Below are 56,545 nucleotides of genomic sequence, written 5' to 3'. Positions count from 1 at the left end.
GACGAGGATGGTTACTACTGGATCACCGGACGGGTGGATGATGTACTGAACGTCTCCGGTCACCGCATGGGCACCGCCGAAATTGAATCCGCGCTGGTTTCCCATCCCAAGATCGCCGAAGCGGCGGTGGTGGGCGTGCCACACGAGATCAAGGGTCAGGGCATCTACGCCTATGTCACCCTGATCGCCGGCGAGGAGCCGAGCCGCGAGCTGCACAAGGAGGTGAAGGAGTGGGTTCGCAAGGAGATCGGCGCCATCGCCACCCCGGACGTGATCCACTGGGCCGAGGGGCTGCCCAAGACCCGCTCCGGCAAGATCATGCGGCGAATTTTGCGCAAGATCGCCACCGGCGAGACCGATAGCCTGGGGGATATCTCCACCCTGGCGGATCCGGGCGTGGTGGACAAGCTGATCCGCGAGAAGTCGGAAGCAGCCTGATCCTGACTGCGTTCCTGCCTCCAAAGCCGGCCTCGAGCCGGCTTTGTCGTCTTTGCTACTGAGCGTTTCAACAACGCACCGGTTAGCGCAAAAAATAGACAGATGTAGAGATTAGACCAGTAAAATGCTGCTAATTTTCACGAAATCAATATAATTGCGAAATCTGTGTGCCAGTGCACACCGATTTGCGCAGAAAATGACTAGATTTCTGATAGTCCACAAGATGGCTGACAGATAGCAGCATTATCATCGAGGATGTACTCAATATGTCGCAAAAACACCGAATTCTCCTGCTCAACGGGCCGAACCTGAACCTGCTGGGCAAACGGGAACCGGGCATCTACGGCAGCAAGACGCTCGATGAGATCGTCGCCGATCTGACGCACAACGCCGGCGAACTCGGGGTCACACTGGAACACCTGCAATCCAATGCCGAACATGAGTTGGTCGGCCGCATCCACCAGGCCATGGGTCAGGTGGATTTCATCATCATCAACCCGGCCGCCTTCACTCACACCAGCGTCGCCATCCGCGATGCGCTGCTGGGTGTGGCCATCCCCTTTATCGAGGTTCACCTGTCCAACGTCCATGCCAGGGAACCCTTCCGTCATCACTCCTATCTGTCTGATGTCGCCAAGGGGGTCATTTGTGGGCTGGGGGCCGATGGCTACCAATTCGCTTTAACCGCGGCCGTGCACCAGTTGCGCGCGGCTTGATAATCACTGATCAGATAAAGAAGAAAGAGAATGCTAATGGATATCCGCAAAATCAAGAAGCTGATTGAACTGGTTGAAGAGTCCGGCATCGCCGAACTGGAGATCTCCGAAGGTGAAGAGTCCGTTCGCATCAGCCGCAACTTCTCCGGTCAGGTGACCGCTGCTCCGCAGATGATCATGCAACAAGCTGCCGCCCCGGTTGCCGCTCCTGCCGCCGCACCGGCTGCTGCTGCCCCGGCTGCCGACGCCATCCCGAGCGGTCACCTGATGCGCTCCCCGATGGTTGGCTCCTTCTACCGCTCCTCCAGCCCGGAAGCCAAGCCGTTCGTGGAAGTCGGTCAGCACGTCAATGTCGGCGATACCCTGTGCATCGTCGAAGCCATGAAAATGATGAACCAAATCGAGTCTGACAAGGCCGGTGTGATCAAAGCGATCCTGGTTGAAAATGGTCAGGCCGTCGAATTCGACGAGCCGCTGTTCATCATCGAATAAGGGAAGTCGCCACCCATGTTGGACAAAGTAGTCATCGCCAACCGCGGTGAAATTGCCCTGCGGATCCTGCGCGCCTGTAAAGAGCTCGGGATCAAGACAGTGGCCGTTCACTCCACCGCCGACCGGGAGCTCAAACATGTGCTGCTGGCCGACGAAACCATCTGTATCGGCAAGCCGGCCAGTACCGACTCCTACCTCAATGTGCCGGCCATCATCGCCGCCGCCGAGGTGACCGGTGCCGTCGCCATCCACCCGGGTTACGGTTTCCTCTCCGAGAACGCCGACTTCGCCGAAGTGGTCGAGAAATCCGGCTTCATCTTCATCGGCCCGCGCGCCGAGACCATTCGCCTGATGGGCGACAAGGTCTCCGCCATCGAGGCGATGAAGAAAGCGGGCGTGCCCTGCGTACCGGGCTCCGACGGTCCGGTCGACAGCGACGCCAAGCACAACGCCGCCATCGCCAAGCGCATTGGCTACCCGGTGATCATCAAGGCCGCCGGTGGCGGTGGTGGTCGCGGCATGCGCGTGGTGCGCAGTGAAGCCGAGCTGTCTGCCGCCATCGCGCTGACCAAATCCGAAGCAGGCCAGTTCTTCAAGAACGACATGGTCTACATGGAGAAGTACCTGGAGAACCCGCGCCACATCGAGATTCAGGTGTTGGCAGACGGCCAGGGCAACGCTCTCTACCTGGGCGAGCGCGACTGCTCCATGCAGCGTCGCCACCAGAAGGTGGTCGAAGAGGCGCCGGCACCCGGCATCACCGAAGAGATGCGCAAGTTCATCGGTGAGCGCTGCGTACGCGCCTGTATCGAGATCGGCTACCGCGGTGCGGGCACCTTCGAGTTCCTGTACGAGAACGGCGAGTTCTATTTCATCGAGATGAACACCCGTATCCAGGTTGAGCACCCGGTCACCGAGCTGGTCACCAGCGTGGATCTGATCAAGGAGCAGCTGCGCATCGCCGCCGGTCAGCCCCTGTCGATCACCCAGCAGGATATCCGCATCCGTGGCCATGCCATCGAATGCCGGATCAACGCCGAAGACCCGGCCACCTTCATGCCGTCTCCGGGCCTGATCCAGCGCTTCCACGCGCCGGGCGGTCTGGGCGTACGCTGGGATTCCCACATCTACGCCGGCTACAAGGTACCGCCCTACTACGACTCCATGATCGGCAAGCTGATCTGTTACGGTGAAAACCGCGACGTCGCCATCGCCCGCATGCGTCAGGCGCTGGACGAGCTGGTGGTGGAAGGGATCAAGACCAACGTCTCCCTGCAAAAAGAAATCATGAAGGACGAAAACTTCCAGCACGGTGGGACCAACATCCACTATCTGCACAAGAAGCTGGGTCTGTAAGGATCCTTGACGAAGACCGCCATGTCGGTGGACGTCGGCTCCGCAAGGAGCCTCTGTTGAAAAAGGGCCATGGCGACATGGCCCTTTTTTGTTATCCTTGCGCCCCTCAAAATTGTCGGAGGCCAAGGTGAATCGTTTCGCGCTCGCTCGCCGGGAAGCAGCCCTCTGCCTGCTGCTGACCCTGCTCTACTTCCTTGCCTGGTATGGCACGGCCTATTTCATCCCCGCAGAGATCGAATGCTGGGACATGCCGCTCTGGTTCCTGCTCAGCTGCATCCTGATGCCGCTGCTGTTCATCGTGCTGTGCGGCCTGATGGTGGATCGCCTGTTCGTGGACATCCCCCTCGACTCCCCTCCCCTCGATGCCAAGGAGCCTTCCCATGAATCTTGAGCTGATGCTGCCGCTGTGCATCTATCTGGTGCTGGTGCTGGGAGTCGGCTTCTGGGCCAGCCGCCACCGGGTGGGCGGTGACTTCGTGCAGGAGTACTTCATCGGCAACCGCAGCATGGGCGGGCTGGTGCTGGCCATGACCCTGGTGGCTACCTACACCTCGGCCTCCTCCTTCATCGGCGGGCCGGGAGCGGCCTACAAGATCGGGCTGGGCTGGGTGCTGCTGGCGATGATCCAGCTGCCCACCGTCTGGCTCACCCTGGGGGTACTTGGCAAGAAGTTCGCCATCATCGCCCGCCGGGTCAATGCGGTGACCATCAACGACATGCTGTGGGCCCGCTACCAGAGCAAGGCGGTGGTGGTGCTGGGCTCGGTCACCATCATCCTCGCCTTCATCGCCACCATGGTAGTGCAGTTCATCGGCGGCGCCCGTCTGCTGGAGACCGCCACCGGCCTCAGCTATCAGCAGGGGCTCCTGCTGTTTGCCAGCTGCGTGCTGCTCTACACGGTGATCGGCGGCTTTCGCGCCGTGGTGATGACCGATGCGCTGCAGGGGATCATCATGCTGATCGGCACCGGTGCCCTGCTGGCGGGGATTCTGGTGGCCGGTGACGGCCTGCCCAACCTCATCCACCAGCTCAAGGTGATCGATCCCAAGCTGGTGAGCCCGCAGGGGGCTGGCGACCTGCTGACTCAGCCCTTCATGCTGAGCTTCTGGGTGCTGGTCTGCATCGGGGTGGTGGGGCTGCCCCACTCGGCGCTGCGCTGCTTCGGCTATCGCGACAGCAAGGCGCTGCACCGCGGCATCCTCATCGGTACCATCGTCAGCGCCTTGCTGATGTTCGGCATGCACCTGGCCGGCGCCCTGGGCCGCGCCATCCTGCCCGGCATGGACAGCCCGGACAAGATCATGCCCTCCCTGATGATGGAGGTGCTGCCCCCCTGGCTGGCGGGGGTCTTTCTGGCGGCGCCCATGGCGGCCATCATGTCTACCATCGACTCCCAGCTGATCCAGGCCTCCGCCACCCTGGTGAAGGATCTCTACCTCAACTACCTGAGTCCGGAGAAGGCTGGCCAGGAGAAGCTGGAGGTACGGGTGCCGCGCCTCTCCCTGCTCTGTACCCTGATCCTGGGCACGCTGGTGCTGCTTGCAGCCTTGCAACCGCCCGAGATGATCATCTGGCTCAATCTGCTCGCCTTCGGCGGCCTGCAGGCGGTGTTCCTGTGGCCGCTGGTACTCGGCCTCTACTGGTCGCGGGCCAACGGCCCGGGGGCGCTGGCCAGCATGGTGTGTGGCATCCTCTGCTACGCCATCCTGAGCCAGTGGGAGATCAAGCCGGCCGGTCTGCACGCCATCGTGCCGAGCCTGGGGCTGGGGCTGATTGCCTTCGTGCTGGTCAGCCTGCTGACCCCGGCCCCGAGCCAAAATGTGCGGCGCTTGTTTGAGCCGCAATCATCGATGGATTAATAAAGGGTTCCGAAACTATCCCAAAATGGGTGTTTTACGGGTAAACTGTGCGCCATGTCACAAAATACCGTGCCCTTATGCCCGTACAGAACGCCAGACAGATCCTGACCCAAGCCCTGCAGCGACTCGGTTACGCCCTGTTGCTGCCGGTCTCCATCCTGCCGCTGGCCGCGCTGCTCTATCGGCTCGGCCAGCCGGACGTGCTGGATCTGGCGGTGCTCTCCCTCACCGGCCGCGCCCTGTTCAGCCAGATGCCGCTCATCTATGCGGTGGCCATCGCCTTCGGGCTGAGCCGCCAGGGTGAAGGCACCCAGGCACTGGCCGGCGCGGTCAACTTTCTGCTGCTGAGTTCGGCACTCGGCACCCTGGCCCCCGGCCTGCACAGCGACATGATCTGCGGCCTGCTGGCGGGATTGACCACCGCCATCGTCTACCCCTGGCTCAAGCGCCACCCCATGCCCCACTGGCTACGGCTGGTCAACGGCGACTTCACCAGCCTGCTCGCCTCGGCGTTCACCTGTCTGCTGCTGGCCTTCCCCCTTGCGCTGCTCTGGCCGCTGCTGGAACAGGGCATCACCCTGCTCGCCTCCGAGCTGCTCACCACCCCGTTCGGCGCCTTCTGCTACGGCGTGCTGAACCGGCTGCTGATCCCGCTCGGCCTGCATCAGGTGCTGGGCAGCCTCATCGGGCTGGGGGAGAGCAACCTGCAGGCACTGGCCAGCGCCCAGCCGCTGCACGAAGGCTATGTGGCCGGGCTCTATCCCATCATCATGTTTGGCCTGCCGGGCGCCTGCTTCGCCATCTGGCTGCACCGCCAGCGCATGCAGCGGCTGCCGCAGGGGGGCTTGCTGCTCACCCTGGCGCTCACCTCGGCGCTGGTGGGCATCACCGAACCCATCGAGTTCCTGTTCGCCTTCACCGCCCCCTGGCTGTTTCTGGCCCACGCCCTGCTGACCGGCCTGTCGCTCGCCACCTGCAGCGCGCTCGGCATCAAGGTGGGCAGCTACTTCTCCGCCGGCCTGCTGGATCTGGTGCTGAGCTACCACGCCGGCGAGCACAGCTTCTGGCTCATTCCGGTCGGCATTCTGTTCTTCGTCGCCTACACCTTGCTGTTTTATCAGCTGCTGGAGCGCACGCCCCTCAGCCTGCCGAGCAAGCCCATCGCACCGGAGCACCCGCGCCTTGCCAGCGTCGCCCCCTCCGACCCCCAGATGCTGGCGATCCAGTACCTCAAGGTGCTGGGTGGCATGGACAACCTGCAGGCGATGAGCGTCTGCCTGACCCGCCTCAGCCTGCGGGTGCGCGACATCTCGCTGGTGGATCAATCCCGCCTACTGGGGCTGGGCTGCCTCTCCTGGATCCAGCTCAACGACCATCAGCTGGTGCTGGTGCTGGGCCCCAACGCCAGCCTGATCGAGGGGCAGATCCGCATGCTGGCGGAGCGCCAGTCGGTGCCGCTCGGCCTCAAGCCCAATCAGGAGTCCGCCGGCCAGAGCGGCTGGTAGCCTCAGGCAAACGGCAACCGCTCGGCCACAAAGTCCATCAGGCTGCGCAGGGCGGGCGCCAGGTGCTCCCGGCTCGGATAGATGAGGTAGAAGGGGTTGGCCGGAATAGGGTGACTCGGCAGCACCTTCTGCAAGCGTCCCGCCGCAAGATCCCCCTCGCAGACGTGATGGGGCAGCAGGGCGATCCCCCCCTCGTTGATCGCCAGCTCCCGCAGCGCCAGTAAGCTATTGCTCAGACAAGCCCCCTGCGGCCGCCAGCCTCCCTCCTGCAACGGCCACACCGGCAGCGACGTGTGCACCAGGCAGGCGTATCGCCCCAGCTCGCTCAGCTGTTGCGGCGTGCCGTGGGCCGCCAGATAGGCGGGCGCCGCCACCAGATGCCGAGGTACCTGACCGATGCGCCGGCAGATCAGGCTAGAATCTTTCAGCGGTGCCGCCCGCAGCGCCAGATCGTAACCCTCCCCCACCAGATCGAGCTGCTCATCGCAGAGGGTCAGCTCCAGCACCACCTCGGGGTAGAGAGCCCGAAACTCGGCCAGGATCCGGCCGAGCAGCAGGGTGCCGGTCGCCTCCGGTGCGGTGATCCGCACCCGGCCGGCCGGGGCCGCGCGCAGCCGCGCCATCGCCAAATTGGCGCTGCGGGCCAGCGCCAGCAGCGCCCGGCACTGTTCCACATAGACCTCCCCCTGCGGGGTCAGGCTCAGCCGGCGGGTGGTGCGCTGCAACAGGCGCACCCCGAGCTGGGACTCGAGCCGCGAGATCTTCTGGCTGACCGAGGATTTGGGCATGCCGAGCAACTCGGCCGCGCCGGTAAAACTGCCCTGCTCCACCACGGTGGCGAACAGCCCCATCAGCTCCAGTTCGACATTGTTCATATATTCAAACAGTCTTTACCAATTACCCATCTTAATCTGAATAATCAACCAGACTAGAGTGGCTGGCAATCCCCATCCAATCGATTTGAAAGGAACTGCCATGAAAGCCATCGCCCTGACCCACTATCTGCCGAGCGATCACCCCCACTGCTTCATCGAAGCCAATCTGGCCAACCCGACGCCGGGCCCGCGCGACCTGCTGGTGCGGGTCAAGGCCACCTCCATCAACCCGGTCGACACCAAGGTGCGAGCCCCCAAGGCCAAGGTCGAGAGCAGCCCGCGAGTGCTGGGCTGGGACGCCGTGGGCGAGGTGATCGCCGTCGGCCGCGAGGTGACCCTGTTCAAGGCGGGCGACCGGGTCTGGTATGCCGGCGACATCAGCCGCCCCGGCAGCAACAGCGCCCTGCAACTGGTGGATGAGCGCATCGTCGCCCTCGCCCCCACCAGCCTGAGCGACGTGGAAGCCGCGGCCCTGCCGCTCACCGCCATCACCGCCTGGGAGACCCTGTTCGAGCGCATGGGCCTCACCCGTGAGAGCCGCGGCAAGCTGCTGATCATCGGCGGCGCCGGCGGGGTCGGCTCCATCGCCATCCAGCTGGCCCGCCAGCTCACCGGCATGGAGGTGATCGCCACCGCCTCGCGCCCCGAGACCCGGGCCTGGTGCCTGCAGATGGGGGCCCACCAGGTGGTGAGCCATCACCAGTTGCAGGAGGAGTTGACCGCCCTCGGCATCAATCAGGTGGATGCCATCTTCTGCACCAATGCCACCGAGCTGCACTGGGATGCCATGGCCAGCCTCATCAGCCCGTTCGGCCATATCTGCACCATCGCCGAATCGAGCGAGCCCTGGGACCTCTCCCTGCTCAAGAGCAAGAGCGTCACCTTCAGCCAGGAGTTCATGTTTACCCGCTCCCTGTTCCAGACCCCGGACATGATCGAGCAGCACAACCTGCTGGGACTGGTCGCCGCGCTGGTGGACCAGGGCGTGGTCAAGACCACCCTCAGCAAGGTGGTGGCCGAGCTGACCCCGACTACTCTGGCTCAGGCCCATGCCGAGGTGGAAGCCGGCCGCATGGTGGGCAAGCTGGTGATCGACATGAGCCAGTTCGGCAACTAATCCCTTATGGGTAAAAACTGCACCATCATGGGGTGAACTCACCAGTGACAAGCCCCATCACTGCACAGCTCACATCAGGCAACAGACAGTCACCACGCAGCATCACCATAAAAAGAGCCAAAAAAAGGGGCCATCCCGCCGGGATGGCCCTAAATACCTGAACGTTGGGGTAACAATCACACACATATCCTTATGCAGGACCTCTGTATCTTTGCAGCTAGTGTGCCAATCCCGCCCCCTCCCCGCTTGCTTGCCACATTGCCCCCTGCCACCGGGGTATGCAGCCCCCGGCCAACCTGCAGGCAAAAAAAAGCCACCCGAAGGTGGCTGAAAAAGATGACGGAACTTTCCTAGAGCAAAGCATTCAGCGGGAACAGGTTGCTTCCCGTCACCCAATGAGGAATACATGAACCGTGCCAACTCGGCAAAGTCTGCCTCCTCCACCACACTGCATGGGCAAACCACGACAGCACACGCCCATGATGATAGAATCCCGCGGTTTCACATTTATGAAGAGTCGACGCCATGCCCTGGATACAAATTCGAATCAACGCCACTGCCAAGACCGCAGACAAGGTGAGCAACATGCTGCTGGGGCGTGGTGCCCAGGCGGTGACCTTTATGGATGCCAAGGACGTGCCCGTCTATGAACCCATGCCGGGCGAAACCCCGTTGTGGGGCGAGACCGAAGTAATGGGGCTGTTCGACGCCGAAACTGATCCGGCCCCCACCATCGCCTTCTTCCAGCAGATCTTCGGTGAAGACGTGGGCTACAAGGTGGAGCAGCTGGAGGACAAGGACTGGGTGCGCGAGTGGATGGATCACTTCCACCCCATGCAGTTCGGCGAGCGGCTGTGGATCTGCCCGAGCTGGCGCGACGTGCCGGACCCCGATGCGGTCAACGTCATGCTGGACCCGGGTCTGGCCTTCGGTACCGGGACCCACCCCACCACGGCGCTCTGCCTGCAGTGGCTGGACGGGCTGGATCTGGCCGGTAAAACCGTGGTCGACTTTGGTTGCGGCTCCGGCATCCTCGGCATCGCCGCCCTGAAACTGGGCGCCGCCCGGGTCATCGGCATTGACATCGATCCGCAGGCGATTCAGGCCAGCCGTGACAACGCCGAGCGCAATGGCGTCGCCGATCAGATCGAGCTCTACCTGCCGGCCGATCAGCCGCAAGATGTCGAAGCGGACGTGGTGGTCGCCAACATCCTGGCCGGCCCGCTGCGCGAACTGGCGCCGCTTATCGCCGGCCACGGCAAAGCGGGTAGCCTGATGGCCCTCTCCGGCGTGCTGGAAAGCCAGGCGCCAGAGCTGGAGACCATCTACGGCCAGTGGTTCGAGATGGACCCGACCGCCGTCAAGGAAGAGTGGTGCCGGCTCTCCGGCCGCAAACTCGGCTGATAAGCAACAAGCCACGGCGGCTGCCGCAAACTCGGCTAAGTCATCGACCCAACGGGGCTCCCACACGGGAGCCTCGTCTGTTTTCAGCCCACTAGCTCAGGCCGCCTCTTCACCGGTGCCGTCAACCAACCCCACCCGGCGTGCAGCGCTCGACGTGTTCGACGCAGAGCCGGCCACGGCGCAAAGCGAGCCTTTGCTGCGCCTGCCCAATGTGCTGGCCACGCCCCATCTCGGCTATGTGGAGCGCAACAGCTACCGGCTCTACTTTCAGGCCGCCTTTGACAACCTGATTGCCTTTGCCGAGGGCAGGCCGACCAATCTGATGCTGCCCGTAGCGGGCCACTGATCACGGTTATCCGGCGGCCGGACCGCTAACATGTGAACCCCATGCGCCACCAAGGCAAGCCACAGGAGCCACCATGACCGAGTACGACAAGATGATCGCCAGCCAGCCTTACAACTGCATGGCACCGGAACTGGATCTGTTGCGCCGGGAGACGGCCCGTCTGTACCGCCGCTTCAATCGCAGCGACGAGGAGGATGAACAGCTGGCGTTGCTGCAGCAGATCGTCGGCGAACTGGCCCAGGGGGCCTTCATCTGCCCACCCCTCCATTGCACCTATGGCCGCCACATCCACCTTGGCGAGCGCAGCTACATCAACATGGGGGCTACCCTGCTGGACAACGCCCCCATTCGCATCGGCGCCGAGGTGATGATTGGGCCGAACGTGCAGATCTACACCGCCGCTCACGCGCTGGACGCGGATGAACGGATCCAGGGGGTCGAGACCGCGCTGCCGGTCACCATCGAGGACAGGGTCTGGATTGGCGGCGGCGCCATTCTGCTGCCCGGTGTCACCATAGGGCGGGAGGCCATCGTGGGCGCCGGAGCCGTGGTCACCAAAGACGTGCCGGCCGGCGCACGGGTAGTGGGCAACCCGGCCCGCGTGCTGCCCGCCAAAGGCAAGACGCCGGTGAGCTAGCAGCACATACCGAGAACCACCCGTAAAAGGTGGGTTTGCCGGCTAAGGGGATTGGCACCTGAAAAACACCCATAAAAATGAAATCCAATGCCATCAAGACCATGATGGCCTGTAAAAAGGTGGGGTTGCCGATCCTAAAGAGTTGAGGATACCGGCGCCTGAACAGCACCTATAAAAATAAAGCCCAATATCATCAAGACCATGATGGCCTGTAAAAGGGTGGGTTTGCCGGTTAAGGGTATTGGCATCTGAAAAACGCCCATAAAAATGAAGCCCAATGTCATCAAGACGTTGGGCTGTAAAAAGGTGCTACGGAATTGCGACTCTCATCGCAGAAAATTAGAAGGGGTCACCTTCTAAACTGGCACAGGGATATTAACGAGGCGCAAACGTTTTACATAGCGTAATAAACCAGGATTGAGAACAGCATCTCACTATTTAAAAAATTCCCTGCCAGCCACGGCCGCCCTCTTGGCAATCTTCCAAATATCAGTACAGCCCGCCACCAGAAACAAAAAAGCCCTGACGAGTCAGGGCCTTGCCGGTAATGAAGCCGACTAGAAGCGGCGCACGAACTCGCTCACCGGCAGCTCGCGCAGCTTGCGGGCCTCCAGCATGGGGGTGCCAAGGTAGAGGAAGCCCACCAGCTGATCCTCCGGTGTCAGTCCCAACCCTTCATTGATCTGCTCGTCGAAAATGAACCAGCCGGAGCGCCAGATGCCGTTGAAGCCCTGGGCCTGGGCCGCCATCTGCATCGCCATCAGGGCGCAGCCGGCGGAGAGCTCCTGCTCCAGCCGCGGCACCTTGGGGTGCTCCTGATAGCGGGTTGCCACCGCGATCAGCAGCGGTGCGCGCAGCGGGGCCTCCTGACACTTCTTGATGCTCTCCTCATCCTCGCCGCGGCTGCGAGCGGCCTGTGCCAGCAGGGTGCCGAGCCGTTCGCGCCCCTCCCCTTCGAACAGGATGAACTGCCAGGGGGTCAGGGTGCCATGATCCGGCGCCCGCAGCCCGGCCTTGAGGATATTGTCGAGTACCTCGCCGCTCGGGGCTGGCTCGGCCAGACGACCACAGGAGTGACGATTCAGTAACAGGTGGAGGGCATCCATGGGCAGTTCCTTGTCAGGGGCTATGATGGCGCTACCTTAGCACAGCACCGGATGAAGAAAACCCCTGAGCATCAGGGGTTTGTCGCAATACATGGCGGCCCGTCGACTAGATGACCGCAGCCAGTTCGGCCCCCTGGCGGATGGCGCGCTTGGCATCCAGCTCGGCGGCCACGTCGGCCCCGCCGATGATGTGTACCGGCTTGCCCGCCGCCTGCAGACCGGCCTGCAGCTCCTTGAGCGGCTCCTGACCGGCACAGATGATCACCTGATCCACCGGCAGACACTGCTGCTGTTCGCCCACCTGAATGTGAAGCCCCTCGTCGTCGATGCGCAGATACTGCACGCCGGAGAGCATCTCCACCTTGCGGTTCTTGAGCACGGTGCGGTGGATCCAGCCGGTGGTCTTGCCCAGGCCGTCACCCACCTTGCTCTCCTTGCGCTGCAGCAGCCAGACCTGGCGCTCGGGGGCGTCGATCACCGGGGCCATCAGGCCGCCGCGCTCGCCGAGCTGCTTGTCGATACCCCACTCCTTGAGCCAGTGATCGCGACTGCGATCCCCCTTGCCCTCTACCAGGTATTCGGCCACGTCAAAGCCGATGCCGCCGGCGCCGATCACCGCCACCTTCTCGCCCACCGGCTTGTGATCCCGCAAGACATCGAGGTAACTCATCACCTTGGCATGCTCGATACCTGGAATGTTGGGGGTGCGCGGGCGGATGCCGGTGGCGAGGATCACCTCGTCAAAACCGCCACCCAAGAGGCTCTCGGCACTCTGGCGTTGGCCCAGATAGAGCTCGACACCGCACTTCTCCAGCCGCTTGGCAAAGTAGCGCAGGGTTTCGTGAAACTCCTCCTTGCCCGGGATCTGCTTGGCGAAGTTGAACTGGCCGCCGATCTCGCTGGCCTGATCGAACAGGCTCACCTGATGGCCACGCTCGGCGGCGTAGCAGGCAAACGCCAGTCCGGCGGGACCGGCGCCCACCACCGCCAGCCTCTTGGGCTGGGGCACCCGGCCAAACGTCAACTCGGTCTCGAAGCAGGCGCGCGGATTGACCAGGCAGGAGGCCCGCTTCTGCTTGAAGACGTGGTCCAGACAGGCCTGGTTGCAGGCGATGCAGGTGTTGATCTCGTCCGCTCTATCTTCGGCGGCCTTGATGACAAATTCGGGGTCCGCCAGGAAGGGACGCGCCATGGAGACCATATCCGCCTCGCCGCCCGCCAGAATGCGCTCGGCCACCTCGGGGGTGTTGATGCGGTTGGTGGTGATAAGCGGCACACTCAGATGTTTCTTGAGCTCCGCCGTCACCCAGCTGAAGGCACCGCGCGGGACGCTGGTGGCGATGGTGGGAATGCGCGCCTCGTGCCAACCGATGCCGGTATTGATGAGGGTGACCCCCACCTGCTCCAGCGCCTTGCCAAGGGCGATCACTTCCTCAAGGGAGGAGCCCTGCTCCACCAGATCCAGCATGGAGAGGCGGAAGATGATGATGAAATCCGGCCCGACCCGCTCACGGATGGCGCGGACGATTTCCACCGGGAAGCGCATGCGGTTTTCGCTGCTGCCACCCCAGCCATCGGTGCGCTTGTTGGTGCGCTCGCAGATGAACTGATTGATGAGATAGCCTTCCGAGCCCATCACCTCGACCCCGTCGTAGCCCGCGCTCCTGGCCAGTTGCGCGGTGGCGGCGAAGTCGCGGATGGTGCCGCGGATCTGCCGCTCGCTCATGGCGCGCGGCTTGAACGGAGAGATGGGGGCCTTGAGGGCGCTCGGTGCCAGGCTGAATGGATGATAGGCGTAGCGGCCGGCATGGAGGATCTGCAGCGCTATCTTGCCCCCCTCCTGATGCACCGCACTGGTCACCTTCTTGTGCTTGGCCACCTGCCAGGGAAAGCTCAGCTGGGAACCGTGGGGCACCAGCCGGCCACGCAGGTTGGGGGCGATGCCGCCGGTCACGATGAGGCCGACCCCGCCCCGGGCCCGCTCGCCATAGAAGGCGGCCAGCTTGTCAAAGCCCCCCTTCTCCTCTTCGAGGCCGGTGTGCATGGATCCCATCAACACGCGGTTGCGCAGCTGGGTAAAGCCGAGATCGAGGGGGGTCAGCAGGGTCGGGTAACGGCTCATCATGAACTCCTTGTCGGGGCCGCGCTGGATGGCACCACGCCCATCCTCCGCCGTCCGGACTCAAGCCCGGGACACGACGACAGGATGGGTGGGCGGCTCACAGGGCCTCCAGTTAATTTTTTGTTATCAAACCGAGGCTAGAGTAAAGAATCGAAAATGCTTTTTCAAACAAATGTTTGGACAATTTTTCGGCGAACAGACGTGTTCCGAACAACCGGGCTCCGATCCTGTCCAAGCGGAAATGGCATTTCACCGGCCAACTGGTTAATAATGGCGCTTCCCTCCCCATTAACAGGGCGATAACGCGACTATGTCTATTTTCAAAGGTCTGGGTTGGCTGTTTCGCAGCCTGTGGCGCCTGCTCAATTTCACCCGGCTGATGCTGGTCAATCTGCTGTTTCTCGTCGTGGTCTTGATCATCGTCTTCAGCGTCAGCCAGAAAGAGGCGCCCAGTGCCCCCATCGAAGGGGCCCTCACCCTCAATCTCTCCGGCGTGCTGGTAGAACAGCGCTCGCAGACCGATCCCACCGTACAGCTGCTGCGCCAGGTGGACAACAGCGACGAGCTGCCCAGCGAGATCGTCCTCTCCGATCTGCTGTGGGCCATCAAAAGCGCCAAGGATGACGATCGCATCAAGGCGCTGGTGATCAAGCCCCAGGGTCTGCAGGGCACCAGCTTCTCCAAACTGCAGGAGGTGGCGAGCGCCATCGATGCATTCAAGGAGAGCGGCAAGCCGGTCATCGCCATGGCCGACTTCTATACCCAGGGCCAATATCTGCTGGCCGCCCACGCCGATCACGTGCTGCTCAACCAGAGCGGCGCCGTGGTCATCGAGGGGCTCGGCGTCTACCAGACCTACTACAAGTCGGCGCTGGAGAAGCTCAACATCACCCCGCACGTGTTCAAGGTCGGCACCTACAAATCCTTCGTCGAACCCTATACCCGCGACGAGATGTCCCCCGAGAGCAAGGAGGCGAACCAGCGCTGGCTGGATCAGCTGTGGCAATCCTATGTGGCCGACGTGGCCGAGCAGCGCGAAATCGAACCGGACGCCGTGGCACCGGGCAAGGATCGCTTCCTCGAGCTGCTGCGCAAGGCCGGCGGCAATGCCGCCAACTATGCCCTCGACAACGGTCTGGTGGACCAGCTGGCGACCCGCGACGAGATGACCCAGGCGGTGATCAAGGAAGTGGGCGAGAGCGATGACCACGGCTGGAAGGGAGTAGGCCTCAAGGAGTACCTGGCCGCCATTCCGAGCCAGTATCCCCAGAGCGGCAAGGATGAGGTGGGCCTCATCGTCGCCAGCGGCGCCATCATGGATGGTGTCCAGCCAGCCGGCACCATCGGTGGCGACAGCCTCGCCGACCTGCTGGCCGATGCCCGCCGCGACGACAAAGTGAAAGCCCTGGTGCTGCGGGTCGACAGCCCGGGCGGCAGCGCCTTCGCCGCCGAGCAGATCCGCGCCGAGCTGCTGGCCCTCAAACAGGCCGGCAAGCCGGTAGTGATCTCCATGGGCAGCTACGCCGCCTCCGGCGGTTACTGGATCTCCGCCGATGCGGACAAGATCTTCGCCTCCCCCACCACCCTCACCGGCTCCATCGGGGTGTTCGGCATGTTCGCCACCATCGACAAGGCGCTCTCCCAGTACGGGGTACACACCGACGGCGTCGGCACCACCGACTATGTCGGCGTCGGCCTGACCCGTGCCCTGCCGGAACACGTCGGCCAGGCGATCCAGCTGAGCGTGGAAGACACCTACCAGCGCTTCGTCGGTCTGGTGAGCAAGGGCCGTGGCCTGAGCCCGGAAGAGACCGAGAAAGCGGCCGAAGGCCGGGTCTGGACCGGTCAGGATGCCAAGGCGCTGGGACTGGTGGACGAGTTTGGCGATCAGGAGGCGGCCATCAAGGCGGCAGCCGAGCTGGCCAACCTCAAGGAGTGGCAGGTCACCCCCATCGAGCAGGAAGAGTCGGCCAAAGACAAGTTCCTGCGCCAGCTGTTCGACAGCAGCGCCCAGGTGCTGGCTTCCCACCTGCAGAGCTGGTTGCCGGCAGGTCTCGGCAAGGCGCTGGTGGAGCTGAACCGCAGCCTGGACCCGCTGACCCGCTTCAACGATCCGCAGGGCACCTACGCCCTCTGCCCGGTCTGTACGCCCTGATCGGCAGCCAACGCAAAAAACCGCCCTAGGGCGGTTTTTTTACATCTGCCTCAAGGGGCCCGAGTCACGCCAGCAGGCCGGATTCGTGCCAGTGGTGCAGTTCGGCCAGCACCCGGGTCTCCCGTACCGTCCACTGGGGGCAGGGGCCCGCCAGCTGGGTCTTGTTGGTCTGCAGCGCCTCGGCCAGCTCGAACCAGCCGGGGGTGAAACCGAGCCTTATCTCGTAGGGCTGGGGCTGCGGGTCGCACCACGCCTCTCCCACCTGACAGAGGTAATAGAAAGAGCGGATGCAGTAGGCCTCGTAGTCGGCCTCGCGGGCCGGGCGGTACTCCCGCGTCTCGCCGAGCAGGGCACCGACTGCCACCAGCTCGGCACCGCACTCTTCGCGCAGCTCGCGCGCCAGGGCCGTGCGGTGACACTCCCCTTGCTCGATGCCGCCACCGGGAAACATCAGATCGCCGTTGACCCGGGAGTGCACCAGCAGCAGCTGGTCGCCACGCAGCACGACGGCCCTGACGGTGGCCCGCTCCAGCTGGCGGCCATCTGTGTTGACCCGGCCGTGGGTGAGCCGGATGTCGAAGGGGTGTGGCCAGTCGCTGGCCAGAGATTCAATGTGGTTCATCAGGGTTCAGGGACGATAGGTCCCGCTTTTTAGCTGCTCGACCAGGGTGGCGGCCTGGCTGTCCAGGCTCTCCTGCTCTTGCTTGCTCAGGGAGTGATAGAGGCTGAAACGGGTGGCCGACACCTCAGCGGCATTCTGGAACGACTCGCTCACCTTGCCCCACAGATAGGCCTGCCCGTACTGCTTCTGGCCCATGTAGAGGGTACTGAGGGAGGTGAGGATCCGGCCATTGACCTGCTCCCCTTCCCGGTAGAGGGAGAGGGCGTGCTGCATCAGCGCGATGGCCTTTTGCGGCTCGCTCTTGGCATAGATGCCGCCGAGCGCCAGTTGCAGCTCGGGCTCCTCCAGCACGGGTTGCCCCTCCAGCGCCAGAAACTGCTGGCGAGCCAGCTCGTTGGTATTGTTGGTCCAGTGCCAGAGCAGCAGGTAGGGATCTGTGGCGTTGCGGGTGGCGGCATCGAGCTGGGCCAGCTGTTCGCCGGCCGCCAGCATCCCCTCCACTCGCGGGCTCTTCTGCTCGCGGGCCCGCTTGTACTCTATGTTGGTGGAGCGTTCGGCGCATTTGAGATAACGCTCCAGGCTGCGCATCAACTCGTACTGGCGCCGCTGTGTCCCCTCCGCCTGCAGGTAGTAGCGGGCCCGGATGATGTCGCTGCGCTCGTAACGACACCAGCCGTCGTCCACCAGATCCTCACAGAGGGCCGGGTAATTGGCGCAGATGTGGTGGATCCTGTCATCGTCACAGGCGGTGAGCAGCAGGCCGCAACAGAGGCCGAACAACAGGGAACGAGCTGGAAAAGGGGTCATGGTTCATATCTTTTTGGTAACAATCGCAGCCCGCCATGGCCACCCTTGGCTAGCAAACAGATTACATATCCATTACAATGCGCGCGCCGTATAAGGCCGCGACTGCAGAATAATATAACGAAATATACACCCCTACACTGATCTGCATTCGACGAATTTCTATTTGCCCCAACAACGTGAAATAAAGGATCTGGTTAATGACCCACGAGCACTATCTGCAGGCGTGGCAGGAGAGCCAGGAGCTCGCCGAAGCCATGCAACCCTTGATCGGTCGCCTCTACCGCCAGCAGGGGATCGAGATCACCCTCTACGGCCGCCCGCTGCAAAACGCCTCCACCATCGATATCCTCAAGGCCCACCGGGTCGTTCGCCGCCACCAGGGAGCCCCCCTCCCGATCCAACAGAGCTTTCCCCTGCTGCAAGCCATCCTGGCCCTGAACCCGACCGCCGCCGAGATCGATCTGGGCAAGCTGGCCGTGGGTTACTGGCAGGATCACCAGGATGAAGCCGGCATCGACGACTACCTGCGTGCCAAGCTGGCACCGGCCCTGGGCCGCGGTGTGCCGGCCCCCACTGACGTGGTGCTGTACGGCTTTGGCCGCATCGGTCGCCTGCTGGCCCGACTGCTGATCGAGCGCACCGGCGCCGCCAACTCCCTGCGGCTGCGCGCCATCGTGGTACGCGGCGGTCGTGACGGGGATCTGGAGAAGCGCGCCAGCCTGCTGCGCCGCGACTCGGTGCACGGCCCCTTCAACGGCTCCATCGAGGTGGATGTGGAACGCAGCGCCATCATCGCCAATGGCACCTTCATCCAGGTGATCTATGCAAACAGCCCGGCCGACATCGACTACACCGCCTACGGCATTCACGATGCGCTGATCGTCGACAACACCGGGGTCTGGCGTGACGAGGCGGGGCTGTCTGAGCACCTCAAGGCGCGCGGCGCCGCCCGGGTGCTGCTGACCGCTCCCGGCAAGGGGGAGATGAAGAACGTGGTGTTCGGGGTCAACCACGAGGTGATCGGGCCCGATGACAAGATCATCTCCGCCGCCTCCTGCACCACCAACGCCATCACCCCGGTGCTCAAGGTGATGCAGGACAAGTACGGCATCCGCCACGGCCACGTGGAGACGGTCCACTCCTACACCAACGACCAGAACCTCATCGACAACTATCACAAGGGCGAGCGCCGCGGTCGCAGTGCAGCCCTCAACATGGTGATGACCAGCACCGGCGCCGCCAAGGCGGTGGCCAAGGCGCTGCCCGAGCTCAAGGGCAAGCTGACCGGCAACGCCATCCGGGTGCCCACCCCCAACGTGTCGCTGGCCATCATCAATCTGTCGCTGGAACAGACCACCGATCGGGAGAGCCTCAACGCCTATCTGCAGCAGATGGCGCTGAGCTCCGCCCTGCATCGCCAGATCGACTTCAGTGCCAGCACCGAGCTGGTCTCCTCCGACATGGTAGGCTCCCGTTTTGCGGGTATCGTCGACTCCCAGGCGACCATCGCCGAGGGGGATCACTGCGTGCTCTACGTATGGTATGACAACGAGTTCGGGTACAGTTGTCAGGTAGTGCGGGTGATGGAGCAGATGGCTGGCGCAGTCCGCCAGGATCTGCCGGTCTGATCCCGATTCGTCATGGCTCAATGTGCAAGGAGAAGGCCGGATGTCGTTTCAACAAGGTGAGTTTCTACAAGCAATCAGGCAGATGCCCGCAGAGGTGTACGAACGCCTCAAGACGGCGGTCGAGCTCGGCAAGTGGCCCGATGGCAAGCCGCTCACCGACGAGCAGAAGGCCACTTCCCTGCAGGCCGTGATGGCCTGGCAGGCGATGCACCTCGACAATCCCGAGCACATGAACATCGGCCGTGACGGCGAGATCGTGATGAAGAGCAAGAGCGAGCTCAAGCGTCAGTATCGCGACGAGGAAGAGATAGTGCGGGTCGACCTCAACCACTGAGTCTGACCCACTCGCCACAACGAGAGAGGGGAGCCAATATGGCTCCCCTCTCTTTTTTCCTGACATATCCCCCTCATCCCCGGCCCTTCTCCCGCCAGGGGAGAAGGGAGCAGGCTCGCACCTGTGAACAGTAAGCGGGCCACCTGCCGGCGATCTTCATGGCAAACCTCGCCACCTCGATCTATCCCCTCTCCCGCTGGGAGAGGGTTAGGGTGAGGGTGAGGGGGAAACCAGTCAGGGGGTCAGCTCCCCGCGCAGGGACTGCTGCATCAGCTCGCGGATGCGCGGCGCCGGCAAGTCCTGGCTCAGCAGGAAGTGCAGCTTGGTCAGCGCCGCCTCGGCGGTCATGTCGAAGCCCGAGATGACCCCGGCCCGGGACAGCGCATTGCCGGTGGCATAGCCGCCCATGTTGACCTTGCCGTGCAGGCACTGGCTCAGGTTGACGATGATGACGCCGCGGGCCGACGCCTCGGAGAGCAGCGCCAGCATGGCCGGATTCTGCGGCGCATTGCCCACCCCGAACGAGAGCAGGATCAGCGCCCGCACCGGCTGCTGCAGGATGTTGGCGATCACCTCGGCCGAGATGCCCGGATAGAGGGTCACCACGCCGATGGGCTGGGGGGTGATGTCGTGCAGCACCAGCGGCCGCTCGGACGGCACGCCCAGCTCGCCCGCTTCCAGCGAGATGGCGATGCCGGCATTGAGCAGCGGCGGGTAGTTGGGCGAATCGAAGGCGTGGAAGCCGTCGGCGTGCACCTTCTTGCTGCGGTTGCCGCGATAGAGCTGGTTGTTGAAGAACAGTGTCACCTCGTGGATCGGGTAGTTGGCCGCGATGTAGAGGGCGTTGAGCAGGTTCTGCTGCCCGTCGGAGCGCAGCTCCGCCAGCGGGATCTGGGAGCCGGTGATGATCACCGGCTTGTGCAGATCTTCGAGCATGAAGGAGAGCGCCGAGGCGGTGAACGACATGGTGTCGGTGCCGTGCAGGATGACGAAGCCGTCGTACTTGTCGTAGTTGCCTTTAATATCCTCGGCGATGCGCTGCCAGTCCGCCGGCGTCATGTCGGAAGAGTCGATGAGGGGCGCATATTCGTGAATATGGTAATCCGGCATCTCGGGACGATGGAACTCGGGCATCCGCGCCAGACAGTCTTCCATGAAGCCCGCCATCGGCACATAACCGTGGTCGGAACGCTGCATCCCTATGGTGCCGCCTGTGTAGGCGATGTAGATGGACTTCTTCACACCCTCTCCTCTTTGATGGGCACAACACCCGCGAATCGTGGCTCACCCGGGGCGAAACGGCGGCATCGACTGCCCGCCGTATTCGCCATGGGCCGAAAGCCCGCCCATGATAGCGCGCCGGGCCGCCGGCTCACATCCCACCAGTGCCGTCCGGCGGGCCAAAAAACGCCGAATTATAGGGACTGGCGCCCCAAATGACAGCCGGGAAATGGCCTGCGGCCGGTATTAAACGGCGACTAACCCAATAGTGTTAAATGTCACAAGATACATCAAGAATGACCATTTATCTGACAAATGTGGATATAAGTGGTGCTTTTTGCTACTATCCGCTCGATTTTTCATAAATCTCATCTGGAAGCCTGATCTGTTCAGGCCCGCACTGGTCCCATTTTTACGTGGGGCGGGGGCATGTCGCCCCTTCTTTGTTGGCACCTGAGCCACACTGTTTTTATCCCGGCTGAATCTGTGAGTCTGCATCAACGAAAGACACAGCCAATCAACATGGGAGTACTGAATGCTACAACTTGATTCCTACGCCACCCTGGTCGCAGCCACCCTGGTGTTGCTGCTCGGTCGTTTGCTGGTGACCCGAGTCGGGCTGCTGCGAACCTTCAACATCCCCAAGCCGGTTGCCGGCGGCCTGGTGGTCGCCCTGGTGCTGCTGCTGCTGCGCTCCACCCTGCAGATGGAGCTGCAGTTCGATACCAGCCTGCAAACCCCGCTGATGCTGGCGTTCTTCGCCTCCATCGGTCTCTCCGCCGATCTCGCCAGCCTCAAGCGCGGCGGCAAGGCGGTGCTCACCTTCCTGCTGGTGGTCACCGGTCTGCTGCTGGTGCAAAACAGCCTGGGCGTGGGTCTGGCGACCCTGCTCGGTCTGGATCCCCACATGGGGCTGCTGGCCGGCTCCATCACCCTCTCCGGCGGCCACGGCACCGGGGCGGCCTGGGGCGCCACCTTCACCGAGAAGTACGGGGTGCAATCCGCCGCCGAACTGGCCATCGCCTGTGCCACCTTCGGCCTGGTGCTGGGCGGCCTCATCGGTGGCCCGGTCGCTCGCTATCTGGTGAAAAAGGTGAAAGTACCCGGCGAGGAGCACAACCGGGATGACGCGCCGCAAGGCTTCGAGATGCCGGACATGGAGCGGCCGCTCACCACCTTCAGCCTGATCGAGACCCTGGCGCTGATCGCCATCAGTCTGAAGGGGGGCGAGATGCTCTCCGCCTACCTCAAGGGCGGCGCCTTCGAGCTGCCGGTGTTCGTCTGCGTGCTGTTCGTCGGCGTGCTGCTGCGCAACGTGCTGACCCTGCTGAACTGGCATGAAGTGAGCGATCGCGAAGTCTCCCTGCTCGGCAACGTCAGCCTGTCGCTGTTCCTGGCGATGGCGCTGATGAGCCTGCGACTGTGGGATCTGGCCAACCTGGCGCTGCCCATCTTCGTCCTGCTGGCGGCCCAGACCGTGGCCATGGCGCTCTACGCCATCTTCGTCACCTTCCGGGTAATGGGCAGCAACTATGATGCGGCCGTGCTGGCGGCAGGCCACTGTGGCTTTGGTCTCGGGGCCACCCCCACTGCCATTGCCAACATGCAGGCCATCACCCAGCGCTTCGGCCCCTCCCACCTGGCGTTTCTGGTGGTGCCCATGGTGGGGGCCTTCTTCATCGACATCATCAACGCCATGGTGATCAAGCTGTTCCTGGCACTGCCCTTCCTGTAATTCCTTTCCCGTCAGACGTCTATGAACAGAGCCCACCCCTTGGTGGGCTCTGCCATTGCTGCTCGCCAGTGGCGCTACGCCTCATCCTTCATGGGTGCCCGCGGCGAGGCACATAAACAAAAAGCCCCGCACTCGGCAGAGGGCGGGGCTTTGTCATGGCGGCCGTGCTCGCCGCGTTTCAGAACTTACAGGATAAAGGTCGAGACCTGCTGGTTCAGGTCGGTAGCCCGGCCCTTGAGGCTTTCGGCCTGATCCAGATCGCGCATGGCGGCGGCGGTGATCTCGTCACTCACATCCTTGATGGCGGTGGTGTTCTGGGTGATCTCGCCGGTCACCTGGGTCTGCTCCTCGGCGGCCGTGGCGATCTGACCCGCCATGTCGGAGATGAGCGACACCGCCTGGGTGATCTCTTCGAGCGCGGCGGCAGCGGCATCGGCGTCTTTCACGCTGTTGTCCGCCAGCCCCTGGCTGGTCTGCATCAGGCTCACCGCACGGGCCGTGGTCTGCTGCAGGGTCTCGATGGTGGACTGGATCTCCTGGGTGGAGTCCTGGGTACGGCGCGACAGCACCCGCACCTCGTCCGCCACCACCGCGAAACCGCGACCCTGTTCACCGGCGCGGGCCGCTTCGATGGCCGCGTTCAGCGCCAGCAGGTTGGTCTGCTCGGCGATACCCTGAATGGTGGAGAGGATGCCGGAGATGGCCTGGGCGTGGCGGCTCAGCTCGCCGATCACCTCGGTCGCCTGCCCCACTTCCTCGGCCAGACCGTTGATGGACTGACGGGTCTGGTTCACCAGCATCTTGCCCTGCTCACTGCTCTGGGCGGATTGCTGGGCCGCGGCGGCGGTGTTCTCGGCGTTGCCGGCGATCTCCATGGTGGCGCTCGCCATCTCGGTGACGGCGGTGGCGACCATGGTCACTTCCTGCTGCTGGCGCTGCAGCTCGTCCACGGCGGCCTGGTTGGTCACTAGACTGCGCTCGGCATCGGCGTTCAGCTCGTTGGCCAGCTTGCGGATATTGCCGATCAGCTGGTGCTGGCTGCCGACGAAGCGGTTGAAGCTGTTGGCCAGCTGACCCACTTCGTCGTTGGTGTCGATCTTGATGCGCTGGGTCAGATCGCCGTTACCGTCGGCGATGCGCGCCAGGGCCTGGGAGACCTTGCTGAGCGGGCCGAGCAGCATGCTGACCAGCCAGGAGATGGCGAGGATGCTGCCCACCAGCACCAGCAGGGCCAGGCCGAGCTGGGTCATCAGCAGGGAAGAGAGCGGCGCCTCCAGGGTCTCCTTGTCCAGCACCAGCACCAGTTCCCAGTCGGTATTGGGGATGTCCACCGCCCACAGCAGCTTGTCACGCCCTTCGTTGTCGAAGTAGGCCGGCACCAGGCTGTTGCTGGTCTTGCTCTGCTCGATCAGGGCATTGGTCAGATCGTTGTCGATCTCGGTGGCCGGTTTCATCGCCTTGGCGGCGTCCTTGTAGGCGATGACGGTGCCATCTTTGTGCATCATGATGGCGAAACCATCGGCCGGCAGCTTCATCTTGGTGACGTCCTCCACCAGCGAGGCGATGGAGAGGTCGCCACCGACCACGCCGCCCTGAGCCGGCTGGGCCAAGGTCACCACCATGATGTTGTAGGCCACATCCAGATAGGGTTTGGTCACGATCAGGCCGCCCTTGCTCATCGCTTCCTGATACCAGCCACGGGAGCGGGGATCGTAACCGTCACGGTTGATGGAGGGATCGGAGTCGTTCATCTTGCCGCCGCTCTCGCCAAAATAGGTGAGCTGGAAGCGACCGGAGACTTGCGCCTGTTGCAGGGCGTTGAGGGGTTCGGCGCCAGCCTTGTTGCCGAGCGCCTGAATGACGTCGCGACGGGCCGCGAGCCAGTCACTGACACTGGCCGCCTGCTGGCTGCCGAGGCGTTGTACCTGTTCCTGACTGCCTTGCAGCAACAGGGACTTCTGGCTGGTATAGCTCTGCCAGGAGAGCAGCAGGATCACCAGCGACAGGGCGATCACCACCGACAACAGTATCTTCTGCTTGAGTGATAGGTTTTTCATCATGCGTTCTTCTTATGAGGTCAGGAACAGGATTTCCCAAAAAGTGCACAGCACTGCGTAGTTATTAACGACCCGTCGGCACAAAACTAAACCGGAAAATGGGCCGGCGGGCGATATTTTCCACCGAGTTGGGGAAAACTGCACCAGAAATTGACTACGAGGCACGCACAAGGACAGCCGACCCTGTTTATTCCTTCCACAATTGGCTAGAATATCCCGTTTTTAAATCACATCGACCCCGAGAGTTTTCACGATGTTTGAAGTCAATCCTGTATTAAACAAGCTTAAGGAGCTGTCTGAGAGGACCGAGCTGCTTAGGGGGTACCTTTGACTATGACGCCAAGAAAGAGCGTCTAGAAGAGGTCAACGCCGAGCTGGAACAGCCGGACGTCTGGAATGAACCCGAGCGCGCACAGGCGCTGGGCAAGGAGCGCGTGGCGCTGGAAAACGTGGTCGGCACCATCGACACCCTGACCCAGGGCGCCGACGACGTGGCCATGCTGGTCGAGCTGGCCGTGGAAGGTGAAGACGAAGACACCTTCAACGAAGCCGTGGCCGAAGCCGACGTGCTGGAAACCAAGCTGGTGGATCTCGAGTTCCGCCGCATGTTCTCCGGTCAGCACGACCCCTCCGACTGCTACATCGACATCCAGTCCGGCTCCGGTGGTACCGAAGCGCAGGATTGGGCCAACATGGTCCTGCGCATGTACCTGCGCTGGGGCGATGCCCACGGCTACAAGCCCGAGCTCATCGAATGCTCCGAAGGCGACGTGGCCGGCATCAAGTCCGCCACCATCAAGTTCACCGGTGAGTATGCCTTCGGCTGGCTGCGTACCGAGACCGGCGTCCACCGCCTGGTGCGCAAATCCCCGTTCGATTCCGGTGGCCGTCGCCACACCTCGTTCTGCTCGGTGTTCGTCTACCCCGAGATCGACGATGACATCGACATCGAGATCAACCCGGCCGACCTGCGTATCGACGTCTACCGTGCCTCCGGCGCCGGTGGTCAGCACGTCAACCGGACCGAATCCGCGGTACGTATTACCCACATTCCTACTGGGGTCGTGGTACAGTGCCAGAACGATCGTTCCCAGCACAAAAACAAAGATCAGTGTATGAAGCAGCTGAAGGCCAAGCTCTACGAGCTGGAAATTCAGAAGCAGAATGCCGAGAAGCAAGCCCTCGAAGAGACCAAGTCCGATATCGGCTGGGGCAGCCAGATCCGTTCCTATGTGCTGGATGATGCGCGCATCAAGGATCTACGTACCGGCGTCGAAACCCGCAACACCCAGGCGGTACTCGACGGCGACTTGGACAAGTTTATCGAAGCTAGCCTGAAATCAGGCCTGTAAAAAAACAGAACAGCAGGAATCACCATGTCTGAACAAACCACTACTCCGGAAGTCGACCAAACTCTCGATCTGAACAACGAGATGCAGGAGCGTCGTTCCAAGCTGGCCGCCTTGCGCGCCCAGGGCAACCCCTTCCCCAACGACTTCCGTCGTGACAGCCTCTCCGGCGATCTGCACGCCGAGTTTGGTGACAAGAGCGCCGACGAGCTGGCCGCACTGGGTAAACGGGTGAAGATTGCCGGTCGCATCATGACCCGCCGGATCATGGGCAAGGCATCTTTCGCCACCCTGCAGGACATGGCTGGCAAGATCCAGGTCTACGTCACCCGTGACGACCTGCCGGAAGGCTTCTACAACGAGCAGTTCAAGAAGTGGGATCTGGGCGACATCGTGGGTGTCGAAGGTACCCTGTTCCGCACCAATACAGGCGAACTCTCCGTTCATGTCTCCGACATTCGCCTGCTGACCAAGGCCCTGCGCCCGCTGCCCGAGAAGCACAAAGGTCTGACCGACCAGGAAGCCCGCTGCCGTCAGCGTTACCTGGATCTGATCGCCAACGAAGAGTCCCGCAAGACTTTCGTGACCCGTACCAAGGTCGTGGCCGGTATCCGCAAGTTCCTCAACGACAAGCGCTTCATGGAAGTGGAAACCCCCATGATGCAGGTCATCCCGGGTGGCGCTTCTGCCCGTCCGTTCATCACTCACCACAATGCGCTGGACATCGACATGTACCTGCGTATCGCTCCGGAACTCTATCTGAAGCGTCTGGTGGTCGGTGGTTTCGAGCGTGTCTACGAGATCAACCGCAACTTCCGTAACGAAGGTATCTCCGTTCGCCATAACCCCGAGTTCACCATGCTCGAGTTCTATATGGCCTACGCCGACTACATCGACCTGATGGATCTCACCGAAGAGATGCTGCGCACCCTGGCGCAGGACATCCTGGGCGACACCAAGATCCGTTACGCCAAAGAGGGCGAAGAGGGTCTGACCATCGATTTCGGTCAGCCGTTCCAGCGCCTCTCCATGGTTGACTCCATCCTGAAGTACAACCCGGATGTGACCCGTGACGATCTGGCGACCCTGGAGAAGGCCACCGCCGTCGCCAAGCGCCTGCACATCGAGCTGATGAAGAGCTGGGAGCTGGGCCACGTGATCACCGCGATCTTCGAAGAGACCGTGGAGCACATGCTGCTGCAACCGACCTTCATCACCGAGTACCCGGCCGCCGTTTCTCCGCTGGCCCGTCGCAACGACCAGAACCCGGACGTCACCGACCGCTTCGAATTCTTCATCGGCGGCCGCGAGCTGGCCAACGGCTTCTCCGAGCTGAACGATGCGGAAGATCAGGCCGAGCGCTTCCAGGCTCAGGTTGACCAGAAAGCCGCAGGCGATGACGAAGCCATGTTCTACGACGCCGACTTCGTGACCGCGCTGGAACACGGTCTGCCGCCGACTGCCGGTCAGGGTATCGGTATCGACCGTCTGGTGATGCTGTTCACTAACAGCCACACCATCCGCGACGTCATCCTGTTCCCGGCCCTGCGTCCACAAAAGTAAGAGCCGAAGAAACAGGGCCGCAGCAGCGCAGCTGCTGTCCATGACAATCAAAACGCCCCGCAACTGCGGGGCGTTTTTTTATGGCGGGCACAAACCGGTGACGAACCTTCAAGACGCCGCCAGCTTGCCGCTTATCAGGCCACTGGCAACAGCCACTCCCCCCGCCACAAGGTGACGGCCTGACCGGCCATCAGCACCCTATTCTCCTGCAGTTCTAGCCGCAGCTCACCACCCCGGGCCGAGATCTGGCGAGCCCGCAACTGCCGTTTGCCCAGCCGCTCGGCCCAGAAGGGCACCAGGGCGCAGTGGTTGGAGCCGGTCACCGGATCCTCATCCACCCCGACCCAGGGGGCGAAGTAGCGGGAGACAAAGTCATGGTCGGGATCGCTCGAGGGCGCCGTCACCATCAGGCCGCGACCGGGCAGCGCGCGCAGGGCCTGAAAATCTGGGGTAAGCGCACGAACCTCCTCCTCGCTGGCCAGCGCCAGCAAGAACTTGGCGCCAGCCGCCAGGGTTTGCAGCGGCCGGCAACCGACCGCAGCCGCATAGGCCGGATCCAGAACGAGCGGCACCGGAGCAATGCGCGGGAAATCGAGCCAGATCCACTCCCCTTCGCGCCGGGCCAGCAGCTCGCCGCTGCGAGTCTCGAAGCGTATGACTTCCTCCTCGGCCACAGCTCCCGTCTGCCACAGCATGTGGGCCGCCGCCAGGGTACCGTGACCACAGAGATCCACTTCCAGCTCGGGGGTAAACCAGCGCAGCTGGTAGCGGGCATGGCCAAGGGGCACCAGAAAGGCGGTCTCTGACAGGTTGAACTCGGCCGCCATGGCCAGCAGGGTGGCATCCGGCTGGCTCGGCCCCAGCACCACCACCGCCGGGTTGCCGCCAAAGGGCTGCCGGCTGAAGGCATTGACATGAAACAAGCTGATAGTCGACATTCACGCTTCCTGTGTGAGTAATACGGGTTCATTCATCGCCCTTTATACCATGAGAGCCCTGTCGACCTGAGCCGCCTTGCGACCCTCTCCATCGCCTTTTTAATGCAGTAATAGAATAAAAAAGACATTTTTATTCTTTGTTGTTATCCATCACACCCCTTAACCTGACCAAAAATCAGACCATGGAAGACGTGTGTGATGCAATTGAAGGACTCCCTGACCAACCTGACTCCCCTCTCTGACGAGCAGCAGCGACAGCTGAGCCAGGCGCTATCGACCCTCAACACCCAGCAACTGGCCTGGGTCAGCGGTTATCTCTACGGTCTCTCCCAGGCGGGCAACCAGCCGGCCGTGACCGGCGCAGCCGCCACTGCCCCCAGCGGCAATCTGACCATTCTCTACGGCTCCCAGACCGGCAACGCCAAGGGCGTGGCCAGCGCCATCAAGGCGCAGGCCGAGGCCCGTGGCCTGCCGGTGACCCTCACCTCCATGGCGGACTACAAACCCAAGCAGCTCAAGAAAGAGACCCATCTGCTGGTGGTAGTGAGCACTTACGGGGAGGGTGAACCGCCGGAGAGCGCAGTCGATCTGTTCGAGCAGCTCAAGAAGGGCAAGGTCGGCAAGCTGGAAGGACTCAAGTTCGCCGTGCTGGGGCTGGGTGACAGCTCCTATGAATTCTTCTGCCAGACCGGCAAGGACTTTGACAGCCTGCTGACCAAGGCTGGCGCCGATCGGGTGCATGAACTCGCCAGCCTGGACGTGGATTATCAGGATGCCGCCAAGGCATGGGGCGAACAGGCGCTCAATGCCATTGCCGCCCCCCTCTCCGCCGGTCCCACCGGCAGCAGCGTGGCCAGTGCGATACAGCAGGCGGTCGGCCACAGCCAGTACAGCAAGGAGAACCCCTTCCCGGCCAGGCTCTCGGTCAATCAGAAGATCACCGGTCGCGACTCGACCAAGGATATCCGTCACATCGAGATCAGCCTTGAAGAGTCCGGCATCCGCTACCAGCCGGGCGATGCCCTCGGCATCTGGTTTGACAACGACCCCGCACTGGTGAACGAGGTGCTGGCCCTGGCCGGTCTCTCCGGCGACGAGGCCACCGCCCGCGGCAGCCTGCGCGAAGTGCTCAGCCGCGAGCTGGAGCTGACCCGCTTGCACGGCGGCTTTATCACAGGACTCGCTGATATATCGGGCAACGCGGCGCTCAAAGATCTGGCCGGCGACAAGGCCCAGGTCAACGCGCTGGTGGCCTCTGCCCAGGTGGTGGATGTACTGAAACGCTTCCCGACCGCGCTCACAGCCGAACAGCTGCTGGGCCTGCTGCGCCCGCTCACCCCGCGCCTCTACTCCATCGCCTCCAGCCAGAGCGAGGTGGAAGAAGAGGTGCACCTGACCGTCGGCGTGGTGCGCTACCCGCAGGAAGACGGCACGGTGCGCAGCGGCGCCGCCTCCTCCTACCTGGCGGATCGGCTGGCCGAAGATGCCGAGGTGCGGGTATTCGTCGAGCACAACGACAACTTCCGCCTGCCACCAAACCCCGACACCCCCGTCATCATGGTGGGACCGGGTACCGGCATCGCCCCGTTTCGCGCCTTCCTGCAGGAGCGTGAGGCCCAGGGGGCCGAAGGCAACAACTGGCTGTTTTTCGGCAACCCGCACTTCACCCAGGATTTCCTCTATCAGGTGGAGTGGCAGCGTTATGTGAAGAGCGGGCTGCTCAGCAAGATCTCGCTGGCCTTCAGCCGGGATCAGGCCGAGAAGGTCTATGTACAGCACCGCCTGCGGGAAGCGGGCCAGGAGCTCTACCAGTGGCTGGAAGCAGGCGCTCACTTCTATGTGTGCGGCGATGCCAACCAGATGGCGAAGGATGTGCAGGAAGCCCTGCTGGATGTGATTGCGGAACATGGCCACAAGAGCCGTGAGGAAGCAGAAGAGTATTTGAGCGAATTGCGTCGTGCCAAACGTTATCAAAGGGATGTCTATTGATGAGCAAACAAGTGATTCCGGGACCGGTGGAAGGACCGCTGGCCGACAACGAACGTCTGAAACGCGAGAGCGATCATCTGCGCGGCACCATAGCGCAGGATCTCACAGACCCGCTCACCGGCGGCTTCAACGGCGACAACTTCCAGCTGATCCGCTTTCACGGCATGTACCAGCAGGATGACCGCGACATCCGCCCGGAGCGCACCGCCCAGAAGCTGGAGCCGCTGCACAACGTCATGCTGCGCGCCCGCCTGCCCGGCGGCATCATCACCCCGGCCCAGTGGCAGGTGATCGACAAGTTCGCCGAGGATCACAGCCTGTACGGCAGCATCCGCCTGACTACCCGCCAGACCTTCCAGTTCCACGGGGTGCTCAAGCGCGACATCAAGATGATGCACCAGACCCTCAACAGCACCGGCATCGACAGCATAGCCACCGCTGGCGACGTGAACCGCAACGTGCTCTGCACCAGCAACCCGGTGGAGTCCGAGCTGCATCAGGAGGCCTACGAGTGGGCCAAGAAGATCTCCGAGCACCTGCTGCCCAAGACCCGCGCCTACGTGGAGATCTGGCTGGACGGCGAGAAGCTGGGAGGGGACGAAGAGCCGATCCTGGGTTCCAACTACCTGCCGCGCAAGTTCAAGACCACTGTGGTGATCCCGCCCCACAACGACGTGGACATCCACGCCAACGATCTCAACTTCGTGGCCATCAGTGATCACGGCAAGCTGGTGGGCTTCAACGTACTGGTAGGCGGGGGTCTGGCCATGACCCACGGCGACACCAGCACCTACCCGCGCAAGGCGAGCGATTTCGGCTTCGTGCCGCTCTCCCACGTGCTGGAGGTGGCCGCCGCCGTGGTCAGCACCCAGCGCGACTGGGGCAACCGGGTCAACCGCAAGAACGCCAAGACCAAGTACACCCTTGAGCGCGTCGGCGTCGAGGCCTTCAAGGCCGAGGTGGAGAGCCGCGCCGGCATCCAGTTCGGACCGGTACGCCCCTATGAGTTTACCAGCCGTGGCGATCGCTTCGGTTGGGTAGAGGGGATCGACGGCAAGCACCACCTGACCCTGTTTATCGAGAACGGCCGCCTGCTGGACTTCCCGGGCAAGCCCCTCAAGACCGGCATGCTGGAGATCGCCAAGGTGCATCAGGGGGATTTTCGCCTCACCGCCAACCAGAACCTGATCATCGCGGGCGTGCCTGCCGGCGAGAAGGCCCGCATCGAAGCGCTGGCGCGTCAGTACGGCCTGCTGGATGACGGCGTGAGCGAGCAGCGCAAGCAGTCCATGGCCTGTGTGGCCCTGCCCACCTGCCCACTGGCGATGGCCGAGGCCGAGCGCATGCTGCCGGCGTTTGTCACTGACATCGAGGGGCTGCTGGCCAAACACGCTCTTGCCGATGACGCCATCATCTTCCGGGTCACCGGCTGCCCCAACGGCTGCGGCCGCGCCATGCTGGCGGAGGTGGGTCTGGTGGGCAAGGCGCCGGGGCGCTACAACCTGCATCTGGGTGGCAACCTCGAGGGGACCCGCATCCCGCGCCTGCACCTGGAGAACATCACCGAGCCGCAGATCCTGGCCGAGCTGGATGCCCTGATCGGTCGCTGGGCCACCGAGCGCAACGCGGGCGAGTGCTTCGGCGACTTCGTCATCCGCGCCGGCATCATAGCCCCGGTCATCGACTCCGCGAGGGACTTCTATGCAGCCTGATCAAACCGATACAGAGCGGCTGGCACGCACCGCCGACGGCCGACTCGACCTCGACGCCCTGCTGGCCTTGAGTCGCGAGGAGCAGGTCGAGGCGCTGGCCCCTATCAATCGGGCTCTCGATGCCATAAGCGCCCCCGAGCGGGTGCGCTGGGCCCTGGCCAACCTGCCGGGAGAGCACGTGCTGTCATCGAGCTTCGGCATCCAGGCGGCGCTGATGCTGCACCTGGTGAGCCGCGAGCGGGCCGACGTGCCCGTGGTGCTGACCGATACCGGTTATCTCTTCCCCGAGACCTACCGCTTCATCGACGAGCTGACCGAGCGGCTCGCGCTCAACCTCAAAATCTACCGGGCCGAACTCAGTCCGGCTTGGCAGGAGGCCCGCTTCGGCCTCCTGTGGGAGCAGGGGGTGGAGGGGATCACCCGCTACAACCAGCTCAACAAGGTAGAGCCGATGGACCGCGCCCTGAACGAGCTGGGCGCACGTACCTGGTTCTCGGGCCTGCGCCGGGAGCAATCAGGCAGCCGGGGCAAGTTGCCGGTGCTGGCCATCCAGCGCGGCCGCTTCAAGTTCCTGCCGGTGATCGACTGGAGCAACAAGGACGTCTTCTACTACTTCAAGGAGTTCGACCTGCCCTACCACCCGCTGTGGGAGCAGGGCTACCTGTCGGTGGGCGACGTGCACACCACCACCAAGTGGGAGCCCGGCATGAGCGAGGAGCAGACCCGCTTCTTCGGCCTCAAGCGCGAGTGCGGCCTGCATGAGGAGAACGGCGAGAACGACGGCTCCGGCATCTGAACCCGAGGGCCCGCCCGCACGGCGCCCATAAAAAACGCCCGGCAACTGCCGGGCGTTTTTCTTTGCGCAAAGAGCGAGCTACCGCCCCTCATTACTTGGCGGCGGCGCGCGCCTGGGTCAGCCAGTCGTTCACCAGCGCCTCGTGGCCCTTGAGCCAGGCGTCGGCGTGACGCTCCACGTCCACCGGCTTGTTCTGCCCCTTGTTCATCAGGCCGTTCTGCACGTTGATGTCATTGAGCGGCAGCTTGACGATGGAGAACAGCCTGGCGGCTGCCGGGTTGGCCTCGGCGAACTGCTTGTTGGCGACGATGTGCATGGTGTTGACCGGGAAACCGTAGTTCTTGCCGTTTGGCAGCCGGGTCTTGGCCGCATCAGGGCCGTCGGCGGGCACCTCCAGCCACACCACGTCCTTGCCCGGCACCAGCTCGCTGCTGAGCCAGTAGGGAGTCCAGGTGTAGTAGAGCACCGGCTTGCCGGCCTGGTAACGGGCACGGGTATCGGCGATCAGCGCCGCGTAGTTGCCCTGCTTGTGGGTGACGGTCGGGGTCAGGCCAAACCCGGCCAGATGACGGTTGATCGCCTCTTCGCAGCCCCAGCCCGGGTTGCAGCCCACCAGATCGGCCTTGCCGTCGCCATCGCCGTCAAACAGCGCCGCCAGCTTGGGATCCTTGAGCTGACCCAGGTTGGTGATGCCGTAGCGGGTCGCGGTCTGCTTGTCGATGAGATAGCCCTGGGCGGCCCCGGCCACATAGGTGCCCTCGCGGAAGAACACCTTGTCACCCCCCGCCTGTTCATACTTGTTGTTTTGCAGCGGTATCCAGTTGAAGGCGAGGAAGGTGCCATCCCCCTGCGCCACCGAGGCGTAGGCCACGTTGTAGTCCACCTCCTGGGCCGGCTGGACGTCATAGCCCAGGCGTGCCATCAGCTTGCTGACCAACAGGGTCTGAAAGCTCTCCTCCGGCAACGAGCTTTGCAGGGGCTGGACGCGCACGCCCTCCCCCGGCAGCTCGGTGCTGGCCATGGCGAGCGGGCCGAGCAGTTGGGAGCTCAACAGCAGGGAACCCAGGGTCAGCGTCTTGGTGATGAGTCTCATGCATTTACTCCTTTGTAATCGATAGACTTGTCGCGGCCAAGCAGGCGCAGCAGCAGGGCGGCGGGGCCACGCTGATACCAGCGGCCGGTACGGCTGCGATCCGGCTGCCCCATCGCCTGGGTCAGGCGGTCGAGCACGATGGCCAGCAGCACGATGCCGAGGCCGCCGATGGAGGCGAGCCCCATGTCGAGCCGGCCGATGCCGCGCAGCACCATCTGGCCGAGGCCCCCCACCGCGATCATGGAGGCGATCACCACCATGGAGAGCGCCAGCATCAGGGTCTGGTTGACCCCGGCCATGATGGTGGGCATGGCGAGCGGCAGTTGTACCTTGAACAGCAGCTGGGAGGGGCTGGCACCGAACGAGTGGGCCGCCTCCACCAGATCGGCGGGCACCTGGCGAATGCCCAGCATGGTCAGCCGGATCATCGGCGGCAGCGCGAAGATGACGGTCACCACCACCCCGGGCACGTTGCCGATGCCGAACAGCATGACGATGGGGATGAGGTAGACAAAGGCCGGGGTGGTCTGCATCGCATCCAGCAGCGGCCGGGTCCAGCGCGACAGTCGCTCGCTCCTCGCCAGCAGGATGCCGACCGGCAGCCCGATCAGCACGCAGAAGAACAGCGAGGTCAGCACCAGCGACAGGGTCACCATGGCATCGGACCAGGCGCCGATCAGCCCCACCACCACCAGTGAGAACAGGGTTCCCAGCGCCATGCGACCGTTCACCAGTTGCCAGGCGATCAGGGTCAGCAGGCCGATCATCAGGGTGGAGGGCACCGTCTGCAGCAGATGGGTCATGCCGCCCAGCGCCAGCTCCACCGGCGCACGGATCAGCTGAAACACGGGACGCAGGTTGTCCACCAGCCAGCCGATGCCACCCTCGACCCAGCTATCCAGTGGCACCAGCGCCTGCTGGAAGGGATCCAGCCAGTCGACGGCGGCAGTGGTGTCGACCGCCTCGATCTGGTTCTGCCAGTCGGTAGCCTCAGTGTCGGTACTGCCCCAGGGATCGGCAACCTCGGTGGCAGCTGTACTGGCCCCCCAGGGGTCGGCTGCCGCCTCATCGGCACGCAGGGAGGGACTCGCCAGCAGCACCAGGGCCAGCAGCCCGCTCAGTAAAAAATGGGGATTCATCCGCTTCATGCCGGGGTACTCCTGTCCAAGGTGTTCAGCAGGTTGGCCTTGGAGATGAGGCCCAGGTAAGTGCCATCCTCCTCGACCACGGGCACCTGACAGGGGGCGGCCGCCACCTGGCTGATCAGTTCGTTGAGGGCGGTGTCCGCCAGAATGGGCTGGATGTCCGCCAGCAGCGCCTGCTCCAGGCTGCCTTTGGCCCTGACCGCCTGACCGAGCGACTCCACCGAGACGACCCCGATGAAGCGGCGCCGGCGATCCACCACGTAACCGAACTCCCGCTCCTGCTCCTTGAGCTGGCGCAGGGCGTTGCCGGGCCCGTCGGTGGTGTGCTTCTTGATGAGCGGCATCTGCTTGCGGCTGGCCACGTCGCGGGCGCTGAACACGTTGGCGAGATCCACCCCGCGAAAGAAGGCGCGCACATAGTCGTTGGCGGGCTGGTTGAGGATCTCGTCCGGGGTGCCGACCTGCACCAGCTGGCCGTCCTGCATGATGGCGATGCGATCGCCGATGCGCATCGCCTCGTCCAGATCGTGGGAGATGAAGACGATGGTGCGCTGCTGGCTGGCCTGCAGCTTGAGCAGCTCATCCTGCATCTCGGTGCGGATCAGCGGATCCAGCGCCGAAAAAGCCTCGTCCATCAGCAAGATGTCGGGGTCGTTGGCAAGCGCCCGGGCCAGGCCGACCCGCTGCTTCATGCCGCCAGAGAGGGCATCGGGGAAGGCATCAGTCCACTGACCCAAGCCCACCTGATGGAGCGCCTGACGGGCGCTCTGCTGGCGCTCCGCCAGTGGCACTCCGGCCAGCTCCAGCCCGAAGGCGGTGTTTTCCAGCACGCTCAGGTGCGGCATCAGGGCGAAGGACTGGAATACCATGCTGATCTTCTTGCGTCGCACCTGACGCAGCTCGCTGTCGGAGATGGCGGCGATATCCTCGCCATCGATCAGCACCTGGCCGCGGGTCGGCTCGATCAGCCGGTTGAAGAGACGCACCAGGGTGGATTTGCCCGAGCCGGAGAGGCCCATCACCACGAAGATCTCCCCTTCGTCGATGGCCAGATTGACATCCTGGACCCCCAGGGTCTGCCCGGTTTTTTGCAGGATGCTGGCGCGGTCATGCCCTTTCGCCAGCAATTTGAACGCTTTTTCCGGCTGATCGCCGAAGATTTTGTAGAGTGATTTAACCTCGAGTTTGACTGTCATATTGTCCTTTTTTCTTGGCCGACGACTTGTCAGGCAAACCGTCGAACGTGAGCCAATTACTTTTAACACTAAGTAATTTTCAGCCAAAACAAAAGAACCAAAGGAGTCCACGCACACACAAAAACAAATAATTAGTTTATTTTCAATGTATTATGTTTATACATAAAAATATAAATTGATATAGCCAGGCCACGCCGCACGAAAGAATTTATTAGATAACTAATCGGTTTTGTATTTTGATAAACCAAGAAAGGTGGAAATTTGGCAGATTGGAGGGGACCGCTAGACAGGATCCGGCACAGCCCGAGGGGATGGGTAAATGATTACAGCTCTATTGATAGGCAAGCAAAAGATAAGGGAATGCGGGAAGACGGTTGAGCGAAGCATTGAGAGTGCCCCACCTACCGGACAGCCCTGTGAAAAAGGACTGCAAAATACCGAGGCTAGATAACAGGCCATGCCCTGCTATCTAGCAACCAGTAGGAAACCTTTTTGAATTGCCTTGTACGAGCTTTTGCAATAGTAACCGCAGTCACTGTTATCTTGTTTTCATGTGGTCTTGAGTACATCACCCCGCCGCGGTGGCCACTTAGGGAGACCTTGGGCCAGTACCGCCTCCAAATCGTGCAGACCAGGCCAGACACCGGGCGCGGCGGATGCGGGGGGCTGGCACATCTGTGCCAACAATGTCGGAGCTTCGGGATAGTGAGTGGCAAAGTGGCGCGGCAGGGCTTCATAAGGCCACACCTCGGCGGGGTCCTCCAGCGCAGGTGGCAGCACATCAAAAGGCGCGACCATCAGGGGATGACGAACTACCGGCAAGGGCAACCCCACCCATTGACGCAGGCGCAATACCAACAGTACCTCCAGCGGCCAGTAGTGCCACCAGCCGATGATCGCCTCCTCTCGATGAAAACGGGGATCCTTGAGCCCGCCGTAAGTGTGCAAATGGCATGCCTGGGTCAACAAGTGTCCCACCGTTCCCACATCTTCACTGTCCCACAAGGTCAACAGCGCCAGATAAAGCGGCTCCTGAGCCAAATCGACACCAAGTGGCAAGGGCCTCCACCCCAGAAAGCGGCTGGTTAGCTGCAAGGCAAAGGTTTCTATAAAATAGGGGCGAATATATTCATTCGCGATGCAAATAGTCGGGGCGCTATGAGCCAACGCCACACAATCAGTCAAACGACGGCGATCACCAAGTAAAGCTAGGTGCATTGCCACAAAGCCTATACGATGAAATTTGAAACCAGCATCGGGTTTTAATTGACCAGATTGTTTACTTCGATACAGCTCTATCTGGTAGTAACACACCAGTTGCCAATAGAGCAGAGGATAGCGGCGATATGCCGTTTGTGGCCAACGGCCTGCCAGCAGGCTTGTACCCAGCAAGTGATCCAGCTCCGCCAGGCAAACACTCTCAACCCTTGGCAACATCGCGTATTCATCCCCTTCAGGAACGGGGATATTGGCGAGCGTCTTGTCAATCCATTGTCTATCTGCATCGTAAATATAATTTTCACTTGAAACCCTTGTTAGCAGCTTTTTACGACAATAGGGTTCTCGCTTGGGAAAACGGGGCCAGGAAGCGTAATCAAATTGGGCGAGCAGGGTGGTCAGGCAAGGAGACATACAGATTCTCTTATGGGGTCGATGAGGATGCCGTGGCACTCTTTCTGCGCGGTGTGGGAGCATCACCCCGCTGTGGCGGCCATTTGGGCACACCACGTGATAGCACCTGTTCCAGTTCACTCAGCGTTGGCCAGACACCGGGCGCGGCGGATGCGGGGGGCTGACACATCTGCGCCAACAGTGCCGGGGCTTCGGGATAGTGAGTGGCAAAGTGCCGCGGCAGGGTTTCGTAAGGCCACACCTCGGCGGGATCCTCCAGCGCAGGTGGCAGCACATCAAAAGGCGCGACCATCAGGGGATGATGAACTACCGGCAAGGGCAACCCCGCCCATTGACGCAGGCGCAATACCAGCAGCACCTCCAGCGGCCAGTAGTGCCACCAGCCGATGATCGCCTCCTTTCGATGGAAACGGGGATCCTTGAGCTCGCCGTAAGTGTGCAAATGACATGCCTGGGTCAACAAATGTCCCACCGTGCCCACATCTTCACTGTCCCACAAGGTCAACAGCGCCAGATAGAGCGGCTCCTGAGCCAAGTCGACGCCCAGTGGCAAGGGCCCCCATCCCAGAAAGCGACTGGTGAGCTGCAAGGCAAAGGTTTCTATAAAATAGGGGCGAATAAACTTAGTCGCTGGGCAGATAGCCGGGGCGCTATGAGCCAATGCCACACAATCCGTCAAACGACGGCGATCACCGAGCAAGGCCAGCAACATCGCCACATACCCCATGCGCCCAAAGTCAAATCCTGCATGAGGCTGCAACAGGTTCAACTGTCTGCTGCGATGCAACTCTATCTGGTAGTAACGCACCAGTTGCCAATAGAGCAGTGGATAGCGGCGATATTCTGTATGTGGCCAACGGCCTGCCAGCAGGCTTGTACCCAGCAAGTGATCCAGCTCCGCCAGGCAAACACTCTCAACCCTTGGCAACACCGCGTATGCATCCCCTTCAGGAACGGGGATATTGGCGAGCGTCTTGTCAATCCATTGTCGATCTCTATCGTGAAATTGATTCTCACTTGAAACCCTCGCTAGCAGCTTCTTGCGACAATAGGGTTCTCGCTTGGGAAAGCGGGGCCAGGAAGCGTAATCGAACTTGGCGAGCAGGGCGGCAATAGGCACTGTTGAATCACTATCCATGTCATTCACTCAAAAAACGTCAACCCATTATTGAATAGGGGTCACACGACCATACTGGTCTCAGCGCCGCTGCCAGGTCTCGAAACAGTAGGTGTGGGGATTCTTCTCGTCGGGCTGATGTGACTCGCGCTCGATGCACGACCAGTCGTTCTCGTCGAAGGCCGGGAAGCGGGTATCCCCCTCCACCGCCAGATCGATGCGGGTCAGATAGAGCCTGTCGGCCCGTGGCAGCAGCTGGCCGTAGAGATGACCGCCCCCGATCACCATCAGCTCCGCGACGTCACTATCCGCCAGCAGGGCCAGTGCGGCCTCCACCGAGTCGATGACCTCCACGCCGTCGGCCCGGTAGTCGGGGTTGCGGCTGATCACCAGATTGCGGCGGCCAGGCAGCGGCCGCCCGATGGATTCAAAAGTCTTGCGCCCCATCAGCACCGGCTTGCCCAGGGTCACCCGCTTGAAGTGGGCCAGATCCGCCGGCAAGTGCCAGGGCATCTGGTTGTCCAGCCCTATCACCCGATCGTGGGCCATGGCGGCAATCATGGAAATCATCATGGGGTCAACCTCTCGAACCGTCGTCAGATAATGGGGCGGTTACGGTACACGACCAGAGAGGGGATCGCCAAACCGAAACTCAGGGCCCCCACGATAAACAGCGCCTTGAGGCCGTTTTCCACCGCGCTCTGGATAAGCTCCATGGTCACTCCGGAGATATTGAGCTCTACCACCGCGATCATCGCCTTGAACGCATAGCTGCCCGGGATCATTGGGATGATGGAGGCGACGCTGAACACAGGGCGCGGCGCCAGCAGCCGGCGCGACCAGTAGACGCAGACAAAACCGACCGTGGTCGCCGCCGCCAGGGTGGCCCACTCGATAGGCATGCCCTGATGGATCAGCAGGGTGCGCAGGCTGTGAGCCAGCGCGCCGCCCATGGCGCAGTACTTCAACATCCGTGGCGGCACGTTGAACAGCATGGCAAACCCCACCGCCGGAATGGCCGACCAGAAGGCATCCTTGGCCAGCAGCCAGATGAAATCCATCATACCTTCCACCCCCAGATGCCGGTCACCGACATGGCGAGCATGATCCCGATATGGTTCCGCACGCTGATGGATAGCCGGTTTCCCCCGATCAACAGAGTCGATACAACGTCAAAGCTCTTCATACCTTCCACCCCCAGATGCCGGTCACCGACATGGCGAGAATAATCCCTATCGCCGCGCTGATGGTCAGCAGGGTCGCCGTGCCCCAGCGGGCCAGCCCCATGTTGAAGTAACCCTTCACCATGTCGGAGACAGCGTTGATGAGCGGAAAGCCCGGCACCAGCAGCAGTACGCTGGCTGCCATGGCGAGATAGGGCTGCGCCCCCCAGTTGAAGAAGGTGGCGCTGGAGGCGAGCAGGGTGGCGATGAAACCGGTGGCGGCAAAGTTGATGAGGGGGCTGTGGTGATGGCGGGCGATCAGCTGGCGTACCCGCATGGCGACCGAGGCCGAGAAGCAGGTCACCAGGAAGATGGGCCAGTCACCGCCGAACAGCAGGCTGAAGGCGCCGCAGGAGAGCCCCACCATGGGCACCACCAACCAGGGGTGGTAATGGAACGGCACTATGGCATCGAGCCGCTGACGCACTTCCCGCGCGCCGATCAGCTCCTTCTCCGCCATGATGCAGATGCGCTGGATCTCGCACACCACCTGCATGTTGATGCCATGCTCGCGCACCCGCCGGGTGGTGGTGACGCAGCTGCCCTGATAGAGGCTGGTGAGCACGATGGCGCTGGAGGAGATGGCCATCTCGACGCTCTCCAGCCCGAGCGCCATGCCGAGCCGGACCGTGGTCTGCTCGATGATGCGACTCTCGGCGCCGAACTGGGCCAGCATCTGGCCCACCTTGACGATAATGCGGGTGATTTCCGTCTGCTGCTCCCGCGACAGCACCCGTCTTGGTGTGATACTTCTCATAATCCCTTCGAGTCGTAGCAAATTAAAAAAGTCTCGCCATATTAGCCTAACAATCGGCGCCATACATCTACACATATCACGCCAATAACCAAACTCAAATAAAATAAAAGGCGACACAAAAATACATCAAATGGATTACAAATCACGCCAAACTGTTCAACGTTGGTCAGCCGGCCTCACCCGGCAACCGAGCAGAATAACGGGGATATATTTCAATAATTACTCTGGAATAATATTATTTTTTCTTGCGGTAATAATTGCTGAAATAGAGGACATTGTTCTCCTTATATTCCGGCAATGGTTCAGCATAATCAGGATCATTGAGATGAACCATTTCACAACGCATGGAATAAAAGGAGTCGTGCATCATGGCGGCAATCCGGATGCAGCTGTCCAGGTTGTTTTTGGCCAGCTGGCGCTGACAGTCGATGCGAAATTGCAGACCGCGCAGACGCATTTGCTGCTGCGGGCTGACCCGGTCGATCAGCCCCTCAATCTGCTGCTGCAGCAACTCGTCGAGCCGCTCGGGCTCCGCCACCGCCAACCGTTTCAAGGTATCAAAATCAGGCAACTCCATATGCCCTCCCGCGGCCAGCCGCTGCATGGTGATACTCAAACAACAACAATCGGTTCATATTTTCACCAATCGCATATGGAGTTATATAAGCCGAACCCCGCCGCGGTTCAATCCACCGGGCCCGCTTTCCCCTCCTCTTGCGCCAAAAGATGACGGCGCTGTGGGACCTCAGGCGGGTTATTCGTTATGGATCAACCGATTATTCCTGAATATCGATGGCGGGTTCGTTTATACATTTTTGGCACGGCAATATGCCGATGTTATGTCTTATTGAAAGGAGGCTGCCAATATGGCTTGCCATTTGACGCTCGCCTTCGCGCCACCATCCGGCTGATTTAACATATCTTGCTGATTATGTTATTTTATTTGCCACTTATAGCGGCAACCAAGAGCAGACCATGAGCAAGGCAAGAATCGGTATCGTCACCGTCAGCGATCGCGCCAGTGCAGGCATCTACGAAGACCTGTCCGGCAAGGCCATCATCGACACGCTGAACGCATATTTGACCTCGGTGTGGGAGCCCGTCTATCAGGTGATCCCCGATGAACAGGAGCAGATCGAAGCGACCCTGATCCGGCTGGCGGACCAGGAGCAGTGCAGCCTCATCGTCACCACCGGCGGCACCGGGCCGGCCAAGCGGGACGTCACCCCGGAGGCCACCGAGGCGGTGTGCGATCGCATGATGCCGGGCTTTGGCGAGCTGATGCGGGCCGAATCCCTCAAGTTCGTGCCGACCGCCATCCTGTCGCGCCAGACCGCCGGCTTGCGCGGCAGCTCGCTCATCGTCAACCTGCCGGGCAAGCCGAAATCGATCCGCGAGTGCCTGGATGCGGTCTTCCCCGCCATCCCCTACTGCATCGACCTGATGGAAGGCCCCTATCTCGAGTGCGACGAGACCGTCATCAAGCCGTTCCGTCCGAAGAAATAAGGGCTGACTGGACGGGGGATTTGAACCCCCGTCCAGCGTTTATTTGCGGCCGTATACCTTGACCCCGGCCTTGCTCCCTTCCGAATTGCCGTATACCTCGATCCGCTTGATGCAGAGCCGGCTGCCGAGGGATTTCCACCCCGACTCCTGATCCTCTTTCAGATCCTTGTCGAAATAGAGGGTCTTGCTGCGATCATTGCCATAAAACACCTTGACCCGCTCCAGGGTCAATTCCCGCCCTGCCTTGACCATGATGGATTTGGTCGGCCGGCAGGCGAGCATGGGAATGATGGCGGGATGATCGCCGACCCCGAGCAGAATGGTCTTGCCCAGCCGAAATTCATCATCAGCCATGGCGGGGGCGGCCAGCGCCCACAACAAGCTGGATAGCAGAACGCCCTGCAGGACACGCAGCCGCGCGGCGGCACAAGAAAAACCAGATAACAAAGACATGATGCCTCCCGAAAAAAACGGGGGGCATATTAATTCATCAAGGCTAAACCCAGCCTGTACCGACGCCCTGCCAGGCAGGGCACCGATACTCAGGACCAGCGTTTGAAGATGAGGGAGGTGTTGATGCCGCCGAAGGCGAAGTTGTTGGACATCAGGTACTCCACCGCCAGCGTGCGGCCGCTGCCCACCACGTGATCGAGCGGGGCGCAGGCCGGGTCCGGCTCGGTCAGATTGATGGTGGGGGCAAACCACCCCTCCTGCATCATCTCCAGCGCCAGCCAGGCCTCGATGGCACCGCAGGCCCCCAGGGTGTGGCCGAAGTAGCTCTTGAGGGACGAGATGGGGGTACGGTCGCCGAAGATGGCGGCGGTGGCGTGGCTCTCGGCAATGTCACCGCGCTCGGTGGCGGTGCCGTGGGCGCTGATGTAGCCGATGTCGGCGGCCGTGAGCCCGGCCTGGGCCAGCGCCATCTCCATGCAGAGCTGCATGGTCTCCTGCTGGGGCTGGGTCACATGGGCAGCATCGCAGTTGGTGGCAAAGCCCACCAGCTCGGCGAGGATGGTGGCGCCGCGCGCCTGCGCATGCTCCAGCTCCTCCAGCACCAGGGTGCCGGCCCCCTCGCCTATCACCAGCCCGTCCCGCTGCCGGTCAAACGGACGCGGCGCCAGCTCGGGATTGTCGTTCATCTGGCTGGTGGCAAACAGGGTATCGAACACCACGGCCTCCGACGGGCAGAGCTCCTCCGCCCCGCCAGCCACCATCAGGGTCTGGTAGCCGTGCTTGATCGCCTCATAGGCGTAGCCGATGCCCTGGCTGCCGGAGGTACAGGCGCTGGAGGTGGGAATGACCCGCCCGCGCAGACCGAAGAACAGCCCGGTGTTGACCGCCGCCGTGTGCGGCATCATCTGCACATAGGTGGTGGCCGTGATGCTGGCGGTGCTCTTGTCGTTGAGCATGACCCCGAAGGCGCGGATGGGGTCCGTGCTGCCGGTGGAAGAGCCGTAGGCGATGCCGGTGCGTCCGTCGGTGAGCACCGGGTTGTCCAGCAGCCCCGCCTGCGCCAGCGCCAGCTCACTGGCGACGGTTGCAAGCTGTGAAACCCGCCCCATGGCACGGGTCTTCTTGCGCGGATAATGAGCCGGCAGCGTGAAGTCCGGGATGGGGGCCGCCAGCCGGGTGTTGAGGCCGTCGTAGATGGCCCACTCCGGCATGTTCACCACGGCGTTGCGCCCCGCCTGCAGGCGAGCCCGCACACTCGGCCAATCCCGCCCGAAGGCGGTCACCCCGGCCATGCCGGTCACCACGACCCGCTTCATACCATGCCCCCGTTGATGGAGATGACCTGGCGCGTGACATAGCCGGCGATGTCGGACATCAGGTAGGAGACCAGCCCGGCCACCTCGTCGGCCTGCCCCATCCGCTTGAGCGGGATCAGCTTCAGCGCCTCCGCCTTCACCTCTTCGTCCACCATGCCGGTGTCGATGAGGCCGGGGGCCACGCAGTTGACCGTGATCTTGCGCTTGGCAAGCTCGAGGGCCAGCGCCTTGGTGGCGCCCATGATACCCGCCTTGGCGGCGCTGTAGTTGACCTGGCCCCGGTTGCCCATCAGCCCGGATACCGAGGAGATGGTCACGATGCGCCCACCCCGGCGCAGGCCGATCATCGGCATGATGCAGGGCTTGAGCAGGTTGTAGAAGCCGTCCAGGTTGGTGTGCAGCACCCCGTCCCACTCCTCGTCGGTGAGGGCGGGGAAGGCGCCGTCACGGATGATGCCGGCGTTGCAGACCACGCCGTAATAGGCGCCGTGCTCGGCCATGTCGGCCTCCAGCTGTGCGCGGCAGCCCTGCCGATCGGCGATGTCGAACTGGAGCAGGCGCCCCTGCCCACCGGCCGCCTGCAGGCTGGCCAGAGTGGCTTCGGCCCCGGCCCGATCGCTGTGGTAGTGCACCACGATGGAAAAACCGTCGGCCGCCAGCTTGAGGGCGATGGCGCGGCCTATCCCCTTGCTGGCGCCCGTGACCAATACGCTAGAGATCATGAAGCTTCCTCAGGCTAACAAATCGGACAATTCGCCGGGGCTCGGCTGGTAGGTGGAGAGTCGCGCCTGGGCGCACTCCTCCCCCGCCAGCAGGATCCGGCAATCAAAACTGGCCATGCCGCCGTCTTGCAACAGGCAGCAAGCCTCGATAGTGAGCAGGCTGCCGGCCGCAAAGACGGGGCGCAGGCAGCGGTACTTGCGACTGCCAAGCAGCATGCCGATGCGCACCGGCTCGCCGCGCAGACGCCCCTGCATGCCGGCCCAGGCGGCGATGGTCTGCGCCATCAGCTCGATGCCGACCCAGCCGGGCAGGTTGCCCTCGCTATCCAGCAGCAGGGCATGGCGGGCACCGATGCGGGTCTCGCAGCGCGCCTGCTGGGCATCCGCCGCGCAGAGCCGATCCAACAGCAGCATGGGGGCCTGGTGGGGCAGCAGGGTCTCGATGGCGGGCAGTGAACTTGGCTCATTCATGGTGAACGCTCCCAAGCAGCAGGCTGACATTGTTGCCACCGAAGGCAAAGGAGTTGGAGAGCACCCGGGGCGCCGCAAGCGGCACTTCGCCGCTCACCAGCCGGATGGGCGACAACGCCGGATCCGGCGTCATCACCCGCTGGGGCGGCAGCGGCAGAGCGCGCTCCAGCAGCAGGCAGGCGAGCGCGGCTTCGATGGCCCCCGCCGCCCCCAGGGCATGGCCGGTGAGCGGCTTGGTGGAGCTGCAGGGCACCTCGGCACCAAACAGCCGATGCACCGCCTGGCTCTCCATGGCGTCGTTGAGACGGGTGGCGGTGCCGTGCAGGTTGACGTAGCCCACCTGCGCCGGTGTCAGGCCCGCCTGGGCCAGCGCCATCTGCATGGCCGCCTCGGCGCCGATACCGTCTGGATGGGGCGCCGAGATGTGCCAGGCATCGGACGACTCCCCGGCCCCCAGCAGCGCCAGCGGCGCAGGCGTGCGGCTCAGCAGAAACAGCGCCGCCCCCTCGCCGATGTTGATCCCCTGGCGCGCCTCATCAAATGGCTGGCAGCGTGCACAGCTGAGGGACTCCAGGCTGTCGAAGCCGTTGAGGGTGAGCCCGCACAGGCTGTCGGCGCCACCCACCAGCACGGCATCCACCAGCCCGGCCGCCAGCAATCGCTGGCCGCTGATGAAGGCGCGCGCGCTGGAGGAGCAGGCGGTGGAGATAGTCCAGGCCGGCCCGGTCAGGCCGAGGTGGCGGGCCAGAAATTCGGACGGCGAACCCAGCTCCTGCTGGCGATAGTCAAAGGCGGGCGGCACGGCCTCCCCGCGCCGGGCGGCGGCCACCGCCAGCTCGGCCTCGCCGATCCCGGCGGTGCTGGTGCCAAGCACCAGCCCCACTCGAGCAGAGCCATGGGCCGCCAGCGCCTCGTCGAGGGCGGGCCGCACCTGAGCCAGCGCCGCCAGCAGCAGCTGGTTGTTGCGCGAGGCGTAGGGGACCAGCGCCGCCGGTATGGCCGGCAACTCGCCCTCCACCCGCCCCACCGGGGTCTGACGGCCATCCAGCAGCGGCGCCCGGTGGCGATCCAGCGGGCTCACGCCCGACTGCTGCCAGGCCAGCAGCGCCTCGGCGCTGGCATCGCGCCCGATTCCCAATGCCGAGACGAGGCCATAGGCGGCGATATAACAGCTCATTGGCTCAGGGTCTCCAGTTGCAGGCGATAGTGGAATACATGCTGCTGCAGGCCGACCGGCTCGCGCACGCCGTCGACGTCGCGGTAGCGGATTTCGGTGACCAGGGCACCGTCGGGGGCGCGCAGCCGGCGCAGCGGCCCCTCGTCGCGCAGCGTCCAGCCCGGTGGCAGCTGTGGCTGCCAGCTGGCCAGCGGCCAGTAGCAGAGCATCACGTCCGCCAGCACCTGACTCACCGGCGGCATGCCGGTGGTGAGCAGCGGGCTGAGCTGGCGGGTGGAGATCCCCTGCTGGTCATAGCGCACCAGGAACAGCCGCACCCCGCTCGGGGTCAGCCCCACCAGGGTCAGCTGGCGGCCGTCGGCCTCCAGCACCGTCATCAGCTGGTGAGTGCTCTCCCCCACGCTGGCGGTCAGCAGTTGCTGGCGATAGAAGGGGGCGGCCAGCACGGGGGCTGGCAGCGTCATGACGGTCCCCTTGTCGAGATAGGCGGTGGGGGTCGGCTGGCTGCTGCAACCAGCCAGCAAGAGAATGATAAAGGCGAACAGTGGTCTCATGGTTGCTCCTGCTCCCGGTGGCCCTGCACCGGCGGGGTGCATGCCGGCTTGTCCAATCCCTGTTTATCCAGCACCAGAGGCGACAACAGGAAGGCGGTAAAGATACCGCCGCTCAGCACCAGACCAAAGCCCGCGATGGCAGAGGTGTGGCTCAGCGCCAACAAACCGAACGAAAGCTGGGTGGTCAGGTTGGCCAGCAGGATGGCGAACATGGTCGAACGCTGGCGCAGAGGATCCCCGCCGCTGTAGGCGAAGAAGAGGCTGTAGTCGATGCCGATGCCGAAGATGAGGCTCATGGCCAGCACCCCGAACAGGGTGAGCGGCTGGCCGCAGGCGGCCAGCAGGGCCAGCCCGGACCCCAGCGAGAACCCGCTGATCAGCAGGATCCGCCCCCCCTTGCGCCAGCCGAAGCGGGCCCACAGCAGCCCCCCCACCAGGGCGATCGCCACCAGCAGCAGTTCGGTCAGCTTGACCCGGTAGTGGGCGAACAACTGGCTCCACTGATTGCGCGGATCCTGCCAGAACACCCCCTCCTGCCCCTCGGCCAGGGCCGCCACGGCGGCCGCATCGGTCACGCCATTGACCGGCAGCCAGAGCGCTACCCGGCCATCGGCCATGGTATGCCACAGCAGCCGGCTGCCCTCGCTGACCGGGCTGGCCAGCCACTGCTGCGGGGTCAGAGGGTGCCAGGGGCGAGGCTCGGCCTTGACCGGCACCCCGGCCTGGTTGAGCCGCGTCACCACCTCCGGCAACAGGCCCGTGAGGGCGGCGTGATCCGCCTGCTGGCGTGCCAGCGAGGGCAGCCACTGGGCCAGTGACACGAAGCCCGTCAGCTGACCCTCTGCCTTGGCTTCGGCCAGCTTGCGGCTCATGGTCTCGAGCCGCTGCAACGCCGTTTCACCATCGGCCGCCGTCACCAGGAAGCCGGTCATGCCCCCCTGCTGGCCGGTGAGGCGCTGGATCTGCCGCTCCTGGGCCTGCAGCTCGACTGGCAGCGGTTGCAGGCGGGCGATGTCGTCATCGACGGCCAGCCGGCTCAAGCCTGCGCCGATCAGGGTCAGCCAGAGCAGGGGCACACCCCAGCGCAAGAGACGCCACTCGCGCCACCATCTGAGCCAGAGCGCCATCGGCACCAGCACGCGCGCCTCCCGCTGGGGCAACTCCCCGAGCCAGAGCGGGTAGAGGCAGAGCACGGTAATGAACGATGCCGTCAGCCCCACCAGGGCGCACAGAGCCATCTGCTGCAGGCCGGGGAAAGGAGCGAGCCAGAGCAGGCCATAGCCGACCAGGGTGGCGAACAGTGCCATCGACAGGCTGGGCAGCAGGCGGGCACGGGTCTGGTGCGGACTCTCCTGCCGACCATGCAGGCGCCGCTCGGTCAGGAAGTGGATCCCGTAATCTATGATGCCGACCAGGCTGGAGCTGATCACCAGGGTGAACATGTGCACCTCGCCAAACCACAGCAGCACCGCCAATACCCCCCAGGCGAGGCCGACGGCGATGGGCAGCAGGGAGATCCAGAGCGCCCGCAACGAGCGAAACGCCAGCCACATCAGCAGCAAGACCCCGACCGTGGAGCCGAGCCCTATGGTGGAGATGTCCTGCTGGGCCAGCTCGCTGGCATGCTGGCTGTAGAAGAGAGTGCCACGGCGCAGCAGCTCCACCCCCGGAAACTCGGCCTTGAGGCGCTGCTCCGCCTCGTTGAGCCGGCTCAGCAGCTCGCTGTTGCGGGCAAGATCGAAGGCCGACAAGTCCAGCTCGGCGCGCAGCAGGTACCACTGCCGCCCGGCCTCATCCCGGCTGATCAGCCAGCCGTGGTCGAGGCGCAGGGGGCTGGCCATCTGTCCCTGCACCGCGGCCCGGGTCAGCAGCAGGGGATCGGCCTGCCACTCGGTGCGGGAGACACCGCCAAAGGGGCTGTAGATCTGGCCGAGCACCCACTGGCTCCAGGCCTCTGGCCCCGCGGCCAGCCGCGCCCGGCTGCCCTCGTCGAGGCGCTGCCAGCCATAGTCATAGATGAAGCCTTGCCAGGCGGAGGCCAGCTCCGGCTGGGCGGCGCGCACCGCGCTGAGCTCGGGCAGGGACTGCAGGTCTTTTGCCCACGCCTGCGCCGCGGCCTGGCCATCCTGCCCCGCCGGCAGGCTCAGCATCCAGACAAGCTGCCTGTCGACCTGGCGCAACAAGCCCTCACGCAGGGCGGGATCCAGCGCGGAGCGCTCCTCGTGGGGCAGCAGGTCCATCAGGCTGGTGTTGATGCGGCTGTGGGAGAGTTGCCAGCCGAGCAGCGCCAGCGCCAGCGCGCTGAGCAGCAGCCAGAGCCAGGAGAGCCAGCGCCAGGAGGTTTCAGCTTGCAGCAAGAGGAACTCTCCTCGTCCCGGCGGGGGCGCCGCGCTGGCGCGTCATCGTGCTAGTGGGCAGCAAAGCGGGCCTGCTCCTCAGGGGTCAATGGCAGGGCGCGATCTTGCCAGGCGGTGAAGCGGATGCGGGTGCTGTCACCCTGCTTGTCGGCGATGAGCAGCTGATCCAGCTGCCCCTGCCCGCTCAGGGTGAGGCTGGCAAACACCTTGTCGAGCGGTGCCAGGGTCGGCACCAGCACCAGCTGCCAGCCCGCCTCCGTGCTGTGAAAATCGATGCTGAAGTAGCGACTCAGGGTCGCCTCGTCCGAGCCGAACAGCGCCAGCAGCATCTGGCTGAACTCCAGCAGCTGGGGGTTGTCGATGACGGTGGCGGGCTGGCCCGCCATCTGCTGCACCATGCGGGTGGGCGTCAGGACAAGGGTCAGCGGAAAAGGTTTCTGCTGCTGCCACCAGAGCCCCTGATCACGCACCAGCAGCAGCTCGCCGGAGGCTTTGAGCGGCTGGCTCAGCCCCGCCACCTGCTTCTCCTGCTCGAAACGGGCCTGCTTGGCCTCGTTCAGGGCCAGCAACTGCTGCACCTCGGCCCGACTCAGGGGCGCCGCCTGCAGCGGCCATGTCAACAGCAAGAGCAGACCGGCCAGCAGCAGCCTTGTCAGCCGGCTCATTGGCTCACCCCCAGCTTGTCCAGCAGCACCTGGGGCGAGGCCAGGCACATCTCGCCGCTCGCCTTGCTGACCGCCACCTGGATGCTGTAACCCTTGCTGGTGCGGGTGCCGCTCGCGGCGTCGCTCAGCAGGTAGTCGATTTTCAGGCGGTTCTGGTACTCGGTCAGGGTGGCGCGCACCCGCACCCGCTGGCCGAAGCGCAGCGGCGCCAGGTACTTCATCCGGGTGTCGATGATGGGCCAGAGGTAGCCGGAGGCCTCCATCTGCGGGTAGTTGTAATCGATGAGGTCGAGCAGGGCGCAGCGGGCCAGCTCGATGTAGCGAAAGTAGTGACCGTGCCAGGCCACCGCCATCATGTCCACGTCGTGGAACGGGATGGTCACCTCGATCTCAGTACTGATCTGCCAGGGTTCATTCTGCATGGCTTGTCTCATCAATAGTGACCTTGTCTCAGTTCCGGTTAGGCCCATAAAGGGAATAGTGGCGCTGGCGAATGCGGGCGATCAGCGCCCTCAGCTCGGGCTCGAGCCCCCGATCTTCCAGCAGCGGGGCGAACTCGGCTCGCACCTGCGCAACCATGGCGGCCAGCGCAGTGCCAAGCGGGCGAGTGAAGGGGGTGGGCCGGGCCAGGCGCAGCTCCACACCCTGCACCGCCGCCAGCAGGCAGGCGGCCGCCACCTGCTCGGTCAGGGTCAGTACCCGCTGCGCATCGCGCGCCGCTATGGTACCCATGCTCACCTTGTCCTGGTTGTGGCACTCGGTGGAGCGGGAGAAGACGCTGGCGGGCATGGTCTGCTTGAGCGCCTCCGCAGTCCAGGCCGAGACGCCGATCTGCACCGCCTTGAAGCCGTGGTTGATCATCTGCCGCTCATCCGGCGCGCCGGAGAGGTTGCTCGGCAGGCCGCCGTTGAACTTGCTGTCCACCAACTGGGCCAGCTGGCGATCCAGCAGGTCGGCCAGGTTGGCGACGGCCGCCTTCATGCTGTCCATCGCCATGGCGATGTGGCCACCGTAGAAGTGGCCGCCGTGCATCACGTGCTCCCCCTCCCCGTCGATCAGCGGGTTGTCGTTGGCGCTGTTGAGCTCGTTCTCGATGAGCTGGCGCCACCAGGGCAGGCTGTCGGCCACCACCCCGATGACATGGGGGGCGCAGCGCAACGAGTATCTGTCCTGCAGCCGATCGCTGTGGCGCGGCAGCTCGCCGGCCACCAGATCTTCCCTCAGCCAGGCCGCGATGCCCTGCATGCCGGGGTGCGGCTTGGCGGCAAACAGCCGCTCATCGAAGTGGAAGGCGTTGCCCCCCATGGCGACGCTCACCAGGGCGGTGATCCGGGTCGCCAGCCGCATCAGGTAGTCGGTGCGGGCGTAGGCGAGGCAGGCCAGCGCCGTCATCACCGAGGTACCGTTCATCAGCGCCAGCCCCTCTTTCGGCCGCAGGGTCAGGGGGGCGACCCCCAGCTCCCGATAGACCTCGGCGGCGGGGCGCAGCACACCATCATGATGGAGCTCGCGCTCCCCCACCAGCACGGCGGCGACGTAGGAGAGCGGGGTGAGATCGCCGCTGGCGCCCACCGACCCCTCTTCCGGAATGCGCGGCACCAGATCCTGCTCCAGCAGCCAGCAGAGCCGCTCGAGCAAGGCCGGGCTGACCCCGGAGACCCCCTGCGCCAGCGAGCAGAGCCGGGTCGCCAGCACGGCGCGGGCGGCATCGAGCTCGAGATCCGCTCCCAGCCCGCAGCCGTGAAAACGGGTCAGGTGCAGCGGCAGCTCAGGCACCAGCTCGGTCGGCACCGGCCGGGTCACCGAGTCGCCGTAGCCGGTGGTCACCCCGTAGATGACCCCTTCTTCGGCCAGCAGCCGGTCGAGAAAGTCAGCCCCCCGCTGGATGCGGGCCATGAAGGCGGGATCCGGATTCAGTGCGGGGGTGGCGCGCCCTTCGGCCAGCGCCACCACGTCCTCTATGGTCAGCGGCTCGGCGCCGAAGGTGACCCGTCTCATCTCACTCTTGTTCATCGGTCAGCTGCCAGAAATCAAAAAAGTTGAACCAGTCCAGCGGGGCCTGCAGGCAGTGATGCTGCAGGCGATCGGCATAGGCCTGCACCCGGGACGCAAGAATCTGTTGGCGCCCCTGCCGTGGCAGGGGTTGGCCGTCGGCAAAGGGCTCGAAATGCACCCGAAAGCGGCCCTGCTCCTTGAGGCCGAACATCAGGTAGACAGGGCAGCCCAGTACGCTGCTGAGCACGAAGGGCCCGAGCGGAAAGGGCGCCGGCGCGCCCAGAAAGTCGGCCCAGATCACCCGCTTCTCCCGGGTCACCGAGGTGCGATCGCCGACGATCACCACCCACTCCCCCCGCTCCAGCTTCTCCTTGAGCAGGATGGCGGTATCGGCCCCCAGCTCCTGTACCTGGATCAGGTTCAGGTGCGAATCCGGGTTGATCTGTTTGAGCAGGGCGTTGAAGCGGGCCGCATGGCGGGTGAACACCAGCGCGTTGATGCGCAACCCCTGCTTGCGGCTGCCCAGGGCGCGGCACAGCTCCAGATCGCCGAGGTGGGAGCCCAGCAGCAAAACCCCCTGACCGCTGTTGATGGCCGCCTGGTAGTGCTCCGCCCCCACCAGTTCCACCTCTTGCTCGGTGATGTCGCCGCGCCAGCCCGCCAGCTTGTCGAGCGCCGCCTCGCCAAAGCGCAGGAAGTGGCGAAAGCTCGATCTCGGCTCGGCGGGCAAGGCCACACCGCTCCCATCGGCGAAGGACTCGAGGCGGGTCAGATAGGCTCGGGATGCCTGGCGCTGGGCCCGGCCGGTCAGCCAGAAGTAGCCGATGACCGGATAGAGCAGCAGGGAGAAGCCGCGCCGCCCCAGCAGGCGGTAGCTGGTCAGCATGATCTGCATGCCGAGCAGGGATCCCCGCTCCGGGGTGCGCGACCAGTGGGTGCGCCGCTCGCGCCACAGCTGCGCCGCCCGGGCGCCGAGGCGGCGGGGCCAGCGGCAGAGGCGCAGCAGCTGATCCCACAGCAGGCGACACACCAGCCGGGTGTGCATCCAGGAGATGTCGCGGTTGTCGCGCCAGAGCTGGAAGTGGGAGCTGCCATCGGCGGGATAGATGACCCGGGTCGGTACGAAGCGCACCGCCACCCCGGCCCAGTAGAGGCGCACCATCACCTCGGTGTCGAAATCCATCCGCCGACCGAGCGCCACCCGTTCGAGCAGCGCGCAGGTGGCCGCCAGCGGATAGACCCGAAAGCCGCACATGCTGTCCTTGATGGCGAACGACAGCGTCTCGATCCAGACCCAGACATGGGTGATGTAGCGGCCGTAGAGGCGCCCCTTGGGCACGGAGTCGTCGTAGAGCGGCCGGCCGGAGACGAGCGCTGCCGGGTGCTTGTCCGCCTCGGCCAGCAGGGCCGGAATGTCCGCCAGATCGTGCTGGCCGTCGGCATCCACCTGCAGGGCATGGCTGAAGCCGAGTGCATGGGCGCGGCGCAGCCCCGTCATCACGGCGCCGCCCTTGCCCTGGTTGTGGGGGTGGCGCAGTAGAGTGACCCAGGGGTAACGCGCGGCCAGTGCATCCAGTGCCGCGGCGGCGACGGGTTCGCTGCCATCGTCGATCAGCAGGCAGGGCAGCCCGTATTCGGCCAGCCGATCCAGCACGGCGGCCAGCGGGCCGGCGTGGTTGTAACAGGGGATGAGAATGCAGGGCGTCATGGGGTGAGCCGCACCCGGCCGCTGCTCGCCGGCTCATCGCCGAGCAGGTATTGAAAGAGGAGCTGGCCCTTGTCCGCCTGCCACTGCAAACGCAGGCTGCACTCGGCCCCGGGGCGCAGGGGGCGCTGGAACTTGAGCTGATCCACCCCGTGAAACGGCTGCGCCAGCTTGAGCAGGCTGGCGGCATAGTGCATCACCCAGTGGATCTGGGTCACCCCGGGCAGCAGGGGCGCGCCGGGAAAATGGCCCGCAAACCAGGGCAAGGCGGGATCGAGCCGCAGTTGCAGGCGCACACCGTCGGCCAGCGTCTCGCAGGCCAGCACGGTGGGCAAGGTTTTCGCTGGCAGAGAGTCAACCGAGAGGCTCATCGAACAGCTCCTTGAGTTGTGGCCAGGGGCGCTTGCCCTGGGCGTTGACGGGCATCTGTTCGACCCGGCGCACGCTGCGCGGCAGGGCGACCGGCTCAAGCCAGGGACGCAGCTGCTGGCGCAGGGCCAGCAGGAAACGCCCGGGCCCCAGCTCGGCCCAGCGGGCGGCACCCAATTCACTCAGCACCAGCACGGCGCCGAGGATCTGGCGCTGGCCCTGCTGCAACGGCAGCACGGCGGCCGCTTCCACCTCCGCCAGCCCCTGCAGGCGTGCCTCCACCTCGTCGAGGGAGATGCGCTTCTCCTCCAGCTTGACCACCCGATCCTGGCGGCCCAGCAGCTCGAAACCGCCCTCTTGCAAGGCGATGCGATCGGCGCAGGCGAGCCACTCCGCCGTCGGTAGGAAGGGGGAGCGCAGCAGCAGGCCCTGCTCCGGGCCGACCCGCACCTCGACCCCGGGCAGCGTCGTCCAGGGGGTCTGTACCTGGTGGCGCTGGCGCCAGCCGATGCCGCCGGTCTCGCTGCTGCCGAAGATCTCCACCGGCAGCTGACCGAACAGCTGTCTGGCCTGTTGGGCATCGCCCGATTGCAGGGGACCGCCGGAGGAGACGATCAACCGGCAGTCGGCGGCAGCAATGGCCGGGTCGAGCCGGCTCAGAAACGCTGGCGAGGCGATCAGGCACCAGGGGGCCGTTTGCAGCGCCAGCTGCTCCGGGTAGTCGATGCTGCGGCGATCAAAGGGGAGACCGAGGCTGAGCGGCAACAGAATGCGAAACAGCAGGCCGTAGATGTGCTGGTGACTGACGCTGGCCAGCACCCGGGTGCCCGCCAGCCGCTCGCCCCACAACGCCATCTGCACCCGCAACTCCGCCTCCAGCTGGGGCCAGGCCTTGGGGATCGCCTTGGGCTCGCCGGTGGAGCCGGAGCTGAACAGGGTAAGATCGAGACGCTCGGGCGGCAGGGTTGCGCCGTCTGCCTCCCGCTCCTCATCCACCGCCAGCAGCGGCAGCCTGAGCTGCGCCGCCGTGAGCGCCGCACCCGGCAGCTCGCCGTCGGTGAGCAGGCCGTCGAACTGGCTCTGCAGCGCCTGCAGACCGGCCAGCCGCTGATGGCCCGGCAGGATGGCCCGGTGCCCGCCGAGGGCGCAGGCGAGCAGCGCCTGGGCAAACAGCAGGCTGTCATCGAAACAAAGTGCCCAGCGCATGCCGGGCCGCTCCGGGCCGGCCAGACGGGCCATGGCCCGCGCCAGCTGCAGGCTGCCAAGGCGCAGCTCGGCCAGGGTGACCTCGCCATCCGGGCCGAACGCCACCACGCGCTCGCCGTCCCGCTGCCAGATAGTTTGCAGCAGGGTCATGGGGCCAGCCTCTTGAGCAGGCGGCGGCGCACCAGATACTCAGCGCCCATCAGGCCGCCCATCAGGGCGTAGCTGATGAGGCCGTTGTAGAGGCTCCAGAGCGCCAGATCCCCGTGCCAGATGGTGAAGGCCGCCAGCGCGCCGTTGATGACGAAGAAGCCGCACCAGACCTGGGTCACCCGCCGGGTATAGCCGATGGCTGCCGGTGGCAAAGCGGGATCCTGCAGGCGGGCCAGCCGCTCCACCAGGCTCATTGGACGGGTCAGGCTCCAGCCGAACAGGCACAGCAGCGCCAGGCTCACCGCCAGCGGGTAGTAGAGCAGCCAGTGCCGGGCGCTGAACAGGGCCGACAGCAGGGTCAACCCCAGCCCGATGCAGGCCAGCAGGCGGCCCAGCCAGAGCCACTCCGGCAAGGGCCCGAGCCGGACCCGCCCCTTGAGCAGGCCGGGCAAGAGTCGCAGCGAGAAGATGACCAGCAGGCCGAGCAGCAGCGGGGTCTGACCGGCGTGGGTCAACCCCCAGTAGACCGCCAGCGGGTAGAGCAGCAGGGCACCACCGGCCAGCCAGGAGAGCCAGCGCATCATGGCAGGGCGTGCACCGGCATCAGGCGTCGGCCAGCAGACGCTCGACCGCATCCACCACGTCATTGACGCTGCGCACCGACTTGAACTCTTCCGGCTTGATCTTCTTGCCGGTCAGCTTCTGCAGGTGCACCACCAGATCGATGGCGTCGATGCTGTCGAGCTCGAGATCCTGATAAAGACGGGCCTCGGGGGTGATGGCCTCTTCGTCGACCTCGAACAGCTCGACAAGGGCAGCCTTGATCTGGGCAAAGATGTCGTCACGGGTCATGGCTC

General features: G+C 63.7%; 53 protein-coding genes and 1 pseudogene (2 of these 54 only partly in view). 21 read left to right on the top strand and 33 right to left on the bottom strand.

The features are described from left to right. The 7 genes from acs to PG881_RS00490 form a co-directional block, all read left to right on the top strand. Positions 1–438 carry the end of an acetate--CoA ligase gene (acs, locus tag PG881_RS00520; protein WP_270797738.1) on the top strand. Its footprint begins 1,509 nt before the window's first position, so 438 of the gene's 1,947 nt are visible here — the last part of the coding sequence; its start codon lies off the left edge, out of view; the stop codon is at positions 436–438. Between the two features lie 266 nt (positions 439–704). Further along, positions 705–1,154: a type II 3-dehydroquinate dehydratase gene (aroQ, locus tag PG881_RS00515; protein ID WP_016351748.1), complete on the top strand. Its 450-nt coding sequence runs from the start codon at positions 705–707 to the stop codon at positions 1,152–1,154. A 36-nt stretch (positions 1,155–1,190) separates the two neighbouring features. Further along, positions 1,191–1,646, top strand: a complete 456-nt coding sequence (accB, locus tag PG881_RS00510) for an acetyl-CoA carboxylase biotin carboxyl carrier protein (protein WP_011707112.1) — start codon at positions 1,191–1,193, stop codon at positions 1,644–1,646. Between the two features lie 15 nt (positions 1,647–1,661). Then, entirely contained in the window at positions 1,662–3,002 is a 1,341-nt protein-coding gene (accC, locus tag PG881_RS00505; RefSeq protein ID WP_011707113.1) for an acetyl-CoA carboxylase biotin carboxylase subunit, read from the top strand. Positions 3,003–3,114: 112 nt separating this feature from the next. After that, positions 3,115–3,393, top strand: coding sequence for a YhdT family protein (locus PG881_RS00500; RefSeq protein WP_016351749.1), 279 nt, complete (start codon positions 3,115–3,117; stop codon positions 3,391–3,393). Then, complete coding sequence (gene panF, locus PG881_RS00495) at positions 3,383–4,861, top strand: sodium/pantothenate symporter (RefSeq protein ID WP_270797737.1); 1,479 nt, start codon at positions 3,383–3,385, stop codon at positions 4,859–4,861. Before PG881_RS00500 ends, panF begins: the two co-directional genes overlap by 11 nt. A gap of 77 nt (positions 4,862–4,938) precedes the next feature. Further along, positions 4,939–6,366, top strand: a complete 1,428-nt coding sequence (locus PG881_RS00490) for a PTS transporter subunit EIIC (protein WP_106553211.1) — start codon at positions 4,939–4,941, stop codon at positions 6,364–6,366. A 2-nt stretch (positions 6,367–6,368) separates the two neighbouring features. Here PG881_RS00490 and PG881_RS00485 read toward each other — a convergent pair whose 3' ends face one another. Continuing rightward, positions 6,369–7,241, bottom strand: a complete 873-nt coding sequence (locus tag PG881_RS00485; protein WP_016351752.1) for a LysR family transcriptional regulator — start codon at positions 7,239–7,241, stop codon at positions 6,369–6,371. A gap of 100 nt (positions 7,242–7,341) precedes the next feature. Between PG881_RS00485 and PG881_RS00480 the strand changes: the two genes are divergently transcribed. The 4 genes and pseudogenes from PG881_RS00480 (at position 7,342) to PG881_RS00465 (ending at position 10,745) form a co-directional block, all read left to right on the top strand. After that, complete coding sequence (locus PG881_RS00480; protein WP_270797735.1) at positions 7,342–8,358, top strand: zinc-binding alcohol dehydrogenase family protein; 1,017 nt, start codon at positions 7,342–7,344, stop codon at positions 8,356–8,358. Positions 8,359–8,883: 525 nt separating this feature from the next. After that, positions 8,884–9,762 carry a 50S ribosomal protein L11 methyltransferase gene (prmA, locus tag PG881_RS00475; RefSeq protein WP_270797734.1) on the top strand — a complete coding sequence of 293 codons (879 nt, stop codon included), beginning with the start codon at positions 8,884–8,886 and terminating at the stop codon, positions 9,760–9,762. 121 nt (positions 9,763–9,883) lie between these two features. Then, positions 9,884–10,108, top strand: a pseudogene (locus PG881_RS00470) (NAD(P)-dependent oxidoreductase); the annotation flags it as partial. A gap of 73 nt (positions 10,109–10,181) precedes the next feature. After that, positions 10,182–10,745, top strand: coding sequence for a sugar O-acetyltransferase (locus PG881_RS00465; protein ID WP_270797732.1), 564 nt, complete (start codon positions 10,182–10,184; stop codon positions 10,743–10,745). A 557-nt stretch (positions 10,746–11,302) separates the two neighbouring features. Here PG881_RS00465 and PG881_RS00460 read toward each other — a convergent pair. Beyond that, positions 11,303–11,851: an NAD(P)H nitroreductase gene (locus PG881_RS00460; RefSeq protein WP_011707121.1), complete on the bottom strand. Its 549-nt coding sequence runs from the start codon at positions 11,849–11,851 to the stop codon at positions 11,303–11,305. A gap of 106 nt (positions 11,852–11,957) precedes the next feature. Beyond that, positions 11,958–13,973 carry an NADPH-dependent 2,4-dienoyl-CoA reductase gene (locus tag PG881_RS00455; protein ID WP_242797752.1) on the bottom strand — a complete coding sequence of 672 codons (2,016 nt, stop codon included), beginning with the start codon at positions 13,971–13,973 and terminating at the stop codon, positions 11,958–11,960. A gap of 310 nt (positions 13,974–14,283) precedes the next feature. Here PG881_RS00455 and sppA point away from each other — a divergent pair, with 310 nt between their 5' ends. Continuing rightward, positions 14,284–16,128, top strand: a complete 1,845-nt coding sequence (gene sppA / locus PG881_RS00450; protein WP_158196800.1) for a signal peptide peptidase SppA — start codon at positions 14,284–14,286, stop codon at positions 16,126–16,128. A 64-nt stretch (positions 16,129–16,192) separates the two neighbouring features. Here the strand turns inward: sppA and PG881_RS00445 are convergent, their stop codons facing one another. Next, positions 16,193–16,750, bottom strand: a complete 558-nt coding sequence (locus PG881_RS00445; RefSeq protein WP_270797731.1) for an NUDIX domain-containing protein — start codon at positions 16,748–16,750, stop codon at positions 16,193–16,195. Positions 16,751–16,756: 6 nt separating this feature from the next. Further along, the gene (locus PG881_RS00440) at positions 16,757–17,557 is read right to left on the bottom strand and encodes a DUF2989 domain-containing protein (RefSeq protein ID WP_270797730.1); all 801 of its coding nucleotides are present in this window, start codon (positions 17,555–17,557) and stop codon (positions 16,757–16,759) included. Between the two features lie 197 nt (positions 17,558–17,754). Here PG881_RS00440 and PG881_RS00435 point away from each other — a divergent pair, with 197 nt between their 5' ends. Beyond that, on the top strand, positions 17,755–19,185 hold the full coding sequence (locus tag PG881_RS00435; RefSeq protein WP_045528354.1) for a glyceraldehyde-3-phosphate dehydrogenase: 1,431 nt from the start codon (positions 17,755–17,757) through the stop codon (positions 19,183–19,185). 40 nt (positions 19,186–19,225) lie between these two features. Beyond that, positions 19,226–19,519, top strand: coding sequence for a YeaC family protein (locus PG881_RS00430; protein WP_011707127.1), 294 nt, complete (start codon positions 19,226–19,228; stop codon positions 19,517–19,519). A gap of 234 nt (positions 19,520–19,753) precedes the next feature. Here the strand turns inward: PG881_RS00430 and ansA are convergent, their stop codons facing one another. Next, entirely contained in the window at positions 19,754–20,761 is a 1,008-nt protein-coding gene (gene ansA, locus PG881_RS00425; protein WP_011707130.1) for an asparaginase, read from the bottom strand. A gap of 514 nt (positions 20,762–21,275) precedes the next feature. Here ansA and gltS point away from each other — a divergent pair. Next, positions 21,276–22,475: a sodium/glutamate symporter gene (gene gltS, locus PG881_RS00420; RefSeq protein WP_016351764.1), complete on the top strand. Its 1,200-nt coding sequence runs from the start codon at positions 21,276–21,278 to the stop codon at positions 22,473–22,475. A gap of 185 nt (positions 22,476–22,660) precedes the next feature. Here the strand turns inward: gltS and PG881_RS00415 are convergent, their stop codons facing one another. After that, positions 22,661–24,532 carry a methyl-accepting chemotaxis protein gene (locus PG881_RS00415; RefSeq protein WP_017409325.1) on the bottom strand — a complete coding sequence of 624 codons (1,872 nt, stop codon included), beginning with the start codon at positions 24,530–24,532 and terminating at the stop codon, positions 22,661–22,663. Positions 24,533–24,785: 253 nt separating this feature from the next. Here PG881_RS00415 and prfB point away from each other — a divergent pair. Then, a protein-coding gene (gene prfB / locus PG881_RS00410; RefSeq protein ID WP_011707133.1) for a peptide chain release factor 2 occupies positions 24,786–25,884 on the top strand; the annotation gives its coding sequence in 2 pieces (ribosomal slippage) (positions 24,786–24,860 and positions 24,862–25,884; 1,098 coding nt in all). A gap of 24 nt (positions 25,885–25,908) precedes the next feature. Next, positions 25,909–27,444, top strand: coding sequence for a lysine--tRNA ligase (lysS, locus tag PG881_RS00405; protein ID WP_011707134.1), 1,536 nt, complete (start codon positions 25,909–25,911; stop codon positions 27,442–27,444). Between the two features lie 134 nt (positions 27,445–27,578). On the opposite strand, the gene PG881_RS00400 is transcribed toward lysS, so the two are convergent. Then, positions 27,579–28,382, bottom strand: a complete 804-nt coding sequence (locus PG881_RS00400) for a PhzF family phenazine biosynthesis protein (protein WP_043162023.1) — start codon at positions 28,380–28,382, stop codon at positions 27,579–27,581. 198 nt (positions 28,383–28,580) lie between these two features. On the opposite strand from PG881_RS00400, the gene PG881_RS00395 reads away from it, so the two are divergent. From PG881_RS00395 to PG881_RS00385, 3 genes are read left to right on the top strand one after another with little or no spacing between them, the layout of a single operon-like run. Next, positions 28,581–30,371 carry an assimilatory sulfite reductase (NADPH) flavoprotein subunit gene (locus PG881_RS00395; RefSeq protein WP_270797859.1) on the top strand — a complete coding sequence of 597 codons (1,791 nt, stop codon included), beginning with the start codon at positions 28,581–28,583 and terminating at the stop codon, positions 30,369–30,371. Further along, positions 30,371–32,083: an assimilatory sulfite reductase (NADPH) hemoprotein subunit gene (gene cysI / locus PG881_RS00390; protein ID WP_270797729.1), complete on the top strand. Its 1,713-nt coding sequence runs from the start codon at positions 30,371–30,373 to the stop codon at positions 32,081–32,083. Before PG881_RS00395 ends, cysI begins: the two co-directional genes overlap by 1 nt. After that, positions 32,073–32,879, top strand: a complete 807-nt coding sequence (locus PG881_RS00385; RefSeq protein ID WP_076360463.1) for a phosphoadenylyl-sulfate reductase — start codon at positions 32,073–32,075, stop codon at positions 32,877–32,879. Before cysI ends, PG881_RS00385 begins: the two co-directional genes overlap by 11 nt. Before the next feature lie 91 nt (positions 32,880–32,970). Here the strand turns inward: PG881_RS00385 and proX are convergent, their stop codons facing one another. From proX to PG881_RS00340, 9 genes are all read right to left on the bottom strand, one after another. Next, entirely contained in the window at positions 32,971–33,972 is a 1,002-nt protein-coding gene (gene proX, locus PG881_RS00380; protein ID WP_043162014.1) for a glycine betaine/L-proline ABC transporter substrate-binding protein ProX, read from the bottom strand. After that, entirely contained in the window at positions 33,969–35,120 is a 1,152-nt protein-coding gene (proW, locus tag PG881_RS00375; protein ID WP_270797725.1) for a glycine betaine/L-proline ABC transporter permease ProW, read from the bottom strand. Before proW ends, proX begins: the two co-directional genes overlap by 4 nt. Then, positions 35,117–36,313 carry a glycine betaine/L-proline ABC transporter ATP-binding protein ProV gene (gene proV / locus PG881_RS00370; RefSeq protein WP_017409333.1) on the bottom strand — a complete coding sequence of 399 codons (1,197 nt, stop codon included), beginning with the start codon at positions 36,311–36,313 and terminating at the stop codon, positions 35,117–35,119. The genes proW and proV overlap by 4 nt, the downstream gene beginning before the upstream one ends. A gap of 549 nt (positions 36,314–36,862) precedes the next feature. Then, positions 36,863–37,945 carry a hypothetical protein gene (locus tag PG881_RS00365; protein ID WP_270797722.1) on the bottom strand — a complete coding sequence of 361 codons (1,083 nt, stop codon included), beginning with the start codon at positions 37,943–37,945 and terminating at the stop codon, positions 36,863–36,865. Positions 37,946–37,955: 10 nt separating this feature from the next. Beyond that, positions 37,956–39,083: a hypothetical protein gene (locus PG881_RS00360; RefSeq protein WP_270797721.1), complete on the bottom strand. Its 1,128-nt coding sequence runs from the start codon at positions 39,081–39,083 to the stop codon at positions 37,956–37,958. Between the two features lie 60 nt (positions 39,084–39,143). Next, on the bottom strand, positions 39,144–39,635 hold the full coding sequence (folA, locus tag PG881_RS00355) for a type 3 dihydrofolate reductase (protein ID WP_201885474.1): 492 nt from the start codon (positions 39,633–39,635) through the stop codon (positions 39,144–39,146). A 23-nt stretch (positions 39,636–39,658) separates the two neighbouring features. Then, positions 39,659–40,126, bottom strand: coding sequence for a threonine/serine exporter family protein (locus tag PG881_RS00350; protein WP_011707143.1), 468 nt, complete (start codon positions 40,124–40,126; stop codon positions 39,659–39,661). 118 nt (positions 40,127–40,244) lie between these two features. Then, on the bottom strand, positions 40,245–41,042 hold the full coding sequence (locus tag PG881_RS00345) for a threonine/serine exporter family protein (RefSeq protein ID WP_011707144.1): 798 nt from the start codon (positions 41,040–41,042) through the stop codon (positions 40,245–40,247). Between the two features lie 235 nt (positions 41,043–41,277). Then, the gene (locus PG881_RS00340; RefSeq protein ID WP_011707145.1) at positions 41,278–41,619 is read right to left on the bottom strand and encodes a DUF3135 domain-containing protein; all 342 of its coding nucleotides are present in this window, start codon (positions 41,617–41,619) and stop codon (positions 41,278–41,280) included. A gap of 398 nt (positions 41,620–42,017) precedes the next feature. Between PG881_RS00340 and mog the strand changes: the two genes are divergently transcribed. After that, entirely contained in the window at positions 42,018–42,548 is a 531-nt protein-coding gene (mog, locus tag PG881_RS00335) for a molybdopterin adenylyltransferase (RefSeq protein WP_270797720.1), read from the top strand. A 39-nt stretch (positions 42,549–42,587) separates the two neighbouring features. On the opposite strand, the gene PG881_RS00330 is transcribed toward mog, so the two are convergent. The 16 genes from PG881_RS00330 to PG881_RS00255 all read right to left on the bottom strand — a co-directional run. Beyond that, on the bottom strand, positions 42,588–43,001 hold the full coding sequence (locus tag PG881_RS00330; protein ID WP_039214738.1) for a DUF2541 family protein: 414 nt from the start codon (positions 42,999–43,001) through the stop codon (positions 42,588–42,590). A gap of 89 nt (positions 43,002–43,090) precedes the next feature. Then, a complete protein-coding gene (locus PG881_RS00325; RefSeq protein WP_270797718.1) occupies positions 43,091–44,317 on the bottom strand; it encodes a beta-ketoacyl-ACP synthase in 1,227 nt (408 codons plus the stop codon). After that, positions 44,314–45,039 (bottom strand): 3-ketoacyl-ACP reductase FabG2, encoded by a 726-nt coding sequence (locus PG881_RS00320; RefSeq protein WP_043167653.1) that lies wholly within the window; start codon positions 45,037–45,039, stop codon positions 44,314–44,316. Before PG881_RS00320 ends, PG881_RS00325 begins: the two co-directional genes overlap by 4 nt. Before the next feature lie 9 nt (positions 45,040–45,048). Beyond that, the gene (locus tag PG881_RS00315) at positions 45,049–45,510 is read right to left on the bottom strand and encodes an ApeP family dehydratase (protein ID WP_102988094.1); all 462 of its coding nucleotides are present in this window, start codon (positions 45,508–45,510) and stop codon (positions 45,049–45,051) included. Continuing rightward, positions 45,503–46,687 carry a beta-ketoacyl-[acyl-carrier-protein] synthase family protein gene (locus PG881_RS00310; RefSeq protein ID WP_270797715.1) on the bottom strand — a complete coding sequence of 395 codons (1,185 nt, stop codon included), beginning with the start codon at positions 46,685–46,687 and terminating at the stop codon, positions 45,503–45,505. Before PG881_RS00310 ends, PG881_RS00315 begins: the two co-directional genes overlap by 8 nt. Further along, complete coding sequence (locus PG881_RS00305; protein WP_244088676.1) at positions 46,684–47,241, bottom strand: DUF3261 domain-containing protein; 558 nt, start codon at positions 47,239–47,241, stop codon at positions 46,684–46,686. Before PG881_RS00305 ends, PG881_RS00310 begins: the two co-directional genes overlap by 4 nt. Beyond that, entirely contained in the window at positions 47,238–49,598 is a 2,361-nt protein-coding gene (locus PG881_RS00300) for an MMPL family transporter (RefSeq protein ID WP_270797710.1), read from the bottom strand. The genes PG881_RS00305 and PG881_RS00300 overlap by 4 nt, the downstream gene beginning before the upstream one ends. A gap of 50 nt (positions 49,599–49,648) precedes the next feature. Then, on the bottom strand, positions 49,649–50,263 hold the full coding sequence (locus PG881_RS00295) for an outer membrane lipoprotein carrier protein LolA (RefSeq protein WP_270797708.1): 615 nt from the start codon (positions 50,261–50,263) through the stop codon (positions 49,649–49,651). Further along, complete coding sequence (locus PG881_RS00290) at positions 50,260–50,685, bottom strand: acyl-CoA thioesterase (RefSeq protein WP_042065889.1); 426 nt, start codon at positions 50,683–50,685, stop codon at positions 50,260–50,262. The genes PG881_RS00295 and PG881_RS00290 overlap by 4 nt, the downstream gene beginning before the upstream one ends. Positions 50,686–50,713: 28 nt before the next feature. After that, positions 50,714–52,276 carry an HAL/PAL/TAL family ammonia-lyase gene (locus PG881_RS00285; RefSeq protein ID WP_270797706.1) on the bottom strand — a complete coding sequence of 521 codons (1,563 nt, stop codon included), beginning with the start codon at positions 52,274–52,276 and terminating at the stop codon, positions 50,714–50,716. Then, complete coding sequence (locus PG881_RS00280; protein WP_270797704.1) at positions 52,263–53,966, bottom strand: glycosyltransferase family 2 protein; 1,704 nt, start codon at positions 53,964–53,966, stop codon at positions 52,263–52,265. The genes PG881_RS00285 and PG881_RS00280 overlap by 14 nt, the downstream gene beginning before the upstream one ends. Next, positions 53,963–54,334: an ApeI family dehydratase gene (locus PG881_RS00275; RefSeq protein ID WP_270797702.1), complete on the bottom strand. Its 372-nt coding sequence runs from the start codon at positions 54,332–54,334 to the stop codon at positions 53,963–53,965. The genes PG881_RS00280 and PG881_RS00275 overlap by 4 nt, the downstream gene beginning before the upstream one ends. Further along, on the bottom strand, positions 54,318–55,688 hold the full coding sequence (locus PG881_RS00270; protein ID WP_270797700.1) for an AMP-binding protein: 1,371 nt from the start codon (positions 55,686–55,688) through the stop codon (positions 54,318–54,320). The genes PG881_RS00275 and PG881_RS00270 overlap by 17 nt, the downstream gene beginning before the upstream one ends. Next, on the bottom strand, positions 55,685–56,272 hold the full coding sequence (locus tag PG881_RS00265; RefSeq protein WP_270797699.1) for a hypothetical protein: 588 nt from the start codon (positions 56,270–56,272) through the stop codon (positions 55,685–55,687). The genes PG881_RS00270 and PG881_RS00265 overlap by 4 nt, the downstream gene beginning before the upstream one ends. 19 nt (positions 56,273–56,291) lie before the next feature. Then, positions 56,292–56,540 (bottom strand): acyl carrier protein, encoded by a 249-nt coding sequence (locus PG881_RS00260; RefSeq protein ID WP_011707160.1) that lies wholly within the window; start codon positions 56,538–56,540, stop codon positions 56,292–56,294. Between the two features lie 3 nt (positions 56,541–56,543). Further along, positions 56,544–56,545: a 2-nt sliver of a phosphopantetheine-binding protein gene (locus PG881_RS00255; RefSeq protein ID WP_029299230.1), read on the bottom strand. 265 nt of this gene lie beyond the right edge of the window; only 2 of the gene's 267 nt are visible here; the start codon falls outside the window, past its right edge; the stop codon is cut by the window's right edge — 2 of its three bases fall inside, at positions 56,544–56,545.

This window comes from Aeromonas sp. QDB54 (assembly GCF_027707385.1).
In the GTDB taxonomy this organism is placed as follows: domain Bacteria; phylum Pseudomonadota; class Gammaproteobacteria; order Enterobacterales; family Aeromonadaceae; genus Aeromonas; species Aeromonas hydrophila.
Note: the sequence above shows the minus strand (reverse complement) of the source record. Positions and strands in the feature narration are given on the sequence as shown.

What these genes read in the sequence shown, in the direction of transcription:
- aroQ (WP_016351748.1), top strand. Translation starts at nt 705, where the DNA reads ATGTCGCAAAAACACCGAATTCTCCTGCTCAACGGGCCGAACCTGAAC.
- accB (WP_011707112.1), top strand. Translation starts at nt 1,191, where the DNA reads ATGGATATCCGCAAAATCAAGAAGCTGATTGAACTGGTTGAAGAGTCC.
- accC (WP_011707113.1), top strand. Translation starts at nt 1,662, where the DNA reads ATGTTGGACAAAGTAGTCATCGCCAACCGCGGTGAAATTGCCCTGCGG.
- panF (WP_270797737.1), top strand. Translation starts at nt 3,383, where the DNA reads ATGAATCTTGAGCTGATGCTGCCGCTGTGCATCTATCTGGTGCTGGTG.
- PG881_RS00490 (WP_106553211.1), top strand. Translation starts at nt 4,939, where the DNA reads ATGCCCGTACAGAACGCCAGACAGATCCTGACCCAAGCCCTGCAGCGA.
- PG881_RS00485 (WP_016351752.1), bottom strand. Translation starts at nt 7,241, where the DNA reads ATGAACAATGTCGAACTGGAGCTGATGGGGCTGTTCGCCACCGTGGTG.
- PG881_RS00480 (WP_270797735.1), top strand. Translation starts at nt 7,342, where the DNA reads ATGAAAGCCATCGCCCTGACCCACTATCTGCCGAGCGATCACCCCCAC.
- prmA (WP_270797734.1), top strand. Translation starts at nt 8,884, where the DNA reads ATGCCCTGGATACAAATTCGAATCAACGCCACTGCCAAGACCGCAGAC.
- PG881_RS00465 (WP_270797732.1), top strand. Translation starts at nt 10,182, where the DNA reads ATGACCGAGTACGACAAGATGATCGCCAGCCAGCCTTACAACTGCATG.
- PG881_RS00460 (WP_011707121.1), bottom strand. Translation starts at nt 11,851, where the DNA reads ATGGATGCCCTCCACCTGTTACTGAATCGTCACTCCTGTGGTCGTCTG.
- PG881_RS00455 (WP_242797752.1), bottom strand. Translation starts at nt 13,973, where the DNA reads ATGAGCCGTTACCCGACCCTGCTGACCCCCCTCGATCTCGGCTTTACC.
- sppA (WP_158196800.1), top strand. Translation starts at nt 14,284, where the DNA reads ATGTCTATTTTCAAAGGTCTGGGTTGGCTGTTTCGCAGCCTGTGGCGC.
- PG881_RS00445 (WP_270797731.1), bottom strand. Translation starts at nt 16,750, where the DNA reads ATGAACCACATTGAATCTCTGGCCAGCGACTGGCCACACCCCTTCGAC.
- PG881_RS00440 (WP_270797730.1), bottom strand. Translation starts at nt 17,557, where the DNA reads ATGACCCCTTTTCCAGCTCGTTCCCTGTTGTTCGGCCTCTGTTGCGGC.
- PG881_RS00435 (WP_045528354.1), top strand. Translation starts at nt 17,755, where the DNA reads ATGACCCACGAGCACTATCTGCAGGCGTGGCAGGAGAGCCAGGAGCTC.
- PG881_RS00430 (WP_011707127.1), top strand. Translation starts at nt 19,226, where the DNA reads ATGTCGTTTCAACAAGGTGAGTTTCTACAAGCAATCAGGCAGATGCCC.
- gltS (WP_016351764.1), top strand. Translation starts at nt 21,276, where the DNA reads ATGCTACAACTTGATTCCTACGCCACCCTGGTCGCAGCCACCCTGGTG.
- PG881_RS00415 (WP_017409325.1), bottom strand. Translation starts at nt 24,532, where the DNA reads ATGAAAAACCTATCACTCAAGCAGAAGATACTGTTGTCGGTGGTGATC.
- lysS (WP_011707134.1), top strand. Translation starts at nt 25,909, where the DNA reads ATGTCTGAACAAACCACTACTCCGGAAGTCGACCAAACTCTCGATCTG.
- PG881_RS00400 (WP_043162023.1), bottom strand. Translation starts at nt 28,382, where the DNA reads ATGTCGACTATCAGCTTGTTTCATGTCAATGCCTTCAGCCGGCAGCCC.
- PG881_RS00395 (WP_270797859.1), top strand. Translation starts at nt 28,581, where the DNA reads ATGCAATTGAAGGACTCCCTGACCAACCTGACTCCCCTCTCTGACGAG.
- cysI (WP_270797729.1), top strand. Translation starts at nt 30,371, where the DNA reads ATGAGCAAACAAGTGATTCCGGGACCGGTGGAAGGACCGCTGGCCGAC.
- PG881_RS00385 (WP_076360463.1), top strand. Translation starts at nt 32,073, where the DNA reads ATGCAGCCTGATCAAACCGATACAGAGCGGCTGGCACGCACCGCCGAC.
- proX (WP_043162014.1), bottom strand. Translation starts at nt 33,972, where the DNA reads ATGAGACTCATCACCAAGACGCTGACCCTGGGTTCCCTGCTGTTGAGC.
- proW (WP_270797725.1), bottom strand. Translation starts at nt 35,120, where the DNA reads ATGAAGCGGATGAATCCCCATTTTTTACTGAGCGGGCTGCTGGCCCTG.
- proV (WP_017409333.1), bottom strand. Translation starts at nt 36,313, where the DNA reads ATGACAGTCAAACTCGAGGTTAAATCACTCTACAAAATCTTCGGCGAT.
- PG881_RS00365 (WP_270797722.1), bottom strand. Translation starts at nt 37,945, where the DNA reads ATGTCTCCTTGCCTGACCACCCTGCTCGCCCAATTTGATTACGCTTCC.
- PG881_RS00360 (WP_270797721.1), bottom strand. Translation starts at nt 39,083, where the DNA reads ATGGATAGTGATTCAACAGTGCCTATTGCCGCCCTGCTCGCCAAGTTC.
- folA (WP_201885474.1), bottom strand. Translation starts at nt 39,635, where the DNA reads ATGATGATTTCCATGATTGCCGCCATGGCCCACGATCGGGTGATAGGG.
- PG881_RS00350 (WP_011707143.1), bottom strand. Translation starts at nt 40,126, where the DNA reads ATGATGGATTTCATCTGGCTGCTGGCCAAGGATGCCTTCTGGTCGGCC.
- PG881_RS00345 (WP_011707144.1), bottom strand. Translation starts at nt 41,042, where the DNA reads ATGAGAAGTATCACACCAAGACGGGTGCTGTCGCGGGAGCAGCAGACG.
- PG881_RS00340 (WP_011707145.1), bottom strand. Translation starts at nt 41,619, where the DNA reads ATGGAGTTGCCTGATTTTGATACCTTGAAACGGTTGGCGGTGGCGGAG.
- mog (WP_270797720.1), top strand. Translation starts at nt 42,018, where the DNA reads ATGAGCAAGGCAAGAATCGGTATCGTCACCGTCAGCGATCGCGCCAGT.
- PG881_RS00330 (WP_039214738.1), bottom strand. Translation starts at nt 43,001, where the DNA reads ATGTCTTTGTTATCTGGTTTTTCTTGTGCCGCCGCGCGGCTGCGTGTC.
- PG881_RS00325 (WP_270797718.1), bottom strand. Translation starts at nt 44,317, where the DNA reads ATGAAGCGGGTCGTGGTGACCGGCATGGCCGGGGTGACCGCCTTCGGG.
- PG881_RS00320 (WP_043167653.1), bottom strand. Translation starts at nt 45,039, where the DNA reads ATGATCTCTAGCGTATTGGTCACGGGCGCCAGCAAGGGGATAGGCCGC.
- PG881_RS00315 (WP_102988094.1), bottom strand. Translation starts at nt 45,510, where the DNA reads ATGAATGAGCCAAGTTCACTGCCCGCCATCGAGACCCTGCTGCCCCAC.
- PG881_RS00310 (WP_270797715.1), bottom strand. Translation starts at nt 46,687, where the DNA reads ATGAGCTGTTATATCGCCGCCTATGGCCTCGTCTCGGCATTGGGAATC.
- PG881_RS00305 (WP_244088676.1), bottom strand. Translation starts at nt 47,241, where the DNA reads ATGAGACCACTGTTCGCCTTTATCATTCTCTTGCTGGCTGGTTGCAGC.
- PG881_RS00295 (WP_270797708.1), bottom strand. Translation starts at nt 50,263, where the DNA reads ATGAGCCGGCTGACAAGGCTGCTGCTGGCCGGTCTGCTCTTGCTGTTG.
- PG881_RS00290 (WP_042065889.1), bottom strand. Translation starts at nt 50,685, where the DNA reads ATGCAGAATGAACCCTGGCAGATCAGTACTGAGATCGAGGTGACCATC.
- PG881_RS00285 (WP_270797706.1), bottom strand. Translation starts at nt 52,276, where the DNA reads ATGAACAAGAGTGAGATGAGACGGGTCACCTTCGGCGCCGAGCCGCTG.
- PG881_RS00280 (WP_270797704.1), bottom strand. Translation starts at nt 53,966, where the DNA reads ATGACGCCCTGCATTCTCATCCCCTGTTACAACCACGCCGGCCCGCTG.
- PG881_RS00275 (WP_270797702.1), bottom strand. Translation starts at nt 54,334, where the DNA reads ATGAGCCTCTCGGTTGACTCTCTGCCAGCGAAAACCTTGCCCACCGTG.
- PG881_RS00270 (WP_270797700.1), bottom strand. Translation starts at nt 55,688, where the DNA reads ATGACCCTGCTGCAAACTATCTGGCAGCGGGACGGCGAGCGCGTGGTG.
- PG881_RS00265 (WP_270797699.1), bottom strand. Translation starts at nt 56,272, where the DNA reads ATGATGCGCTGGCTCTCCTGGCTGGCCGGTGGTGCCCTGCTGCTCTAC.
- PG881_RS00260 (WP_011707160.1), bottom strand. Translation starts at nt 56,540, where the DNA reads ATGACCCGTGACGACATCTTTGCCCAGATCAAGGCTGCCCTTGTCGAG.